The sequence below is a fragment of the Caproiciproducens sp. genome, from assembly GCF_053840905.1.
On the sequence record NZ_JBNLXQ010000006.1, the window covers coordinates 1 to 56,054 of the forward strand.

Annotated in this window: 57 protein-coding genes (1 of these 57 running past the window's edge); 13 read left to right on the top strand and 44 right to left on the bottom strand. The window is 56.0% G+C overall.

What is annotated here, in order from left to right:
• The 4 genes from ACQGQ5_RS07335 to ACQGQ5_RS07350 form a co-directional block, all read right to left on the bottom strand.
• A partial coding sequence (locus tag ACQGQ5_RS07335; RefSeq protein ID WP_455735877.1) for a bifunctional ornithine acetyltransferase/N-acetylglutamate synthase occupies positions 1–400 on the bottom strand: 400 nt, incomplete at its 3' end.
• A gap of 13 nt (positions 401–413) precedes the next feature.
• Positions 414–1,448, bottom strand: coding sequence for an N-acetyl-gamma-glutamyl-phosphate reductase (gene argC / locus ACQGQ5_RS07340; protein ID WP_455735878.1), 1,035 nt, complete (start codon positions 1,446–1,448; stop codon positions 414–416).
• Complete coding sequence (gene argH / locus ACQGQ5_RS07345; protein WP_455735879.1) at positions 1,445–2,824, bottom strand: argininosuccinate lyase; 1,380 nt, start codon at positions 2,822–2,824, stop codon at positions 1,445–1,447. Before argH ends, argC begins: the two co-directional genes overlap by 4 nt.
• 68 nt (positions 2,825–2,892) lie before the next feature.
• Positions 2,893–4,113 (bottom strand): argininosuccinate synthase, encoded by a 1,221-nt coding sequence (locus ACQGQ5_RS07350; RefSeq protein ID WP_455735880.1) that lies wholly within the window; start codon positions 4,111–4,113, stop codon positions 2,893–2,895.
• Positions 4,114–4,310: 197 nt separating this feature from the next.
• On the opposite strand from ACQGQ5_RS07350, the gene ACQGQ5_RS07355 reads away from it, so the two are divergent.
• Entirely contained in the window at positions 4,311–4,814 is a 504-nt protein-coding gene (locus ACQGQ5_RS07355; protein ID WP_455735881.1) for a flavin reductase family protein, read from the top strand.
• Positions 4,815–4,865: 51 nt separating this feature from the next.
• Here the strand turns inward: ACQGQ5_RS07355 and hflX are convergent, their stop codons facing one another.
• From hflX to ACQGQ5_RS07435, 16 genes are all read right to left on the bottom strand, one after another.
• Positions 4,866–6,125: a GTPase HflX gene (gene hflX / locus ACQGQ5_RS07360; RefSeq protein WP_455735882.1), complete on the bottom strand. Its 1,260-nt coding sequence runs from the start codon at positions 6,123–6,125 to the stop codon at positions 4,866–4,868.
• Positions 6,126–6,192: 67 nt separating this feature from the next.
• The gene (locus ACQGQ5_RS07365; protein WP_455735883.1) at positions 6,193–6,660 is read right to left on the bottom strand and encodes a hypothetical protein; all 468 of its coding nucleotides are present in this window, start codon (positions 6,658–6,660) and stop codon (positions 6,193–6,195) included.
• A gap of 11 nt (positions 6,661–6,671) precedes the next feature.
• Positions 6,672–7,253 (bottom strand): hypothetical protein, encoded by a 582-nt coding sequence (locus ACQGQ5_RS07370; protein ID WP_455735884.1) that lies wholly within the window; start codon positions 7,251–7,253, stop codon positions 6,672–6,674.
• Complete coding sequence (locus tag ACQGQ5_RS07375) at positions 7,250–8,326, bottom strand: baseplate J/gp47 family protein (protein ID WP_455735885.1); 1,077 nt, start codon at positions 8,324–8,326, stop codon at positions 7,250–7,252. The genes ACQGQ5_RS07370 and ACQGQ5_RS07375 overlap by 4 nt, the downstream gene beginning before the upstream one ends.
• Positions 8,326–8,661 carry a histidine kinase gene (locus ACQGQ5_RS07380; RefSeq protein ID WP_455735886.1) on the bottom strand — a complete coding sequence of 112 codons (336 nt, stop codon included), beginning with the start codon at positions 8,659–8,661 and terminating at the stop codon, positions 8,326–8,328. The genes ACQGQ5_RS07375 and ACQGQ5_RS07380 overlap by 1 nt, the downstream gene beginning before the upstream one ends.
• Position 8,662: 1 nt before the next feature.
• Positions 8,663–9,001 (bottom strand): hypothetical protein, encoded by a 339-nt coding sequence (locus tag ACQGQ5_RS07385; RefSeq protein WP_455735887.1) that lies wholly within the window; start codon positions 8,999–9,001, stop codon positions 8,663–8,665.
• A 5-nt stretch (positions 9,002–9,006) separates the two neighbouring features.
• The gene (locus ACQGQ5_RS07390; RefSeq protein ID WP_455735888.1) at positions 9,007–9,906 is read right to left on the bottom strand and encodes a hypothetical protein; all 900 of its coding nucleotides are present in this window, start codon (positions 9,904–9,906) and stop codon (positions 9,007–9,009) included.
• Complete coding sequence (locus ACQGQ5_RS07395; RefSeq protein ID WP_455735889.1) at positions 9,903–10,424, bottom strand: LysM peptidoglycan-binding domain-containing protein; 522 nt, start codon at positions 10,422–10,424, stop codon at positions 9,903–9,905. Before ACQGQ5_RS07395 ends, ACQGQ5_RS07390 begins: the two co-directional genes overlap by 4 nt.
• Before the next feature lie 78 nt (positions 10,425–10,502).
• Positions 10,503–11,180 (bottom strand): hypothetical protein, encoded by a 678-nt coding sequence (locus tag ACQGQ5_RS07400; protein WP_455735890.1) that lies wholly within the window; start codon positions 11,178–11,180, stop codon positions 10,503–10,505.
• On the bottom strand, positions 11,177–11,533 hold the full coding sequence (locus tag ACQGQ5_RS07405) for a hypothetical protein (RefSeq protein WP_455735891.1): 357 nt from the start codon (positions 11,531–11,533) through the stop codon (positions 11,177–11,179). Before ACQGQ5_RS07405 ends, ACQGQ5_RS07400 begins: the two co-directional genes overlap by 4 nt.
• A 10-nt stretch (positions 11,534–11,543) precedes the next feature.
• The gene (locus tag ACQGQ5_RS07410) at positions 11,544–12,557 is read right to left on the bottom strand and encodes a phage major capsid protein (RefSeq protein ID WP_455735892.1); all 1,014 of its coding nucleotides are present in this window, start codon (positions 12,555–12,557) and stop codon (positions 11,544–11,546) included.
• 17 nt (positions 12,558–12,574) lie between these two features.
• A complete protein-coding gene (locus ACQGQ5_RS07415; RefSeq protein ID WP_455735893.1) occupies positions 12,575–12,922 on the bottom strand; it encodes a hypothetical protein in 348 nt (115 codons plus the stop codon).
• 21 nt (positions 12,923–12,943) lie between these two features.
• Positions 12,944–13,906: a hypothetical protein gene (locus ACQGQ5_RS07420; protein WP_455735894.1), complete on the bottom strand. Its 963-nt coding sequence runs from the start codon at positions 13,904–13,906 to the stop codon at positions 12,944–12,946.
• A 15-nt stretch (positions 13,907–13,921) separates the two neighbouring features.
• Complete coding sequence (locus tag ACQGQ5_RS07425; RefSeq protein ID WP_455735895.1) at positions 13,922–15,046, bottom strand: serine/threonine protein phosphatase; 1,125 nt, start codon at positions 15,044–15,046, stop codon at positions 13,922–13,924.
• Positions 15,043–16,299 (bottom strand): PBSX family phage terminase large subunit, encoded by a 1,257-nt coding sequence (locus ACQGQ5_RS07430; RefSeq protein ID WP_455735896.1) that lies wholly within the window; start codon positions 16,297–16,299, stop codon positions 15,043–15,045. The genes ACQGQ5_RS07425 and ACQGQ5_RS07430 overlap by 4 nt, the downstream gene beginning before the upstream one ends.
• A complete protein-coding gene (locus ACQGQ5_RS07435) occupies positions 16,289–16,615 on the bottom strand; it encodes a hypothetical protein (protein WP_455735897.1) in 327 nt (108 codons plus the stop codon). Before ACQGQ5_RS07435 ends, ACQGQ5_RS07430 begins: the two co-directional genes overlap by 11 nt.
• Before the next feature lie 210 nt (positions 16,616–16,825).
• Between ACQGQ5_RS07435 and ACQGQ5_RS07440 the strand changes: the two genes are divergently transcribed.
• The 4 genes from ACQGQ5_RS07440 to ACQGQ5_RS07455 all read left to right on the top strand — a co-directional run bounded on the left by ACQGQ5_RS07440 (position 16,826) and on the right by ACQGQ5_RS07455 (position 19,916).
• Positions 16,826–17,200: a GntR family transcriptional regulator gene (locus ACQGQ5_RS07440; RefSeq protein WP_455735898.1), complete on the top strand. Its 375-nt coding sequence runs from the start codon at positions 16,826–16,828 to the stop codon at positions 17,198–17,200.
• A 30-nt stretch (positions 17,201–17,230) separates the two neighbouring features.
• Positions 17,231–18,088: an ABC transporter ATP-binding protein gene (locus ACQGQ5_RS07445; protein ID WP_455735899.1), complete on the top strand. Its 858-nt coding sequence runs from the start codon at positions 17,231–17,233 to the stop codon at positions 18,086–18,088.
• Positions 18,085–18,708 carry an ABC-2 transporter permease gene (locus ACQGQ5_RS07450; RefSeq protein ID WP_455735900.1) on the top strand — a complete coding sequence of 208 codons (624 nt, stop codon included), beginning with the start codon at positions 18,085–18,087 and terminating at the stop codon, positions 18,706–18,708. The genes ACQGQ5_RS07445 and ACQGQ5_RS07450 overlap by 4 nt, the downstream gene beginning before the upstream one ends.
• Before the next feature lie 335 nt (positions 18,709–19,043).
• Positions 19,044–19,916: a DegV family protein gene (locus ACQGQ5_RS07455; RefSeq protein WP_455735901.1), complete on the top strand. Its 873-nt coding sequence runs from the start codon at positions 19,044–19,046 to the stop codon at positions 19,914–19,916.
• Between the two features lie 164 nt (positions 19,917–20,080).
• On the opposite strand, the gene ACQGQ5_RS07460 is transcribed toward ACQGQ5_RS07455, so the two are convergent.
• The 5 genes from ACQGQ5_RS07460 to leuC form a co-directional block, all read right to left on the bottom strand.
• On the bottom strand, positions 20,081–21,763 hold the full coding sequence (locus ACQGQ5_RS07460) for a trypsin-like peptidase domain-containing protein (protein WP_455735902.1): 1,683 nt from the start codon (positions 21,761–21,763) through the stop codon (positions 20,081–20,083).
• Between the two features lie 25 nt (positions 21,764–21,788).
• On the bottom strand, positions 21,789–23,279 hold the full coding sequence (locus ACQGQ5_RS07465; protein ID WP_455735903.1) for an ATP-binding protein: 1,491 nt from the start codon (positions 23,277–23,279) through the stop codon (positions 21,789–21,791).
• Between the two features lie 3 nt (positions 23,280–23,282).
• The gene (locus ACQGQ5_RS07470) at positions 23,283–23,972 is read right to left on the bottom strand and encodes a response regulator transcription factor (protein WP_038326061.1); all 690 of its coding nucleotides are present in this window, start codon (positions 23,970–23,972) and stop codon (positions 23,283–23,285) included.
• Positions 23,973–24,250: 278 nt separating this feature from the next.
• Positions 24,251–24,733: a 3-isopropylmalate dehydratase small subunit gene (leuD, locus tag ACQGQ5_RS07475; RefSeq protein WP_455735904.1), complete on the bottom strand. Its 483-nt coding sequence runs from the start codon at positions 24,731–24,733 to the stop codon at positions 24,251–24,253.
• Between the two features lie 12 nt (positions 24,734–24,745).
• Positions 24,746–26,008, bottom strand: a complete 1,263-nt coding sequence (gene leuC / locus ACQGQ5_RS07480) for a 3-isopropylmalate dehydratase large subunit (protein ID WP_455735905.1) — start codon at positions 26,006–26,008, stop codon at positions 24,746–24,748.
• Positions 26,009–26,234: 226 nt separating this feature from the next.
• Between leuC and ACQGQ5_RS07485 the strand changes: the two genes are divergently transcribed.
• Positions 26,235–26,855 carry a Crp/Fnr family transcriptional regulator gene (locus tag ACQGQ5_RS07485; protein WP_455735906.1) on the top strand — a complete coding sequence of 207 codons (621 nt, stop codon included), beginning with the start codon at positions 26,235–26,237 and terminating at the stop codon, positions 26,853–26,855.
• A 387-nt stretch (positions 26,856–27,242) separates the two neighbouring features.
• Here ACQGQ5_RS07485 and ACQGQ5_RS07490 read toward each other — a convergent pair whose 3' ends face one another.
• The 3 genes from ACQGQ5_RS07490 to ACQGQ5_RS07500 are packed head-to-tail and all read right to left on the bottom strand — an operon-like array spanning position 27,243 to position 29,187.
• Positions 27,243–27,662 (bottom strand): flavodoxin family protein, encoded by a 420-nt coding sequence (locus tag ACQGQ5_RS07490; protein ID WP_455735907.1) that lies wholly within the window; start codon positions 27,660–27,662, stop codon positions 27,243–27,245.
• Positions 27,663–27,682: 20 nt separating this feature from the next.
• On the bottom strand, positions 27,683–28,768 hold the full coding sequence (locus ACQGQ5_RS07495) for a radical SAM protein (protein WP_455735908.1): 1,086 nt from the start codon (positions 28,766–28,768) through the stop codon (positions 27,683–27,685).
• Between the two features lie 26 nt (positions 28,769–28,794).
• Positions 28,795–29,187, bottom strand: a complete 393-nt coding sequence (locus ACQGQ5_RS07500; RefSeq protein ID WP_455735909.1) for a pyridoxamine 5'-phosphate oxidase family protein — start codon at positions 29,185–29,187, stop codon at positions 28,795–28,797.
• A 142-nt stretch (positions 29,188–29,329) separates the two neighbouring features.
• On the opposite strand from ACQGQ5_RS07500, the gene ACQGQ5_RS07505 reads away from it, so the two are divergent.
• Entirely contained in the window at positions 29,330–29,722 is a 393-nt protein-coding gene (locus ACQGQ5_RS07505) for a winged helix-turn-helix transcriptional regulator (protein WP_455735910.1), read from the top strand.
• 98 nt (positions 29,723–29,820) lie between these two features.
• Here the strand turns inward: ACQGQ5_RS07505 and ACQGQ5_RS07510 are convergent, their stop codons facing one another.
• The 16 genes from ACQGQ5_RS07510 to ACQGQ5_RS07585 all read right to left on the bottom strand — a co-directional run bounded on the left by ACQGQ5_RS07510 (position 29,821) and on the right by ACQGQ5_RS07585 (position 49,026).
• Complete coding sequence (locus ACQGQ5_RS07510) at positions 29,821–30,594, bottom strand: hypothetical protein (protein ID WP_455735911.1); 774 nt, start codon at positions 30,592–30,594, stop codon at positions 29,821–29,823.
• 112 nt (positions 30,595–30,706) lie between these two features.
• Positions 30,707–31,738 carry a helix-turn-helix transcriptional regulator gene (locus ACQGQ5_RS07515; RefSeq protein ID WP_455735912.1) on the bottom strand — a complete coding sequence of 344 codons (1,032 nt, stop codon included), beginning with the start codon at positions 31,736–31,738 and terminating at the stop codon, positions 30,707–30,709.
• Between the two features lie 150 nt (positions 31,739–31,888).
• On the bottom strand, positions 31,889–33,493 hold the full coding sequence (locus ACQGQ5_RS07520; protein WP_455735913.1) for a histidine kinase N-terminal 7TM domain-containing diguanylate cyclase: 1,605 nt from the start codon (positions 33,491–33,493) through the stop codon (positions 31,889–31,891).
• Between the two features lie 315 nt (positions 33,494–33,808).
• The gene (lysS, locus tag ACQGQ5_RS07525) at positions 33,809–35,323 is read right to left on the bottom strand and encodes a lysine--tRNA ligase (protein ID WP_455735914.1); all 1,515 of its coding nucleotides are present in this window, start codon (positions 35,321–35,323) and stop codon (positions 33,809–33,811) included.
• Between the two features lie 42 nt (positions 35,324–35,365).
• Positions 35,366–35,851, bottom strand: a complete 486-nt coding sequence (gene greA / locus ACQGQ5_RS07530; protein WP_455735915.1) for a transcription elongation factor GreA — start codon at positions 35,849–35,851, stop codon at positions 35,366–35,368.
• Positions 35,852–36,116: 265 nt separating this feature from the next.
• Complete coding sequence (locus ACQGQ5_RS07535; protein ID WP_455735916.1) at positions 36,117–37,421, bottom strand: S41 family peptidase; 1,305 nt, start codon at positions 37,419–37,421, stop codon at positions 36,117–36,119.
• Positions 37,422–37,460: 39 nt separating this feature from the next.
• Positions 37,461–38,654: a murein hydrolase activator EnvC family protein gene (locus ACQGQ5_RS07540; RefSeq protein WP_455735917.1), complete on the bottom strand. Its 1,194-nt coding sequence runs from the start codon at positions 38,652–38,654 to the stop codon at positions 37,461–37,463.
• Positions 38,644–39,558 (bottom strand): permease-like cell division protein FtsX, encoded by a 915-nt coding sequence (gene ftsX, locus ACQGQ5_RS07545; protein WP_455735918.1) that lies wholly within the window; start codon positions 39,556–39,558, stop codon positions 38,644–38,646. The genes ACQGQ5_RS07540 and ftsX overlap by 11 nt, the downstream gene beginning before the upstream one ends.
• Entirely contained in the window at positions 39,548–40,237 is a 690-nt protein-coding gene (gene ftsE, locus ACQGQ5_RS07550; RefSeq protein ID WP_444660298.1) for a cell division ATP-binding protein FtsE, read from the bottom strand. The genes ftsX and ftsE overlap by 11 nt, the downstream gene beginning before the upstream one ends.
• A gap of 220 nt (positions 40,238–40,457) precedes the next feature.
• Positions 40,458–41,543, bottom strand: coding sequence for a PucR family transcriptional regulator (locus tag ACQGQ5_RS07555; RefSeq protein ID WP_455735919.1), 1,086 nt, complete (start codon positions 41,541–41,543; stop codon positions 40,458–40,460).
• A gap of 327 nt (positions 41,544–41,870) precedes the next feature.
• Positions 41,871–42,983, bottom strand: a complete 1,113-nt coding sequence (locus ACQGQ5_RS07560; RefSeq protein ID WP_455735920.1) for an ABC transporter ATP-binding protein — start codon at positions 42,981–42,983, stop codon at positions 41,871–41,873.
• A gap of 238 nt (positions 42,984–43,221) precedes the next feature.
• Positions 43,222–43,959 (bottom strand): pseudouridine synthase, encoded by a 738-nt coding sequence (locus tag ACQGQ5_RS07565; protein ID WP_455735921.1) that lies wholly within the window; start codon positions 43,957–43,959, stop codon positions 43,222–43,224.
• An 83-nt stretch (positions 43,960–44,042) separates the two neighbouring features.
• A complete protein-coding gene (locus tag ACQGQ5_RS07570) occupies positions 44,043–44,678 on the bottom strand; it encodes a DUF4830 domain-containing protein (RefSeq protein WP_455735922.1) in 636 nt (211 codons plus the stop codon).
• Positions 44,679–44,771: 93 nt separating this feature from the next.
• Positions 44,772–46,844, bottom strand: a complete 2,073-nt coding sequence (locus ACQGQ5_RS07575; RefSeq protein ID WP_455735923.1) for an elongation factor G — start codon at positions 46,842–46,844, stop codon at positions 44,772–44,774.
• Between the two features lie 248 nt (positions 46,845–47,092).
• Positions 47,093–48,031 (bottom strand): class II fructose-1,6-bisphosphate aldolase, encoded by a 939-nt coding sequence (gene fba / locus ACQGQ5_RS07580; protein ID WP_455735924.1) that lies wholly within the window; start codon positions 48,029–48,031, stop codon positions 47,093–47,095.
• Positions 48,032–48,132: 101 nt separating this feature from the next.
• Positions 48,133–49,026, bottom strand: a complete 894-nt coding sequence (locus ACQGQ5_RS07585; protein ID WP_455735925.1) for a DNA-3-methyladenine glycosylase family protein — start codon at positions 49,024–49,026, stop codon at positions 48,133–48,135.
• 518 nt (positions 49,027–49,544) lie between these two features.
• On the opposite strand from ACQGQ5_RS07585, the gene ACQGQ5_RS07590 reads away from it, so the two are divergent.
• The 6 genes from ACQGQ5_RS07590 to ACQGQ5_RS07615 form a co-directional block, all read left to right on the top strand.
• A complete protein-coding gene (locus ACQGQ5_RS07590) occupies positions 49,545–50,930 on the top strand; it encodes a PTS mannitol transporter subunit IICB (protein ID WP_455735926.1) in 1,386 nt (461 codons plus the stop codon).
• 87 nt (positions 50,931–51,017) lie between these two features.
• Positions 51,018–53,111: a BglG family transcription antiterminator gene (locus ACQGQ5_RS07595; RefSeq protein ID WP_455735927.1), complete on the top strand. Its 2,094-nt coding sequence runs from the start codon at positions 51,018–51,020 to the stop codon at positions 53,109–53,111.
• A gap of 34 nt (positions 53,112–53,145) precedes the next feature.
• A complete protein-coding gene (locus ACQGQ5_RS07600; protein ID WP_455735928.1) occupies positions 53,146–53,598 on the top strand; it encodes a PTS sugar transporter subunit IIA in 453 nt (150 codons plus the stop codon).
• 41 nt (positions 53,599–53,639) lie between these two features.
• Positions 53,640–54,905 (top strand): zinc-binding dehydrogenase, encoded by a 1,266-nt coding sequence (locus ACQGQ5_RS07605; protein WP_455735929.1) that lies wholly within the window; start codon positions 53,640–53,642, stop codon positions 54,903–54,905.
• 135 nt (positions 54,906–55,040) lie between these two features.
• Positions 55,041–55,949, top strand: coding sequence for a 1-phosphofructokinase (gene pfkB / locus ACQGQ5_RS07610; RefSeq protein WP_455735930.1), 909 nt, complete (start codon positions 55,041–55,043; stop codon positions 55,947–55,949).
• A 6-nt stretch (positions 55,950–55,955) separates the two neighbouring features.
• Positions 55,956–56,054, top strand: the 5' portion of a protein-coding gene (locus ACQGQ5_RS07615) for an HPr family phosphocarrier protein (RefSeq protein WP_444658845.1). The gene runs 159 nt beyond the window's last position; only the first 99 of its 258 coding nucleotides appear in the window; its start codon is at positions 55,956–55,958; its stop codon lies off the right edge, out of view.

Genomic DNA, 56,054 nt, shown 5'->3' on the forward strand with positions numbered 1-56,054 from the left:
TTGCCAGCGCGGGAGCGGCCTGTTCGATCGGCTCGATCGGCAGCACCTGGCCGATGACCCCGGTGGAGGCGACGACCACGTCCTGCGGCGCAATGCCGAGCTCCTTCGCGGCGATTTCGCACATCCTCCACGCCTTTTCCTCGCCGTCGGCGTTGCAGGTGTTTGCGTTGCCCGAATTGCAGATCACCGCCTGCGCTTTGCCGTCGGCGATATTTTTCCGCGTCACCACAACCGGCGCGCCCTTGACTAAGTTCTGCGTATAGACGGCCGCGGCGGAACACGGAACCTTTGCATAAATCATCGCGAGATCCGGCTTCGATTTGTTTTTGCGGATTCCGCTGTAAATCCCCGCTGCGGTAAAGCCCTGTGCGGCGGTAACGCCGCCCTCGATCCATTCCATTCTCACTATCCCCTTAAAATGCCGGGGGCAATGCTTTCAGCCCGGCTGTTTCTTCTATTCCAAATGCAAGATTCATATTCTGGATCGCCTGCCCCGCCGCGCCCTTGACCATGTTGTCGATCGCCGAGATGGCGACCAGCATGCCGGTACGGGAATCGGTGTGGAGTGAAATATCGCAGAAATTGGAATATCGTACATTTTTGATGTCCGCTTCTACGCCTTTCGGCAGCAGCCGGATAAAATATTCCGAATCGTACGCGTCATGATAGGCTTTTTGTATCTGTTCCATGGTTGCTCCCGCGGCCAGCTTCGCGTAGCAGGTGGCGAGGATCCCCCGGTTGACCGGCAGCAGATGCGGCACGAAGGTCAGCTTCACCGGCGCGCCCGCCGCATGGGAAAGGCTCTGCTCCATCTCCGGCGTATGCCGGTGGCAGGCGACCTTATAGGCGCTCATGCCCTCGTTCAGCTCCGGGTAATGGGTGTTCTGGCTCGGTTTCCTGCCCGCGCCGGTCACGCCGCTTTTGCAGTCGGCAATGATGCCGTCCTTCTCAATCAGGCCGTTTTTCAAAGCCGGCGCGAGCGCAAGCGGCACCGCGGTGGTGTAGCAGCCGGGGTTCGCAATGATTTTTTTGCCCCGGATCTGTTCCCGGAAAAGCTCCGGCAGAGCGTAAACGGCGAGCGCGTGAAGGTCGGGATACAGGAACGTCCCGCCGTACCACTCGCGGTAATCTTCCTCGTTTTCCAGCCGGAAATCCGCGCCGAGGTCGATAAAGACCTTTCCTTTTGCGAAGCATTCCGCGGCCAGCTCCTGCGAAAGGCCGTGGGGCAGCGCGGCAAAGACCGCATCGCTTTTTTCAACGACCTCGCTCTGGGTGCCGCAGACCATGTCGCATACGCCGCGGTACGCCGGGTAAATTTCCGAAAGGGCCTGCCCTTCGAAGCTGACCGAGCTGACCGCCGCAAGCTGTGCCTGCGGGTGCCCGCTCAGCAGCCGGCAGAGCTCCGCGCCCGCGTAGCCCGTCGCGCCGACCACGCCCGCCCGGATCATGGTTGCACCCCCAGCTTTTTCAGCACTCTTTCCGCCTGTGCGCGCACATTTTCCGGAGCCGGGCCGCCCAGCACCTTCCTGCCGTTCACGCAGTTTCCCAGCGAAATCGCGTCGAAGATCCCGCCGTCGAACAGCCCGCTGAATTCTTTGTACTTCTCAAGCGGCACGGTTTCGAGCGTCAGCCCGTTTTCAATGCAGTACGCCACCAGCTCGCCGGTCACTTTGTACGCGTCGCGGAAGGGCATTCCCTTTCCGACCAGATAATCGGCGCAGTCGGTCGCGTTGATAAAGCCCTTCGCCGCCGCCTTCCGCATGTTCTGAGGCAGCACCCGCATGGTGTCCACCATCGGGATAAAGGCGGTCAGGCACATATGCAGGGTGTCCGCCGCGTCGAAAATCGCTTCCTTATCCTCCTGCATATCCTTGTTGTACGCAAGGGGAAGGCCTTTCATCATGGTCAGCAGCGTGGTCAGGTCGCCGATGGCGCGCCCGCTTTTGCCCCGGACCAGCTCCGCGATATCGGGGTTCTTTTTCTGCGGCATGATGCTGGAGCCGGTGGAAAACGCGTCGTCCAGCTCCACAAATTTGAATTCCCACGAGCACCAGAGGATGATTTCCTCCGAAAACCGGGAAAGGTGCACCATGGCGATGGCGATATCCGCGGCAAGCTCCATGCAGAAATCCCGGTCGGAAACGCCGTCGAGGCTGTTGTTCGTCGCCCCGGCAAAGCCCAAAAGGGAAGCGGTCATCTCGCGGTCCAGCGGATAGGTGGTCCCCGCCAGCGCGCCGGAGCCGAGCGGGCATTCGTCCATGCGCTTTCCGGTATCCTCCAGACGGGACAGGTCGCGCTGGAACATTTCCGCGTAGGCCAGAAGGTGGTGCCCGAAGGTGATGGGCTGCGCGCGCTGCATGTGGGTGTAGCCCGGCATGACCACATCGCTGTTTTCCAGCGCCTTTTTACACAGCACGCCGATCAGCTCCTTGATCTGACCGTGCAGCAGGACGCACTGTTTTTTCAGATACAGCTTCACGTCCACCGCAACCTGGTCGTTCCGGCTGCGCGCGGTGTGCAGCCGTTTGCCCGCGGCTCCCAGCCGCGCGGTCAGCTCGCCCTCCACAAAGGTGTGGATATCCTCGGCTTCCCCGTCGATGGAAAGCGCTCCGTTTTCGATCTCCGCGAGGATTTTTTTCAACTCCGCACAGATTTTTTCGCTCTCCGCCGCGTCGATCACCCCGCAGGCGCCGAGCATGGTTGCGTGGGCAATACTGCCCTCTATATCTTCCCTTGCCATCCGGCTGTCAAAGGAAATGGATGAATTAAAATCATTGGTTTTCTGATCGAGCTCCTTATGGAATCTTCCCGCCCACAGCTTCAAGTCACACACCCTCCGTTTTATTGAAAATGTGGGGCAGACCGTATGCCTGCCCCAAAATGGATAATCTCTTATTTTTTCTGCTTTTTCAGCGCCTGTACCTGAATCGGCAGCCCGAACAGGTTGATAAACCCGTTGGCGTCCGCCTGATTGTAGACCTCGTCCTCGCTGAAGGTCGCAATATCCTCGTCATAGAGAGAATACGGGGAAGTGACCCCCGCGTCGATAATATTGCCCTTGTACAGCTTCAGCTTCACTTCGCCGGTCACGGTCTGCTGGGTGCTTTCCGCAAAGGCGGAAAGCGCCTCGCGCAGCGGGGTGAACCACTGGCCGAAATAAACCAGCTCCGCAAATTTATTGCCCACGCCCTGCTTGTAGTGGTAGGTGTCCCTGTCAAGGCAGAGCTCTTCCAGCTTGTTGTGCGCGTGGTACAGAATGGTGCCGCCCGGGGTTTCGTACACGCCGCGGGACTTCATGCCCACCAGCCTGTTTTCCACGATATCCGCGATACCGATGCCGTTTTCCCCGCCGATCTGATTCAGCTGCGCAATCATGTCGACCGCGCAGAGCCTGCTGCCGTTGAGGGACACCGGGATGCCCTTCTCAAACGCAAGGGTGACGTAGGTCGGCTTGTCGGGCGCCTGCTCCGGCGAAACGCCCAGCTCCAGGAAGCCCGGCTTCTGATAGGCCGGCTCGTTCGCGGGGTCCTCCAGATCGAGGCCCTCGTGGGAAAGATGCCACAGGTTTTTATCCTTGGAGTAGTTCGTCTCCCTCGTAATATTCAGCGGAATATTGTGCGCCTCGGCGTAGTCGATCTCTTCGTCGCGGGATTTGATGGACCACTCCCTCCACGGGGCGATGATTTTCATCTTCGGCGCGAATGCCTTGATGGCAAGCTCGAACCGCACCTGGTCGTTGCCTTTGCCGGTGCAGCCGTGGCAGATGGCGTCCGCGCCCTCGGCCTGGGCGATTTCCACCAGCCTTTTCGCGATCAGCGGCCTTGCAAAGGAGGTCCCGAGCAGATATTTGTTCTCGTACACGGCCCCGGCCTTGAGCGTCGGCCAGATATAATCTTCGGCAAACGCCTTTTTCAGGTCGGCGATATAGAGCTTTGACGCGCCCGTCTTTTTCGCCTTTTCCTCAAGGCCGTTCAGCTCCGCGCCCTGCCCGACGTCCGCGGCGACCGCGACGACCTCGCAGTTGTTATAATTTTCCTTCAGCCAGGGGATAATAATCGAAGTATCCAATCCGCCGGAATAGGCGAGAACTACTTTTTTAATCTTGTTTTCCATTGCATAGGCCTCCCGTTTTGTTTTGTTGTGTTTTATTATACACTATTTATACGGAAATTCAAGCATTTTGTGCATAAATATTCATTTTATCTTTAATAGATAAAAACAGCCAAATCAAATTATTTTTGATTGTGGGATATATCCAAACGTGATAAAATAAAATAGAAACAAGGACCAATTTAACGGAGGTGTTTTTGATGTTTCAGCAAATCGACATTACCACCATGAATTTTAATCCATTCACCAAGATCGATAAGGAGTGGATGCTGATTACCGCAGGCAGCCGGGAAAAGTGCAACACTATGACGGCCAGCTGGGGCGCTCTGGGCGAGCTTTGGAACCGATACGTTTCCTTTATTTTTATCCGTCCGCAGCGTTATACTCTCGAATTCATCGAAAAAGAGGATTTTTATTCCCTCTGCTTCTTCGACGAGTCGCAGCGCAAGGCCCTGAACTACTGCGGCAGCCGCTCCGGCCGCGATACCGACAAGATCAAAGACGCCGGCCTGACGCCCGTTTACGACGAAGCCGCGCCTTATTTTGAAGAGGCAAAGCTCGTTTTCATCTGCCGCAAGCTGCACGGCCAGCCCATTGACCCCGCCTGCTTTATCGACCCCGCGATCGACGGAAAGTGCTATCCCCAGAAGGACTACCACAAGATGTTCGTCGGTGAAATCGTAAAGGTACTGGAAAAAGCGTAGCCCTCAAAAAGCGGAAAAGAGCCGGTTCCCTGCTGTGGGAACCGGCTCTTTTCATTCAATGATATATTTTCCGATGGAACCGTCCAGGGTTGACGGGACCTGTGCCGTCAGCACCAGCCCAAGGTCGGTGTACTCCTCGTTTTCCACCGTCCCCTCGCGGCGGATCTGCGCCGCGAGGCCGCTTTGCGAAAACGGAAGCAGCATCTTCACCCGTTTGCTTTTGACCGGCAGATTCTCCTCGATCGCGCTGAGCAGTTTATCGGTCCCCGCACCCGTCGCCGCGCTGATCCGTACGGAATTGCCCATAAACGGGATGATGTTGGCCGCGGGAAGAAGGTCGCATTTGTTGAACACGGGGATCACCGGCCTTCCCTCGCAGCCAAGCTCCGACAAAAGGTCCTTCGTGATTTTCAAATGCTCCTGTGCTTCCGGGCTGGAAGCGTCGCAGATATTCAGGATGATGTCGGCGGTGGCAGCCTGTTCCAGCGTGGAATGGAAAGCCTGCACCAGATGATGCGGCAGGCGGCGCACCAGCCCGACGGTGTCGATCAGCATCACCGTGGCGCCGTTCGGCAGCTTCAGCGAGCGGGCGGTGGGGTCCAGCGTGGCGAAAAGCTTATCTTCCGCCAGCACCCCGGCCTGTGTCAGGGTATTCATTAGCGTGGATTTCCCCGCGTTGGTGTAGCCCACCAGCGCAACGGTGACGACCCCGTCCTTCTGACGGCGGCGGGTAATCTGGCTGCGGTGCTTTTCCACCGCTTCCAGCTGCTCCCTGAGCGTGTCGATCCTCCTGCGGATATGCCGCCGGTCGGTTTCCAGCTTGCTTTCGCCCGGGCCGCGCGTGCCGATTCCGCCGCCGAGGCGGGAAAGCGACGTTCCCTTGCCGGACAGCCGGGGCAGCAGGTACTTCAGCTGCGCCAGCTCCACCTGGAGCCGGCCCTCTTTGCTTTTCGCGCGCGCCGCGAAAATATCCAGAATCAGCATCGTGCGGTCCACGACGCGCACCTTGCTGATCTGTTCAATATTCCGGATTTGAGTAGGAGAAAGCTCACAGTCAAAAATAAGCAGGTCGATTTCATGCTTTTCACAGAAATCCGCTATTTCCTCCATCATTCCCGACCCGACGCAGGTAGCGTTGTCGTAAGTGGGCCGGTTCTGCGTGATTGCGCCGAAAGGTTCCGCTCCCGCGCTGCTGACAAGCTCGTACAGCTCCGCCAGCGAAGTTTCCGCGTCATATTCGCCCGTATTGACTTCCACCAGCAGCGCGCGCTCCGGTTTTTCCTCATTTTCGTACAGCTCCAGTTTTTCCATCCCCTTTCAGCATGATCTGCTGTTTTTTCGCTATTATTTTATCTCAAAACCCGAAATAATGCAAATTCTATCGAAAAGCGACATAGAGATAACTCATCGTATCGCTATTTAAATTATTCAGGATTCCTCCGGCCTGTGCATTTTGCGTCTGGTACACCGTCAGCTTGCCTTCGGAAAGAGAAACGCCCCTGCTTTCGCCCGTCTGGGCAGCAGCCGCAAAGCTGTTTTCGTTATATCCGCCGCCCGGAAAATAGTCGTTTGCGGGCATTCCTTCCATAAAAACCAGCACGAATCGGGGCGCAAACGGCAGCGTGATCACCTGCGAGGCTTCTCCGTTTCCATAGTAGCTTCCGACGGTAAACGCCTGTGTGAGCAAAGTCCGGTCCTCCGGCGACAAATGTATCTGCGTATTTCCGAAATGGGCAGCCAGCAGCGAATCCAGCAGCGTGTTGTCCGCCACAAAGTCGCCGCGCATCGGTTTGTCGGTTCCCACCCAGCTGTTCAGTCCCAGGGATGTTTTATTGTTTGTAGGCATTGCTTCCTCCTTCAGATCTTTACCATTCCGCCGCCGAAACCGTCGATCGCATCCCACGTGTAGGAAAAAGCGTCTTTTATGTCAAACGTTTCATCCGCACCGTCGATATTGTTCCATGAAATGCTTCTAAAATCCAGTTCCGCGTTCAAATGTGCGGGAAGGTAGTTTTTGGCAGTCTGCAAAACGGCTTCTTTCTTTTTTTCCGTGAACGACGCGTCCATGCAGTTTACATAAACGCATTGATCGGCGAACCGTTCGCAGATTCGGGCATCGACGCCCTCCATCGCAAAAATTCGCTCCATATCGCTCACGGTAAAATCGTTCGGCGTAACGGCGCAGCGCTTCATGACGGCATTGCGCCGTTCTTCCCCGTTTCCCTGCGCGCCGATCCGCAAAAGCTTCTCCGCATTTTCCAGCCCGTAATCCGACGCGGTGTCGACAAAGCTTTCCCGCTGCAGCGTTTCCAGCTCGCCGCAGACCATGGCAAACCCCTGCGCGTACGCCCGCAGCTCACAGTCCACGGTGGTATTCCCGCTGAGCGAATAGAGCTTTGCCGCTTTCATTTTCGCGATCATCGATTCCAAAGCTTTCATTGCCCAACCCCCGCGTAATGCCCCACCCGCACCGTGCCGCAGACCGCAAGCTGATTCGCGCCGATCTTCCTGTCCATGGTCACGGATGTGTTAAAGAGATAATTTTTGATCTTTCCCGTCGCGAAAACCCATACGCCCAGCGCGGTCACAATCACCGGCTCCCCGACCGACAGCTCGTCAAAGTATTCCCTGACCGCCTGTTCGCAGGCGGCCTTCGCATCCTGCTCGGAAACGGCGTCCGCCGGGGTAACGGCAATGTCGATCTCCACCGGGACGGTCTGCGCCGCCGCAGCCTTCACGTCGACGTTCACTTCACGCAGCAGGTTCAGATCATTCTGCACCCGGCCGACGATTTCCGGCAGGGGAGCCGCGCCCCTGCCGCCAAGGTAGAGTCCGACCGTTCCCGCTCCGTTTTCGCGCGGTACCACGCCCACGGAGTAAACGCCGTCGTACTTCAAAGCGCATTCGCGGTAAAAGGCCGCGTTGGTGCCGTTGGAAATGCTCGCGTAGCTCTGCATCAGACGGGCGCGCAGCTCGCTGTCGCTTTCGCCGTCCTCCCCTCCGGTGAAGGCGGACGGATTCGACGCGCTTTCTATGGCGGGCGGCGGCGTGACCATGACGGTGACGGTGCCCGGCTGCGTGTTCCCGCTTTTCCCGCCCTGTTCCGCTTTTGCCGGGACCTCGACGCTCAGCTCGCCGTTTTTCAGCAGGGCGCTTTCGGTCGTGACATACCGTACCGGCTCGTCGCCGGAGGCCGCGCAGACCGTTCCGGCGGGAACCGGAACGTCGTACCAAAGCGTTGTGGCACGCTGAAAGACGATGCTTCCCCGGGCCGCCACCGCCTGCTTGCGCTGAAGCCCGCGCTCCTGCGCGCGCAGCTCAAGCTGCTCCCCCTGCGCGCTCTGCGCGAACGTCTGCATTTTCAGCCAGTCCACCGCGCTGCCGATCGAATAAAGCTCCCCTGCCAGCACCTTCATACGGATGCCGATGTTCGAAGCGTCGTCCGGGGCGTATCCGGTAAGGGACGTAAACTCATCCTGCATCCGCGTCAATATTTCCTGATAGCTGTACATTAAAATTTCACCTCTATCTCCGCTTTCTCCCCGCCGCAGCTCAGTGTGACCACCGCGGCCGGCGGGTCCCCCGAGCATTGGGCGCGCTCCACCGTGACCTGCGGCAGGGCCCTAAGCGCTTCCTGCGCCATGGCAAGAGCCTTTTCGTTCAGCCCGCTGCCGCCCGGCTTCAGTTCATACAGCCGGCTCCCGAGGGAAGGGTCGTACACAAAGCCGCCGAGCGGTACGGTCAAACGGACCGCGGCGCGCTGTAAAAGCTCCTGCGCGCCGCCGATCTGCTTCGGGCGGCCGTTGGAACCGGGCAGAAAATCCCCTCCGATTAACGCCGTATCCATGCTAATCTCCCTTCTGCGCGGCAAAGACCTGTCCGTTGACGACGATCTCTCCGCTGTTTTTCAGGTAAATGCTCGCGCCGCCGGACGAAAACAGCAGCAGCTCACCCGGGGCGATTCCTTTTTCCTCCGTCACCGCGCCGATACAGGCGTTCCCCGAACCGGTGCCGACAACAACCGTCTTCGCCGCGTTCGGCGGCAGATAGGCGATGCCCCACGGCCCCAAAAGCGGAATGCTCCTGTATCCGTTTTCTCCCTGCATCACCGCCGCCCCGGTCACTTCCGCCACCTGTGCGGCGGTTTTCCGGTTCTGCGCGGCGATCACCTGCTGTGAAAGCCACATGCTCCTCACCTCCTCAAAGTAAACCGGGTGCTTTCCCCGTCTGCGTTCAGGCGGTACTCCGTCTGTGAAACATACAGCTTTTCCACTGTGCCGAGCATCGGGTCCCGCACCCTTGCGGCTGTAAAAAGAGCGGCCGCGATTTCCCCCGGACAGTCCGCGGTCACCCGGTACGCCTTTTTCTCCGCGGCGCGGATCAGCCCGTCGGCGTCGCCCTGCGCAAGGCATCTCCTGCGCCGGATTCCAAGGGAAACCGCCTCCGCGCTCTGTGCCGCCGGGCTGTAAGTCCCGGCGCTTCCGGACTTTGCCAGAACCTCCGAAAAAGCGCTGCAGTACAGGTTTTCCACCGAAACGGAGGTATACCCGATCCCGCCCGCATTGTCAAACAGCAGTTCCCCCTGCGGCTTCGCGCCGGACGCGTCGAACGTGCCGTCCGCAATCCGCGGCGCCGCTTTTAAAAACCGGGTGCAGAATCCGGCGGCGGCCTGCCACTCGCTCATTCCCTTCGTCACCGTGTACGTTCCGTGAAAGGCCCGGCTGTCGCCTATAAAGCCCGAAAAGCCGTAGGGCTTCACATGCCTTTCAAAGACGGTCTTCAGCGACGGCATACAGTAGGTCTGCGGAACGGCCTCGTTGTCCAGCAGGAGCGCGGCGCGGCTGCGGGCGGAAAGCGTCAGCTTCCATCCGCCGCCGACGCTTTCCTTCTGCTCGTCCATGATTCCGTCGAAGCACAGCTTCCGGTTCCGGTCATAGATTTTCAGCCCCGTCAGCCGCCCCAGGCTTTTTTCAAGCGGGAATACGCCGGTAAAACCGTCCGCCGGCGCGTCCTCCCCGCAAACCAGCCTTGCCGCAGCCGGGGGCGGGAGCAAAAGCCCCACCCCCTGCGGCGTTACGCCCACATAGGTCACGGAAGCACCACCTTTTGCCCGGCATCCAGCGCGTTCGGCCACTGTACCAGCGGATTCAGGTTTTTCAGCGTATCCACATCCGTCCCGTAAAGGTTCGCCACTTCCCACAGGCTTTCCCCGCCCCTGCAGACATAGCTTGTTTCGGAAAGGGAAGACTCCTTTGGACCGGCGTCGTCCTCCACAAAGACAAAGCTGTAGGAAACGCAGTCCGGCTGGGCTTCACCGATCATTTTCAGCGACGCGAACGCCGCCGGGAACGGCGTGTCCCCCGGCAGGCGCAGCAGCCCGCTTTCCCCGGAGGCGAACACCGCCGCCAGACGGCTGAATTCCTCCATGCATCCGCCGCCGATGAATTCCCCCGACCCGGTCACGACCCGCTTGTCAAAGCCCAGATCCTGCAGGACGCTCCCGTACAGGGGCAGCTTCAGGTTCTGGATATTTCTGGAATAGGCGACCTCCACCTGCTTCGGGTTAAAGGGCCACACATAATTTTTATAGCTCATGGGCTGTATTTTCATGCGTTTTCCTCCCCCGTGTCCAGCGGATGGGGATACCTGCGGAAATCCCGTTCCAGTCCTTCCGAAATCTCGTCCAGCTCACTGTCCACCGCTTTCCGCCTCCTTCTCCCGTGTCCGCGCCGCGGCCACCAGTTCCATGCTTTGGCGGGGTGTGTTGCCCGCCCCGCCCTCCGCGGTGATGTTTTTCCATCTGCACCCGGAATAGACCGTCCTTTCGCCCTTCCCAGCGGCGATCAGGCAAAAGCTGGAAAGCGCGCACAGATCCGCGCCGTTTTCAGGCCGGACGTTCCGGACGGTCAGCTCATAGCTGATCCGCCCGGGCGCGGTGGAAACCGCGTCCTGTTCGCCCCAGGCCGAAACCGTCCGGCTCTGCTGCACGCATTTTACCGTGTAGCTGTCCGCGACCGCGGCCCGTTTTCCGTCCGCTTCCAGAAACACCTCCCGGTCCGCGCCGTCGTCCAGCACCTTCAGAACCGCCCAGACGTAAAGCTCCTCCCCCGCCATCAGGGCCGTGTCGGCGCGCTTGACAACGTAGTTGCGCGCGCCGCTGGAAACCTCATCCCCGGTACAAAGCGGTTCCCCTGCAGGGCCGGTGTAAAGGTAATGCAGGTTATCGTAATATTCCGTGGGCAGATTCAGGGACGCGCCGCTTTTGTACTGCAAAGGCCGTAAAATCGCGCTGACTTCCCGGTCACGGACGGTCGCTTTTTCGCCGTATTTCTGAAAGAGCCTTTCCAGCGCTTCCTTCCGCTTCATGGGCAAATCCTCTCAAACAAAAAACCGTCGTCCTTTAAATACGGGGCCGCGGCGGCGACGGATTCCCGCCACGCCTGTCTGGCCATTTCCACACCGGCGCAGCTTTTCGTCACCCTGATATCCCCCGCCGAAAAGCTCTCCACCCCGGACCCCGCCGTCGTCACCGCCCAGCGGTACAGCGCGAGTGAAGCCGCCGCCGCGCACAGAAGCCCCTGCGCTTCGGGAACGTCCTCTTTGACGCGGCGGCCGATTTCCGTCATCGCGTCCTCGCACAGGGGCAGGAACCGGGCGGCTGACTCGGCGCTTAAGTCCGCCATCAGCGCAAAGCGTTCGGCCACATCCTCAATCACCATATCGGCGCCCTCAGGACTGATAGCTCAGCACCTTGACGGCGCTGTCGAAAATCTTGGCGAACCCCGCGATCGCGGTGATGGCGGCGCGCTCCAGCTGGCGGTCGATCAGCTTGTCGTAATCGGTCCGCACTCCTCCGGCCTGCACCATTTCCAGCGCGCAGGTTTTGTCGAGCCCGATGATCCGGTTGTCCTCCAAATCCGGCACATGCAGAAGGTTCGCGCCGAGCGGGGCGGCCAGCTTGCCGGTACCCTGAAAATTCAGTCCCGCGTTCGCGTCCTTAAACTCGCCGATGGACAGGATATCCTTCACGGTCGCCGTGGAAGCCAGCATGGTATTGAGCGAATACGGCGCAAGGGAGCCCCACAGATTCACCATATCGGCGTAATCCGGTTTGGTGCCGGCCGTTTCCACCGTACCGGCGGGCGACTGACCGTCGTCCCCGTGCAGCAGCACCTCCACCGCGTCCGCAAGCTGCGCGCGGGCGATATAAGCGCCGATCTGGCGCAGGGTGACGGTGAACAGGTCCAGCTTCTGGAAGCGGAGCGCCTCGTAGCTCGCGACCAGCATCCTGCCGCGCTTCTGCAGCCTGACCAGATGGTCCTGCGTCCTGACGACGGTCTGCGGAATCTGCGCGCCCTCCGCGACGGGTTTGAGCGCCTTGTCGTCCCTGCCCGGATTGGACGTAATGGTGCGGTAATCCATAGAGCCGATGTTGGTCGTCGTCGCGACGAGGTTCGGCAGCAGGTTCGCCAGCTCCATTCCCTGACGCACCGCGCGGTTGACGTACTCCGGGAAAAGCGCCGAGGAATCCGCCGTCTGGAAAAACTTTTCGAGCCGGTCGGAATCCGCGCCGCCCACGCGGATATCGAAGCGTTTCAGCTGTCTTTGGTACGCGTCAAGCCCTTCCAGCCCGGTGCCCGCGTAATTTTCAGTGGGGTCCAGGCTTTCCAGAACCTCCGTAAAGCTTTTCCCCGGTGTTCCGTACATCCCTTTTTCGAGTTTTACCGATTCATAAAATGCCATCTTTTTTCCTCCCGTTATTAAAGAATGATTCCGCAGGTCTGCGCCGCAACGTCCACGTCGGTGACGAGCAGGCTCCTGCCCGTGCTTTCGGCCTGTACCTGTACCCCGCTGTTCCCGTCACAGCTCAGGAACCGGTATCCGGCCGCCGGAGCGGTCCCGGAATACGGCACCGTCACATAGCCGTGCAGCTGTACCGCCGCGAAGCCCCCGCGCACGGAAACCGCCACCCCGCAGAATTCGTCCTGCGCCTGACCCGCGCCGACAAGGCCGTTTCCGGTCATCTTTACCGGAATTCCCGGAACCACGCCGGTTTCCGCCTCAAAAGTAGCCACCTGTTCGCCGTAACCGTTCAAAGAAATGTTCATTTTCTCTCCTCCGTTTGTTCTTTATATTTTAAATTCCGCGTTGAACCCGGGATCCCCAGCCCGGCGCGCCGCGGCAAGCTGCGGGGCCAAAGGCAGGACCTCCTCCGCCTTTTTGCGGTATGCCTTTTCAAAGCATTTCAGGTCCCCGAGCTCCATTTCGGCGGCGACGCGCGCCGCCGTCCGCGCCGGGATTTCCGGCTGCGCGATGCCCGCGTATTTCACGAAGCTGTTTTCCAGCTCTCCGCGGTACAGCTTCCCGCACTCGGCCTGCTCTTTCAGCGCTTCCAGCCGTTTGGAAAGCCGGCGCGCCTGCTCTGCGCTCAAGGTGACCTCCCCGTTGGCGAGTGCGAGCGTTTTTTCCACCTCTTCCGCGTTTTCGGTGGAAAAGTTCTTGATCACTCCGGCCTCGCGCTGGGCGGGCACCGCCACAAACGACCATTCGTAGGCGTCCGTCGGCTCGCTTAAAACCGCGCAGCAGGTTTTCCCGCCGTAGCGCTTCCCTTTCCCATGGGCGCAGCCGCCCTTTTTCAGGTCCGCGCCGCAGATGCTGCACGTGACCTTTCTGACCGCGCAGCCCACGCTGACTTCCTTTTTGATGCCGCTGTCCAGCTCCAGAATCAGGTCGCGGTTTTTGTCGCTTTTCGGCAGATACGCCCGCGCCACCAGGCGGCAGTACGGCTCGCCCGCTTCGTTCGTCCGTTCGCCGTCCCGTTCCACCGCGCAGTCGTAAATGCGCGCCGTCTGGTTCTGCGTCTGCATGCTGTGGTTAAAAATCCCGGTTTTCCCCACGAACAGCACCGCCAGCTTTTCCAGCGCCTCCGCTGTAAACCGTTCGCAGTCGCGGTCGATTTCGTTGTCGCACAGCACCACCGAAAAGGTATAGATCTCCTCGGCGGAAAACTCCCTGCGGGTATAGCGGTTGATTTTTTCCAGCGCGTCCCCGTCCGGCTTTTGATTGCTTTTCAGCACATATCCCTCTTTCAAGTCATCCTTCCTTTCTCACGTTTTCGCGGCGGCTTCCAGCTGCTCCGCTTTTGCGTTCAGGTACCGCGCGTTTGCCGACTCGATTTCGTCCTGCAGCGTGATATCCTCCCATTCGACGGTAAACTCCGGTTCGTGTCCGTTCAGCCGCAGCCACAGGGAACAGATACGGGAAATGACCGGATTCAAAATACGGCGGTACGCTTCCAGCTCGCTGGTCAGGATATCCGCCTGCTGGCTCGACATTCGTTCGGTGGAGGACCACGAAAGCCCCAGCAGAAACGGCGGCAGACCCAGCTTCGCCACGATCTGCTCCAGCATTTCGCGCACGGGCACAGCGCTGTCCAGGATCTGGTTGTCCGCGCCGATCGCCTTGATGCTCACATCCCCGACGGCCACAAAATCGCTCACACTGTCCTTCCGCATCGCGCGGCTCCACTCCCCGGCGATCTGCTGGGCGCGCTCCTTCGCGTAAGCCCTGTCCGCCGCGTCGTTTGTGGGTTTATAGGTCACGGCGAAGCGCACGTTTCCCAGCCGTTCCCAGTTCACGCCGATGGTATTGTAAATCCGGATCAGGATTCCGCTGACGAACGGCAGCCCGTGCAGCAGGGACACCCCCCGCGCGCTGCCGGGCGGGGGATTCAGCGCGGAGCAGAACACCAGCTCCGGGTATTTCACCTTTACGCTTCCGCCCGGCTCACGGCGGTAAACCTCGGTGTGCAGCGGGCTGACGGCTTTCAGCTCCACGTCCTCCAGCCCCGCGTTGTACAGCGCGGCGACGGTCCCGCCGCTTACCACCATTTCCCCCACCGCGTTGCCGTAGGTCAAAAGCTGCGACAGATAGTCGTTTAAAAAGCTCTGCACGCCCGCCTCCATGGAATTCACTTTTATGTTCTGTAAAAAGGAATTCAGGCGGGCCTCCGTATTCCCGCCGCCGCAGCGAACGGTAAAGCCGCCGATCAGCCGGACGATTTTATCGATGCCCGCGTCGATGATCGGCACCGCCTCGCGCAGCGCGGCGTAAAGCCTGTTTTCACCCGTCTGCAGCGGCACGTAGCCGTCCAGCGCGGGAAAGGGCGAAGCGGACGCCGCGGTCTGCACCGCCCGGGCCACCGGCTGCGGTTTCTGTCTTTTTCCTATCATTGCTCTCCTTTCCCGCGCGGCGCGGCAATTGCAAAGAAGGCGTCCTCCCTGCGGAGAAGCGTCGTTACAAAATACCGGATATCGTCCATCGCGTGATCGTTTTCTTTTACCGGCGCGTCCCGGCTTTTGTCGTCGTTCCAGCGGTACAGGCCGAATTCCCGCACCGCGTCCGCGCAGTTGCGGCAGATTTTCACGTCCCCCTGCTTCAAAGCGACGCTGACCTGCCGGATGCCGTCGAGCACCTCGTTCTGCGCGGGCAGGACGCGGTATTTTCCGTGCCGCCGGATCGTCTCGATAAAGCTGGCGGCGGAAGGGTCGACGGCGACGCTTTCAATTTCGCGTTCCCCGCAGAGCTGTGCCAGCCCGGCGTAATGCTCCTCGTCCGTGCGGGAAGCGCCGGCCGCGCGCGAATCGTAGTAATATTCGTCCACCCGGTACCACACGCCTTCCTTTTTCCCCCACAGCCCGAACGAGGACGGGTTTACGGTGCCATAGTCGCAGGAAACGGCGTAGCTTTCGCAGTCCTTCGGCGCGGCGCAGAGCATCCCGTCCGTCATGAACGGGTAGACAAGCCCCTGCGCCGCCACCCATTTCCCAAGCACGAAGCGCTCGTAAAACGTCCCCGCGTAAAGCCCGCGGTACCGAGCGCGGATCTGCGGGCTGAGCGACGGGTTGTCCTCCATGGTGAAATGCAGGTACAGCGCGTTTTTCCGCTCCGCCTTTTGGATCCATTCGCGGTAAAACCAGTGCTGCGGGTTTTCCGGGTTGCAGTTGAACCAGAATTTGGAGCCTTCCACCGAACAGCGCGCGAGCGCCTGTTCCACAAACGAACGGGGCATCAGCGCCACCTCGTCGAACAGGACGCCGGAAAGGGTAATTCCCTGAATCAGCGCGGAGGACCCTTCGTCCCGCCCGCCGAACAGATAGAACCGGTTACAGTGCTTTCCGCAGGAAATGTCCAGCCGGTTTTCCGCGGCCTTCAGCTCACACCGGAAGCCCGATTCCTGCAGGGCCGGCAGCAGCGTGGTAATCAGGTTCCGTTTCAGGGAGCGGATGGTCTTGCCGCAGATGGCGAACGAGCGGTCCTGAAAACGGCAGAGCGCCCACGCGGCAAACGAAATCCCGAGGCAGAGCGTTTTTCCGCTGCGCACCGCCCCGTCGCAAATCACCGCGTCCCGGCTTTCATACGGGCTGCCCGGGCACCACCAGGAAAGCGCCTGAAGCTGCTTTCTCGAAAAGGTCTTAAACTCCATCTTCGCCCCCGCCGAGGGACCTTGCGCATTCCTGCAGGGTGCGGTACAGCGGCAGGGAATCCCCGCCGGCCCCGCTCAGCTCTTCCAGGCTCTGCAGGGCCTTGATCCGGTCAAAGAACTTGATTTCCATCCCGCCGCCCTTCGGCCGCTTGATTTCCGCAATGTTGTACAGGTCCATCTTGTCCAGCGCCGTCAGATCGGGCTCCTCCGTAAACAGCAGCCGCACCGCGTCCGCGATCCCGCCGTAGGCCAGCCTTTCGTATCCCCTGCGCACCCGTTTGCGGGTTCTTTCCCCTGTTTCCGAATTGCTTTCCAAACCTTCAGCCTCCTTTCAACCCTCCGGCACATCCCCCCGTTTATTTCCCAAAAAGAGGAAAGGAAACCAAAAATTATTTCTTGACAAACGAAGATATACGAGTTATTGTATATATACGATATATACAATATTAGCATATCGAAAAACTGTCGGGCGTCGGAAAAGTGTGCGCGGCTTGATCGACAGCCTGATTCGCTTCGAGGTGATCATTTGGACATCATCATCAGCAACGCAAGCGGGAAACCGATTTACGAGCAGATTACCGAACAGATCAAAAACAGCGTCATTACCGGCGCGCTGCAGGCGGGCGAGGCCCTGCCGTCCATGCGGCTGCTGGCAAAGGAGCTGCACATCAGCGTCATTACCACCAAGCGCGCCTACGAGGATCTGGAGCGGGAGGGGTTTATTGAAACGGTTGCCGGCAAGGGGAGCTTTGTCGCGCAGAAAAACATGGAGTTTATCCGCGAGGAGCAGCTGCGCAAAGCGGAAAATCTTCTGCAAAACGCCGTGGATGTGGCAAGGTCGGGCGGAATTACGCTGGAGGAGCTCAGCGAAACGCTCACCCTGCTGTACAACGGCGATTAAAAAATCCGGCACAGCGCCATGGAGGTAACTATGGACAACATCAAAGTCAGCAATCTTTGTAAGGATTACCCGTCATTTCATCTGCAGAACGTGAGCTTTACGGTCCCAAGCGGCAGCATCGTCGGTTTTGTCGGCGAAAACGGGGCGGGGAAAACAACCACCATCAAGCTGATCTTAAATGAAATGAAGCGGGACGGCGGTTCCGTCCAGATTTTCGGATTGGACAACAGAAAGGACGAACAGAAAATCAAGGAACAGATCGGCGTGGTGTTCGACGAAAGCTACTTTCACGGCGAATTTAAAGCCGGGGACATCGCTTCCATCCTGCGGTCGGTCTTTCAGACATGGGACGACGATCTGTTCAGCCGGTATCTGAACCAGTTCAAGCTGCCGAAAAACAAAATGATCAAAGAATATTCCAAGGGAATGAAGATGAAGCTGAGCATTGCCAGCGCGCTGGCCCACCGCCCGCGCCTCTTAATCCTTGACGAGGCGACCAGCGGTCTTGACCCGGTCGTGCGCAGCGAAATCCTCGATATCTTTCTCGACTTCATTCAGGATGAATCCCACTCCGTCCTGTTTTCCTCCCACATTACCGGCGACCTTGAGAAGGTAGCGGATTATGTCGTTTTCATCCACGAGGGAAAGATCATTTTCGACCGCTCCAAGGACGACCTGATTTATCAGTACGGGATCGTGAAATGCGGCCCGAAGGATTTCCAGCGGATCGATCCGGACGATCTTGTCCGCTGGCGCAAAACCGATTTCGGCTATGAAGCGCTGGTAACGGACCGGGACGCCGCCCGGCGGAAATATTCCGGCCTGGTTATTGACCCGGCCACCATAGACGATATCATGCTGATTTATGTAAAGGGGGGCAGATCATGACGGGATTATTGCTGAAAGATCTTTTGTACCTGAAAAGGCAGGGGCGGATTTTCCTGTTCCTGCTGGCTTTCTATATCATCTTTTTTGCCGCAACGGGGAGCGGAACCGATCAGATCACTTCTATGCTGCTCACCTTGATACCGATGCTGCCGATGATTGTTCTCACAAACGCCTTTGCCTATGATGAAATGTCAAAATGGAATACCTACGCGCTTACTCTTCCGATTACCAGGGGAAAACTTGTTTTTGCCAGATATCTTCTCACTCTTCTGCTGACCTGCGGAATGGCTTTGATTCCGTTTTTGATGAACCTGCTGTCCGGCAGCCTGTCGGAAGAAACCGGTCTCACTATTTACGCCGCTTCCGGGGCGGCTCTGCTGCTCTGCGAAATTCTGATCCCGCTGTTTTACCGGTTCGGAACGCAGAAAGCGCGGCTTGCGCTGCTGGTGATTGTTCTGATTCCCACACTCGGCGCTTTCCTCTTGAAACAGGCGCGATTTGCCGCGCCGAGCGACGCACAGATCCTCTTCCTGCTGAAAATTTCGCCCGTTTTTCTGGTGGTCTTTTCCGTGGTTTCCTATTATCTCTCCTGCAAGATACTGGAGAACAAGGAAAATTAGGGCATAATAAAGCATTAAAAAAAGGAACGGAAATCCGTTCCTTTTTTGTTAGCCGAACCTAATATTCCATATTACATAATCTTATTTTTTATATTATATTCCCGAATTAATTCCGGATTCGACTTATATTTCAGTTGGAAAATGATAGAATATATTTTATGATAAGAGAATTTTATAGCAATGATATTTCAGTTTGAGAAACAAAGCACATTCCTCTCCCCTTCGGTGGGGGAGGAACACAACCTTGTTTCAGAATCAACTGGAAATGCTGTGGATATTCTTGAAATTGGTTATTTTAATCAGTAAATTTTATGACAGAAGGTAAGGAGAAGCGTATGAACGATTTTGTCATAGTAACGGATTCCTCCTGTGATCTGACCGCGGAAATGGCCCGGGATTTAGAGCTTACCGTGCTCCCACTCTCCTTTAATCTGGCGGAAAAGGAATACCGCAATTATCTGGACGGGCGCGAGCTCTCCTTTCAGGAATTTTACCGGTGTATCCGCGCGGGAGAAAGCTGTACGACCTCCGCGGTGAATGTGGGGGCCTTTTCCGGCGCGATGGAGCCGATCCTCCAATCCGGAAAAGACGTCCTCTGCATCGCGTTTTCCAGCGGGCTGAGCAATACCTTCAACGCCGCGCAGATGGCCTGCAAGGAGCTGGCGGCAAAATATCCGGAGCGCCGGGCATACGCCGTGGACACGCTCTGCGCCTCTCTGGGGCAGGGGCTGCTGGTCTACCACGCCGTCCGGCAAAAGCGCGGCGGCAAAAGCATCGACGAGGTGCGCAATTGGCTGGAAGAGAACAAGCTGCACCTCTGCCACTGGTTCACCGTGGAGGACCTGAACCACCTGAAACGCGGCGGCAGGATCTCCGCGACGACCGCTTTGATCGGCACCATGCTGAACATCAAACCCGTCCTGCATGTGGACGACGAAGGCCACCTGATCAACGTCGGAAAGGTCAGAGGCCGCCGCGCGTCACTCACCGCGCTGGTCGACCATATGGAGGAAACGGCAATCGACCCCGCTTCGCAGGTCGTGTTCATCAGCCACGGCGATTCCCAGGAGGACGCCGACTATGTGGCGGAACAGGTGAAAAGCAGATTCGGCGTCAAGACTGTCGTGACCAACTACGTCGGCCCGGTGATCGGGGCACACTCCGGCCCGGGAACCATCGCGCTGTTTTTCCTCGGCACGCACCGTTAAATCGTCAGGACAAACCCGAATGGACGGGACGACTCATCCCCGCCTCCCTCCTTGAGGGAGGTGCCGCGCCCAGCGCGGCGGAAAGAGTTCGTTCCCCCTTTGCCCGGAAAAAGCAAGCGCCCCGGCACGGCTTTGAAAAGCCTGTCGGGGCGCTTTGTTTTGCATTATTTTGCCTGTGTTTCGCCCTTGTCTTCCAGCAGTTTCGTTTTCACCGTCCGGGTGCTGCCGGTGCTCTGTCCGGTACCCATTCTGAAAACGGTCAGCGAGAGGGTGTCGCCCGCCTTGTGCTTGTTCAGCACCGCGTACAGATCGTCCAGGCTGGCGACCGCCTGGCCGTCCGCCTTGGTAATCACGTCGCCCACGGCGACGCCGGATTTCGTCAGGTCGCTTTCCGGGCTGATCTCCCGGATCATCACGCCGGTCGGGTAGCCGGAAAGCTGCGACTGGATATCGGTGATGGTCGTGGCCGTAATGCCCAGACGGCTGCGCCCGCTGACATATCCGCGCGCGACCAGGTCGTCGATGATGGTTTTCGCCTTGCTGACGGGAATGGCAAAGCCCATTCCCTCGTAGCCGGTGGCGACAATTTTATTGGAATTGATGCCGACCACCTGCCCGTACATATTGACCAGCGGACCGCCGGAGTTGCCCGGATTGATGGCCGCGTCGGTCTGGATGTAGGTCATGCCGTTGTCGCTGTGGCTTTCGATGGTGCGGTTCAGCGCGGACACGTAGCCGCCCGTCAGGGAGCTGGAATACTCCATGCCGCCCGGATTGCCGATGGCGATCACCTCGTCCCCGATTTCGAGCTGGTCCGCGTTTCCGAACACCGCGGCGCTCAGGCTGCTCGCGTTGATGCGCAGCACGGCGAGGTCGGAGGTTTTGTCGTAGCCGACGACCGTCGCCTCGTATTCTTTCTTATCGTGAAGGATGACCTTAACCTTGTTCGCGCGGGAATAATTGACCACATGCGCGTTCGTCAGGATATATCCGTCCTTGCTGGCCACAATGCCGGTGCCCTGGATCACGCCGCCCTGGCTGGCCGTTGTGCCGGCCACGGTGGTTTCCACCCCGACCACGCTTTCCACTACGTTCTTGTAGACGTCCTTCGCGTTCAGCTGGCCGGTAGCCGGCTCGGGCACGATCGTAATGCCGGGGGAGTTCGGATTGGTCCCGTCGCCCTTGATTCCGCCCTGGATCTGCGTCTGGCTGGATGCGCTCCCCGAACTGGCGGAATCCTCCCCGTCGTCGTATTCCGGCTGCGAGGTTGTGTTCTGCGGCCAGCCGCTCTGCTGGCCGACGGCCGTCTGAACGCCGTAAATGCAGAAGCCCAGCACGAACGCCGCCGTCAGCCCTCCCAGAATCCAGAGGAACACGCGCAGGCCGGTGTTCTTTCGTTTGGGCGGTTTCGGCTCCCGCGGGTCCTGATCAGGGTGCTGCCCGCCGTACGGCTGATACGACCAGTACGGCTGCTGGCCGTACTGGTCCTGGCGATAGCCGCCGTAGGGGCCGTTATAGTTCCCGTAGGGCTGATGATACTGGCCATACGGGTTGTTGTACTGGCCGTAGGGCGGATACGGGTTCTGCGGGTCCTGATACGGCGGCTGGCCGTAAGGGGGCGGCACCTGTTCCGTATTCCGGCTGTCCGGGTCAGGCGGGGCGGGCGTTTCCTCCTGCTCAGCAGAAGGCGGCGAGTCCTGTTCCTGCCGTTCCTCCGGCCGCTCCTGCTCCGGGCCGCTCCCCTGTTCCGCCGCCGCGGGCTGTTCGTCCGCGGGCTGGTTGATGTCCCCGGTATCCCACGGGTCTTTCCCCCCGTTATGATTATGATCGAACTCGCTGTCACTCATAAGAAATACCCTTTCTGAAAATGATTTATTCTTTGACCTGCTCGGATGACCCGTCCTTTAACAGGTGCGGCTCGCTGATTTTGGGCAGCCAGAATTCAAACTGACAATATTCATTCTGCACGCTGCTGACATTAATTTCCCCACCGTGCAGCTTAATAATCGTACGGACGATATACAATCCCAGGCCCATCCCGTTTTTATCCTGGCTGCGGGACTTGTCGGTCTTGTAGAAACGGTCGAAAATCAGCGAAAGCTCCTCCGGGGCAATGCCCGGGCCGCTGTTTTTGATCACGACGCTGGTCCTGTCGGACTGGTCAAGGATCCTGATCTCGATATACCCGCCCACGTTGGTAAACTTGACCGCGTTTTCTATCAGATTATACACGACCTGATGGATCATATCCGGATCGCCGTCCACAAACAGGCTTTCCGCGTCCTCCAGCCCGCGGATTTCCAGCTTCTTGTCTTCAATCGCCTTTTCAAAGGACAGAAGCGCGATCAGAATCGTATTGGTCAGGTCGAACCTTCCCGGGCGGAGCTTCAGCTCGCCGCTGTCGATTCTGGAAAGGTCCAGCATGGTGCGCACCAGCCGGGACAGCCGCTTGACCTCCTGCGAGACGATACTCAGATAATGGCTCTGCTTCTCCTCGGGAATCGTGCCGTCCAGAATCCCGTCGATAAAGCCCGCGATCGTCGTCATCGGCGTTTTCAGCTCGTGCGATACGTTTGCGATAAAATTGCGCCTTACGTTTTCGCCCGTGGAGAGGGAACTCGCCATATTGTTGAAGGCGATCGCCAGCTGGCCGATTTCGTCCTGGCTGGTGACCGGCACGCGCACGGAAAAGTTTCCGTCCCCGAAGGAACGCGCCGCCGCGGCCATATTGCGCAGCGGCTGGACCAGTTTATAGGAGAACAGCCACACCGCGCAGAACGATACCATAAACGCGGCGATGGCGGCCAGCAAAAACATCCGCAGGATTTCCCCGCGGAAAGTATTGAACGACCGCACATTGTAAGCCGTGAACACGGCGCCAATGGCGGTCTTGCTGCCGTCGATATTCACCACGTTGATCGGCACCCCGACGACGTAATAAGGCTGGCTGTAAATTCCGCCCATGGTTCCCTGATTGCTGTACCCGCCGGAAATCGCCTTTTTCATGATTTCCTCGCTGACATTCCGGTCGTCGTTAATCCCGCTGGTGCTGTCGTAGGAGGCGATCACGATCTGGCCGTTCAGCTTTGTCACAAAGATATCCGCGTCGATGTTGTCGGAAAAGGCCGCGATAAACGCCTTCATCCGGTCGGTGTGGATCGTATAGACGTTGTCCTCCACCGAAGTAACGCTGTCCGCCGCGATTGCCGCCACGCTCTGGGCGTTCTTCCTCAGCAGGTTCCTTTTTTCCGTCTGCCAGTAATTCGAAAAGAAAATCAGCATGACGAAGCTCAGGAACAGAAAGCTGATGAAAATAATCGAGGAGGTAATCCGCAGATACTTTTTAAACAGTGTTTTCTGCATTTTTTATTCCTTAACTTCGAATTTATAACCGACGCCCCAGACCGTTTTGAGCGCCCATTTGTCGGAGACGCCTTCCAGCTTCTCGCGCAGGCGCTTGACGTGCACATCCACGGTCCGGCTGTCGCCGTAATAATCGAAGCCCCACACCTCGTCGAGCAGCTGGTCGCGCGTAAAAACGCGGTTCGGATTGCTCGCAAGGTGGTAAATCAGTTCCATTTCCTTCGGCGGCGTGTCGATCTGAACGCCGTTGACCCGCAGCTCGTAGTTCGTAAGGTTGATGGAAAGCTTATCGTATTTGACCTCTTTCACCAGCTCCTCGCTGTTTTTGCCCAGGCGGCGCAGCACGGCTTTGATCCTGGCCACGACCTCCTTTGCCTCAAACGGCTTCACCACGTAGTCGTCCGCGCCCAGCTCCAGTCCGAGCACCTTGTCGAAGACCTCGCCCTTCGCGGTCAGCATGATGATCGGGCACTGCGATTTCTTGCGGATTTCCCGGCAGACCTGCCAGCCGTCCAGCTCGGGCAGCATGATGTCGAGCATAATCAGGTCGGGGGCTTCCGCGTCAAAAGCCTCCAGCGCCTTGCGTCCGTCGTTGGCGATCGCAACCTCAAAGCCTTCCTTTTCGATATAAAGCCTCAGCAGCTCACATATATTCTGGTCGTCATCAACCACTAAAATTTTTCCAGCCGGCATTTTTAACTTCCTCCTTCATACCCCGCAGCCGCAGCGTTTTGAATGGGACGGCATCAGGAAATAAACCTGATTTTTCATTCCGAACGGAACTGCCCCCAATCTGAATGTATATATCTGATTATAAGGGAATTCGCCCGAAAAGTCATGAATTTTTTATAAAAGTTTTTAAATAATATAGGAATTGCAGGCCGCCGCACCGGGTACACGGGTTTCCGTCATGAAAAAAGGGAGCGCCGCAGCGCCCCCTCGAAATTCATGGCAACAGAGCCGTAGTCCCGTTATTTCATGATGCTGTTTAACAAACCGCCCTTTTCGATGATATTCTGAATAAAAGGCGGAAACGGCTGAGCCTTATAGCTTTTCCCGCTGGACAGGTTTTTAATCACGCCGGTGTCGAAATTGACCTCCACCTCGTCGCCCGCCCGGATGTTCTCGGCGGCCTGTGCGCATTCCAGAATCGGCAGCCCGATGTTGATGGCGTTGCGGTAAAAAATGCGGGCAAAGGTGGACGCGATCACGCAGGACACCCCGCTGGCCTGAATCGCGATCGGCGCGTGCTCGCGCGACGAGCCGCAGCCAAAATTTTTCGCCGCGACAATGATGTCGCCTTTTTTTACATTCTTTACAAAATCCTTGTCGATATCCTCCATACAGTGCGACGCCAGCTCCGCGTGGGAAGCGGTGTTCAGGTATCTCGCGGGAATAATCACGTCCGTGTCGACGTTGTCCCCGTATTTGTGTACAAATCCGTGTGCGTTCATTTCAAGCCCTCCTCAGTCCAGTTTATCCGGGTCGGCAATACAGCCCGCCACGGCGCTCGCCGCGGCAACGGCCGGGCTGGCAAGATATACCTCCGATTCCACATGTCCCATGCGGCCCACAAAATTGCGGTTCGTCGTGGAAACCGCGCGTTCCCCTTTGCCCAGAACCCCCATATGCCCGCCCAGGCAGGGGCCGCAGGTCGGCGTGCTGAACACGGCGCCTGCCTCCACAAAAATTTCCGCCAGCCCTTCGCGCAGGGCCTGCAGGTAAATGGCCTGTGTGCCCGGCAGGACGATGCACCGCACGTGCCTGGCCACCTTCCTGCCCTTCAGGATGGAAGCCGCGATGCGCAGGTCCTCGATCCGCCCGTTGGTGCAGGAGCCGATGACGCTCTGGTCGATCCTGATCTCCCCCACGTCGTCGATGACCCTGGTGTTCTCCGGCAGATGCGGGAACGCAACCGTCGGCCTGAGCTGCGACAGGTCGATTTCATAGGTCTCGTCGTAAACGGCGTCTTCGTCCGCCGCGTAGACCGCCGGCTCCCGCTGGAAGCGGTCCTTTTCGTAGGCAAGCGTCACTTCGTCCACCGGGAAGATTCCGTTCTTGGCCCCGGCCTCGATCGCCATGTTGGCGATGCAGAGACGGTCGTCCATCGAAAGCGCCCGCACCCCTTCGCCGGTGAATTCCAGCGAGCGGTACAGCGCGCCGTCCACCCCGATCATCCCGATCAGGTGCAGGATCACGTCCTTGCCGCCGACCCATTTGGCGGGTTTGTTTTTCAGCACGACCCGGACGGCGGAAGGGACCTTGAACCATGTCTTTCCGGAAATCATGCCCGCCGCCATGTCGGTGGAACCGACGCCTGTGGAAAACGCGCCGAGCGCGCCGTAGGTGCAGGTGTGGGAGTCCGCGCCGATGACGCAGTCACCCGGGCCGACCAGTCCCTGCTCCGGCAGCAGCGCGTGCTCAATGCCCATCTGCCCCACGTCGAAGAAATTGGTAATGCTGTATTTCTCCGCGAAGCCGCGCACCTGACGGCACTGCTCCGCCGCCTTGATGTCCTTGTTCGGCGTAAAATGGTCCAGCACCAGCGCGATTTTATCCTGATCAAAAACCGACGAAGCCCCGCATTTTTCAAACTCGTTGATAGCCACCGGCGAGGTGATGTCGTTGCCGAGCACCAGATCCAGCTTCGCCTCGATCAGCTGCCCGGCCTCCACATGCTCCAGCCCGGCGTGCGCGGCCAGAATCTTCTGCGTCATCGTCATTCCCATCGTGATATCCTCCTATCATCCGTCCGCCTTCGCACCGTTCCCGCACCGGGCGGCGGACTGCGTCCGTGTCATTAATCGTATTATGGCAGGAAACTTGAAAAAAGAATGTAACATGTGATACAATTATGCAAATATTATCGTTTCTCCCCCGTCCCGGGACAGGGAGAAACGCCGATTTGGTCTGCGGCCGCAGATTGGCGCAAAAAAGAAACAGGAGGGCTGGAAAATGGAGCTTTTCCCACAGAAAAACATAGGGGGCGTGTTGGAAAGATCCCACACGCCCCGCAGCTACGGGAAAGACCGTATGATTTACTGGCAGGAAGCCCCCGCCGGTGAATTTTATTATTTAAAGCGCGGAAAGGTAAAAATTTTCCTCAGCTCGGAAAACGGCATGGAAAAAACCCTCACCGTTCTGGAGCCGGGAAGCATCTTCGGCGAAGCGGCCTTTTTCGACGGAATGCCGAGGGTTTCCAGCGCCAAAACGCTGGTAAAATCCGAGATCATCACGGTCACCCGGCAAAGCCTGATGGACTGTATCCGCCGGGAGCCGCAGCTCGCCATGTATCTGCTCACCTATCTGTCGCAGACCATCCGCATGCTTTCCGCCCAGGTCAATTCCATGACCTTTCTGCAGGCCGACCAGCGGCTTGCGCGGCTGCTGCTCAGCCTGGAAAAAAACGGAACCGTGTCCGCCACCCACGACGATCTGGCCGGGCTCGCGGGTGTGTCGCGCGTGACCGTCAGCCGCATCCTGACCCGGTTCGCCCAAAGGGGCTGGACCGCCGCCCGCTACCGGGCGGTGCAGATTCTGGATGAGGCGGGACTGAAAGCCTTTATCGGAGAATGATTCATTCTTTGGGCTTCATCGCGGGGATTTGCAAAAACCCCCGATTGTAATCCAACCCACTTTGAGACCACAGGGTTTGGCACCCTCCGATGACGGTGGGTTTAGCAGAAACTTTCTCCCAACATCGCTGCAAAAAATATATTCCGCTGTGTTCTGCCCTAATTCGGTAAACACTATCTCGTCGCCGTTTTCATTACATGGCCTTTCGTTGTCAGATTTTGAATGGCTTTCGTGACGCTCGGCCTGGAATACTTCCTATCATTTGCAATGTCAACAGAAGTACAGGCCCTGTACGCCTGGTAAATACATAGATTGCTTCCATATAATCTTTTCCGAACGGGTCAGCTTTAACATGGGACCCTCCTTCCAGGCAAGTAAAAACAACCGTTACTTCAAGTCCTTCAATGCGGTGGCGGCAAAGGCCGCAGCCTGTTTCAAATCGCTGCTGTCAGGGTGGCCTTTGTGCATGGCCGAAAATGCCCCCCGGCAATGAAAGCTATGCTTTGATACCGGGATACTTCTGCCTTCCACAAGTTTTTCCGTTTCCCCGTCCGGTTCCTTTTTTAATGCGGATGTGCCGAATGCAGCAACGCATTTCACGTTTTCCGGTTTAAGCCGCGCTATAAACTGCTTCAGATTTTTGTCTATTCCGCCCCAATAAACGGAGCCGCCCAAAAACAGCAGGTCAACCGGCCCGTTAATCGGTACGGAACAGTCTTTCGCTTCAACACCAACCGCTTTTGCGATCGCATCGGCCACTTTTTTTGTATTGCCCCCACGGGAATAATAACGTACAGCAATGTTCATCCTATAATCCCTGCCTTTCTTTATTGTAAAGCTCGTTGAACTTCATCCACATGCTGAAACAATGTGCAGCCGCCCTTATGGTTTAACGCCTCCGCAGCACTGATTTTACGCACCTTTTCAAAAAACGACGATTGCAGCACGGTCAAAAGCGATTGCTCCTTCAGGTTCATTTCCGAATAAGGGGAAAAGGGGCACGGTTCGGCTCCTCCCGCGGCGTTGATATGGAAGAAGCCGCGCCCGGCTGCCAGACAACCGCCCATAGCTTCCTCGTCGCCGGGGAAAGACAGCATAATCATCCCCTTATTCTCTTTATCATTCCGCAAAGCGTCAATTCCAGCCTGTAATTCTTTGATTTCGCGATCGTTCAAAATTAAGTGTTCCGTATTTTCTTCTGCGGGGACATATTCAACAAAGAATATCAGGCCGCAGCCATTCTCACGCAAATGACTGATAAAGCTGCTTTCGGTCACTTCCTCTTTGTTTTCACTGGTTACGGTGATAGAAGTTCCATATAAAATACCTTGATTCCTGAGAGCTTCAGCGGCGTTCCCTATTTTTTCCGATACCCCTCTGCCGCGCCGTGCGTCGGTTCTTTCTTCGTTCCCCTCAACGCTTAACACAGGGATCAGGTTTCGGTGACGGTCAAAAAGGTTAAGGTACTCCTCGTTTATCATCGTTCCGTTTGTGAATATTGGGAAAATGATATTATCAAATTCTGCTGCCGCCTCAATAATTTCCCTGCGCAGAAGCGGCTCGCCGCCAGCAGTCAGTATAAACGATACGCCTATATCGGAAGCTTCCTGAAATATGCGCCGCCAATCCTCATCGCTTAACTGCTCCCGTACTTCCCCGCCGCAGCCGCCGTTCGCCCGTGCATAGCAACCAGCACACCGCAAATTACAGTCCGCCGCAATACTCGCAATCAAAAAAGGCGGAATATGCGTACCGCTCTCTTCATACTGCTTTCTTACTTTTCCGCTTTTGCGGAGAGCGGATGCCGTATGCAGCATAAATGCCTGCCCGCGGCGATTGCCTAAATAAAATCGTCCCGCGGTATCAGAAATATTTTTTATCCCATTATCCATAAAATCATTCAAATTTATCATGGCACACATACCGTCTTATCCTCTCGTTAAATCGTCAGCTCTTGACTTTCGCCGCTCATGTTGGAGCAAACTGCTTTCGCATCGTCAAGATAGTAAATTTCGAAAACACCGTCGCCCACAGAATACAGACTGCTCAGCGAGGGCATAACCTCCAATGCCTTTGCCTGTGTTTCGTCCGATGTAGCGAACACAGCCTTGCCGCAAATGCGGAGTGTATTCTCCCCGTCACAGCAGGCAATTTCGACTTTCGGGTTTGCTGCGAGCTGCTTACACATCGCTTTCCCGCTGCCCGTGCAAAAAGACAGTTTGCCGCCGCACTCCATGACAAAACCAATCGGACGAACGTGGGGCTGATCGCCCTCCGCTGTAGCAAGATAATAAACGCCGACTTTGTTCAGAAAATCCAATACTTCTTTCATTGCTGATGCGCTCCTTTTTGAAAAACTTGTATTCAGGCCTGCCCTGTGATATAATTCTATTACAAAATAAGAAATTTTCAAGTACGCAGAAAAAACGTATAAGGTATTAAAAAACTTACTATTGGAATTGAGGGATTGAAAAATGTCAGTTGCAAAGAAAGCAGGAATGGGACAAAGCATCGATGACTTGCTTTGTCCCATTCGGTATATGTTGGATATTTTCGGCGGCAAATGGAAGCTGCCGATCATTTGTATGCTGTCAGGCGGTATTCCTGTAAGATACAGCACCATAAAAAGGAGATTGGGCGACATTACGAATGTAATGCTGTCGCAATCGCTGAAAGAATTAGAAGCGGCGGGAATTGTTCATAGAGAACAATATAATGAGGTTCCGCCGCGAGTGGAGTACTCTTTAACCGAAAAAGGCAGGAGTATATTGCCCGCCCTCGGTCAGATGGCGGCGTGGGCTGCTGAAAATATGCAGCAGGAAACAGCGTGCGGCGTTTACTGTGAAAAATGTCACTTGACGGTATAAACGCCCCCCTGGACAAGACCATGAACAACGGCAATGAGTCCATAAAAAGTGGTGGAGGTCGGAACAAATCCAACCCCCACCAAAAATCGGGTTATTGTTTATTGAGCCAGGTTTTCAGTGCAGAAAAGCTGGATGCATTTTTCAATCATGGCCTGATCGCAGTCGGCTGAAATGCCGGAAGCGAGCCAGTAGGCGTACTCTCCAGCGTCGTATTTGCCAAGTGCGTCCGCATCGCCGCCATAGCGGAATTCAATGTGATAGGTTGTGTTGCTGGTGTCCGGGGCGAAGAAGAAATAAGTGAACTCGCCGGAATCGGCGTCATTGCTTTCAAACTGATATAAGCCGCGAGTCTCCTCCATGCCGATGTAGTGATAAGTATGGGAGAACAACGTTTTTCCCTCTTTGTCGCAGCCCTGAATGACAGAAGCAGTACCGTCAAATTCCAGCTTGCTCAAATTCTGCGTAAACCCGCAGAAATAAACGCCGCCGCCGTTTTTATAAGCCTTAACGGCGTCCTCTCCGTAGACCTTTCCGGTTACCATAGAAACTAATTTTTCATAAGCGGCTTGCGCATGATCCTTTCCGACGATCGCCGCGCAGTCATCAATCCAGACCTGCTTATATTTGTCTGCCAGAATCACGGGCCACAGCTCCTGATAGCTGCCGGTCAGGTCTTTCATAAGCTGATTGGCCACGGCTTCATTTTTATCCGCCGCGCCGGACGTCTGTACCTCTGAGCCGCTTTCCGCTGCCGCCGAGCTGGAAGCGCTTTCTGCCGGCGATGTACTGCTGTTTACATCCGTGTTGCCACAGCCAGTCAGCAAGGAGAGCGTTAAAGCCAGAGAAAGTAATAAACTCGCAAATTTCTTCATCTAAGTTCCTCCTAAAAATTTGGATTAAAAAACATTGGCATCGGTTAGTCATTGCTAACCGATGCCAATATTTTATCGGATTTACTCCCTTATGGGAATGCCTGAACAGACTTCATCTATCCAAACGGACGCCTTTTCTGAACTCAGTCGGCGTACTTCCATACAGGCCCTTGAAAGCCGCGGAAAATTTGTTGGGATTTTCATAGCCGACTTTGTGCGCAATTTCTGCAACCGGTAATTTTGTTTCCATCAGCAGCTTCTGCGCCGTTTGCAGCCGATAGGTGCGGAGATAAGCGTAAATGGAGGTTCCATACACACCGCGAAAGCATTCTTTCAACGCGGTCATGGAGATCTCAAAAGTCCGTGCAAGCTGTTCAATCGTATAGTGCTTTGAAAAATCGCTGGTCATATAAGCCGTAATTTCTTTGATTCGCCTGACCTGATCCTGATTGTAGTAATCTGTCTGATGTACCTCCTCGGCTTTGTCGAGATCGCTGAAAAACAGAAGCAATTCCATGATTTTGATTTTCATGTATCCCGGTTTTCTATGCTCCCGAACATGGTATAATTCAGAAAATATGTGCTCAATGGAAGGACTGGCCCTCATCAGGCAGCAGCGATTCGCTTCGCAAATATATTTTTGAATGTGATTCAGGTCAATGCTGAGAAGCTCCATCAGCCGCCGAACTTCGGGGGGAATCTCATCAATCGATATAACAATCGTAATGCCGTGATAGTGGTTAAGCGGAAACGATGAGAAGGATTTTTTCTTCATGGCCGCGCTGATTGACAAGTCACCGGCAGCCGCATAGCACAGGCTGTTTTCTCCAAAGCAGCACTCATATCGTCCTACGCGGCAATGGTTAATTTCAATTACATTTTTAGCGAAGGCCTGATTCTGACTGCAATAGGCCATGTGCATATCGTTATAAAATAATTCTATTCCATCCAGAACCTGATAAGCGGCGATCTGCCCGGCGCCCGTCTCGTTGGACAGATGATATATCCTGCAGTCAGAACGCAAGGCGCTTTCATCTTCCTCGACAGTTCCGTATAATATTGTCCCGTCAAAAACAGCAGGCAGTTCTGCCTGCGATAAAATATCAATCGCATCTGAAATTACCTGTCTGCTCCGGCTCGTCATGTTTTGATCCCCCTTTGTGGTTAGCAATAGCTAACCACATTGTAAGTATAAGATCAGCTTACAGGAATGTCAACGCATTTTCACTTGCCGCGAACTTTTTCAAAATCCCATCTTTCGTTCCACCATACCTGTGCATAGTTAAATTGCTCTTTACAAAACACATGGATCTCCGCCATATAACCTGATTCGATTGCGTCCTCCGTTTTTGGAGAGATATAGCGCCTCATCCGCCTGAGACAACAAGAGGTCCAGCGTTTGCCTCCCTCCAACCGGGCGATGAGCAACCCCAATACTGATGGTAACGCTGAGACTGTTCTCCTGACAAGAAACCATGATGTTCCCAATGGCTTTACAAAGCTTTTCCGCCGCCACTGCCGCCTGTGCATCTGAAATATTCTCCAACAGCACAATAAATTCATCGCCCCCATAGCGCCCCATGACATCGCCGCTGCGGAAGTGACCTTTTACAGTATTGGCAAGCGCTTTCAGAACGGCGTCGCCGCAAGGGTGCCCATATGTATCATTTACTTGTTTGAAATGATCCACATCAATTAACAACAGAGCAAACGCAAGCTTTCTCCTCCCGTCCTGGTGGAGCGTCTCTTTTGCGATATCAAAGAACGTACTCCGATTGTAAAGTCCTGTCAGCCCGTCCAACTCAGCCTGACGCTTGAGATTCTCAAGCAGCCTGTATTCCGCCGTGGCGTTTCGGAATACAATGCACACGCCGCTGTCCTTTGTGTTTTGAAGAATCGGGGTTGCGGTAACCTTATAATACCGTTCCTCACCATCCGCCCATATTTGCATCTCTCTCTCTTCCTTAAATTCCTGCAGCTTCTCCATCTGTTCGCCCTGCGAAAAGCTGGAGAGCTCCGGGAACAGCCGTCTGGCAGCCAGGTTGGCGTCCAAAAAGCGAAAATCATCGTCGCATACGATAAAAGCGTCCTCCAATTCGTCCATTACCTGCGCACGCGCCAGAGGGAGGCTGTCCAAAAGATGATTCTCCAAAGCCAAATAAAGAAATACGGCCAAAGAAGTGATATAGGCAATCGGAGTCAGATCGAAACCGCGGACACCATCCCCGAAAACGTAAATTGCGTTGGCCGCAATGGGGGCCGCCACGCCCATCAGCATCAAAAGGCTTTTTCGCCTTTGTCCCTTGCCGCCGTGCCGAATCCGTTCAAGGATGAGCCAAAGGCTTAAAAGAATGCAGACGTAGTTCTGGGCGGTGCTCAAATAATAGGTAATACCGCAGGTGTGCTGCACATTGACGACCTGTCCGTTGGTGGTGTACCAGATCTCGCCGTATTGCAGCCGCACAAGGGGGTACGCCTGCAAGGACAGCATCGCAAGAACGGGAATAAGGAAAAACAGGGCGTGCTGAAGGGGCGTCATTCTCTTTTTTCCATAAAAATCCCTGTAAAACAGATAGGTCAGCGGCATAATAAACGGTGCTGCAAGATACTGCACGCGGACGCCGTAAAAAGCACTTTCCAACGTTGGCGCAGTCATCTCCAACAAATTTCCAAAGACAAAAAAGAAATTTGCGACAGAAAGAAAAATCAGATAAAAGGACTTTTCCACAGTATGTTTAACGATGGCGTATACCATCATCAGCGCTGCCAATCCCATTGACAGCATAATAGCCAAAATAAATATATTTGGCATGATTTCACCTCCACTTTTGAAAGACAGGATGCGGGAGCTATGACGAATCCGGGTCCCTCCCTCTGAATATATAATCATTATACTCATTTTTCACAAATATTTACAGTCACAATTACGAGATTGATTCGGTCATAGTCTAATAATCACCCTATTAATCTGTCTTACAGGCGAAACCGGAGGGCCGTGAACCGGAACTGATTCCACATTTCAGCGTACACAATCTGCGGCACATAAAGGGCATGAAAAAGGGCTGAGCACAACATATCATTGTTGGTTCAGCCTTTTTTGTTGCGTCGTCCCACTTCGTAGGATTCGCCGCAAAAGTTGTAGTTGTAGTACGCAGGTCTATATTTAGTGTTTGTCTTGCATCGTAAACACTGCGCATTGTGGTTTTTAGGGTAATTATCGGTCTAATGGCTTCATCGTGGGGAACAGAAGCACGTCGCGGATGGACGCGCTGTCGGTCAGGAGCATGACCAGGCGGTCAATGCCCATGCCCATCCCGCCGGTCGGCGGCATACCGTACTCCAGAGCGGTCAGGAAGTCCTCGTCGATCATGTTGGCTTCTTCGTCGCCCGCGGCGCGCAGCTCCATCTGGCGCATAAAACGGCCGCGCTGGTCGATTGGGTCGTTCAGCTCGGAGTAGGCGTTCGCCAGCTCGCGGCGGGTAATAAACAGCTCAAACCGCTCCACCAGCTCCGGGCAGTCCTGTTTGCGCTTGGTCAGCGGAGAGACCTCCACCGGATAATCATAGATGAAGGTCGGCTGCAGGAGACGCTCCTCCACCTTTTCCTCAAACGCCAGCGACATGATATCGCCCCATTTGTCGGTGCTCTTGGTTACAAGCCCCAGCTCCTTCGCGACCGCTTTCGCCTTTTCGGTGTCGCCCTTGAAGGAAAGGAAATCGATTCCCGCGTATTCCTTGATCGCGTCGTTCATGGAGAGGCGCTTGAACGGCAGGGCCAGACTGACGTCCTCGCCCTGATAGGTGATCTGATCGGACCCGCACGCCTTCACAGCGCACTCGTGGATCATATTTTCGGTAATTTCCATCATCCCGCGGTAATCCGTGTACGCTTCGTAAAGCTCGATGGTGGTGAATTCCGGGTTGTGTTTGACATCCATTCCCTCGTTGCGGAAAATGCGGCCGATTTCGTAGACGCGCTCCATCCCGCCGACGATCAGCCTTTTCAGGTGCAGCTCCGTCGCGATCCTTAAGTACATATCGATGTCCAGCGTATTGTGATGCGTAATAAACGGCCGCGCGGCGGCGCCGCCCGCAATATTGCTGAGCACGGGCGTCTCCACCTCGATGTAGGCTTTTTCATCCAGAAAGCTGCGGATGGTCCTTATGATTTCACTGCGCTTGATAAAGGTATCCTTCACCTCCGGGTTGACGATCAGGTCAAGGTAGCGCTGGCGGTAGCGCAGATCGGTATCCTTTAGCCCGTGGAATTTTTCCGGCATGGGCAGCAGCGATTTGGAGAGCAGCCTGACTTCTTTGGCGTGAACGGAAATTTCCCCCCTGCGGGTTTTGAAAACATATCCCTTTACGCTGACAATGTCGCCCAGGTCCCAGTAGCTTTTCAGATCGTTATAGCTTTCCTCGCCCACCTGGTCGATCTTCAGGTAAACCTGTATCCTGCCCGTGCGGTCATGGATATCCAGAAAACTCGCCTTGCCCATGTCGCGCCAGCTCATCATGCGGCCGGCGATGCATACGTCGCTGTTTTCCAGCTTTTCAAAGGACTGGCGGATTTCCTGCGCGGTCGTATCCCGCGGGCAGACCGTAATGGCAAACGGGTCCCTGCCGACCCGCTGAAGCGCGGCCAGCTTATCCCTGCGGATCTGCAGCAGCTCGCTGATATCCTGCTCCGGCTGACAGGTTTCCTTCGTCTCATTGATTGTTTCGCTCATTTGTAACTCTCCTAAATCATAAATTCACTCCCGCTGAAAACGTTATTTGGAGATGGTGAGGACCTCGTATTCCATCGTTCCGGCGGGAACCTCAATTTCAATTTTATCGCCGATGCCGTGGCCCAGAAGGGATTTTCCGACCAGCGATTCGTCGGAAATATTTCCGTTCACCGGGTCGACCTCGTTCGAGCCGACAATTTTATAGTTGGCGACGCTGCTGTTCCCGGTCGAGGGGTTCGTTACCCTTACCTCCACCTTGGAGCCGATATGGATATTCTCATTGCTGAGCTCGTCTTCGTCGATCACCTTGACGTTTTTCAGCATGACCTCGATATCCGCAATACGGGCTTCCACGATCGCCTGATCGTTTTTCGCCTCGTCGTATTCGCTGTTTTCAGACAAGTCGCCAAAGGAAAGGGCGATCTTGATTTTCTCCGCCACTTCCTTGCGTTTGACGCTTTTCAGCTCCTCCAGCTCGCTTTCAAGCTTTTCAAGGCCTTCTTTTGTCAGGATTACCTGTTTAACCATATAGAATAACCACCTTTTCAATGCAATTTTCTCGCACTTTTTCTACAGCGTTTTCCCGTGCAATGGCAGAATAATTCCATGTTCCTCCCCCGCCGGGGGCGGGGGAGGAACATCCTTTCACCTGTCACTGCAAACAGGATCGCTATCTTTTTCTATAATAAATACATTATAGTGATGCCGTACCGTTCTGTCAATAAAATCCGCCCCGACGGGCGGATTTCCCAGAAAAAGCAGGGATATGCAAACGCATATCCCCAGGACCGGTTCAGTCCGTCGCGGCTCCGCTTTCCGCCGGTACCTCCGCGGCGGCGCCGGGGGCCTGGGAAACATTCGCTCCCTGCCGGATCAGCGCGGAAACCGCGGCCTGCAGCTGCGCGTCCTGCTCCCCCGCCAGCTGATTTTTCGCCAGCAGTCCGCGCTGGGCGTCGGTGAGCTCTTTGCTGACATCCGCGTCAATGCCCTTGCCGTTAAAGACATTGCCGTTCAGGGTCAGGTAATTCGCCACGGAAAGGATAATCGCCGACCCGTCGGAAAGCGGCATCACTTCATCCTTTGTGCCGAAGCCCGCCGTCTTTTCCCCGACCAGCAGCCCTTTCTTGTAGTCCTTGATGTCGGACGCGAAAATTTCCGCCGCGCCAAAGGTGTTCCGGTCGACGATCACCGAAATGGGCAGGCTGACCTCGTTCGCGTTGGAGGTATACTCCACGGTGACCTTTCCGGCCTTGTTCCTGTAGCTGACCGTATTGCCCGCGGGCAGAAGGGTGTCCAGCATGGCGGCCATCCCGCCCACGCTTCCGCCGGAATTGCTTCTGAGGTCGACGACAACGCCCGCCGCGCCTTCCTTGATGCGCTGGGCGAGCAGCGTGTTGAACTGCTCCGCGTTGTTATCGGTAAATTCGCTGATTTTCAGATAGGCCACGTTGCCGTTGATCACGGAGGAGGTGATCGTCTGCTCGGTGTACTCCGCGCGGGTCACGGTAATGCTGAGCTTTTCCGTTTTCGCTTCCGCCCCGCCGGAAGCCCCGGCGTCCTCCGTCCTGCGCAGGATGCCGAACTTCACCTTGGAGCCGGAAACGCCGTCCAGCTTATTGAGCGCGTCGCCGTAGGTAATGCGCTCAATTTCCTTATCATCCATGCTGACGATGGTGTCGCTCTTTTTGATTCCGCTTTTTTCGGCGGGCGAATTCGGCATGACCTCAATAACTTCCATATTGCCGTCGTTGTCGCGGACGGTCTTGATGCCCACGCCGATATTCTTTCCGCTGTTTCCGCTGACATACGCCTTATATTTCTCTGCCGACAAATATTTTGCCTGTAAATCCCCCAGTCCGGCCACGTATCCGGCGCAGATGCCGTCGTTCAAAGCGGTTTCATCCACCGTACCGATATAGTCCTGCCTTGCCTTCTGGTCGATCTCGCTCAGCTTGGTATACATCGCCTGGCGCGCGTTGACATCCGCGACCTTGGTGTTGAAGTTCCTCATCGCGTAAACATAGGTGAGGGAAACCGTAATGGAGGCCGTAACGGCAACGAGGGCAACCGCCGCGCCCCAGGTCAGCTTTCTGCTCATATCGAATCAATCATTCCTTATTCTGGATTTTGCTTCCGCCTATCTGCTGAACCAGTTCAGCGGATTCTTTGCCACGCCGTTCACGCGGATTTCAAAATGAAGATGCGCTCCCTGCGAATCCCCGGTGTTGCCGACATAGGCGATCACCTGTCCCTTTTTCACCGTCTGTCCTTTGCTGACCGCCACGCTGCTGCAATGGCCGTACAGCGTGGAGTACCCGCCGCCGTGGTCGATCGCCACCACGTTGCCGTACCCGCCGTAGCCGGTACCGTAATTGCCCCAGCCCGCCATGATCACCTTGCCCGAGTCGGCCGCGACAATCGGCTTGCCGTAAACGCCGGCGGAGGAAATATCGATTCCCTTGTGCAGGCTGCCCCAACGGTAGCCGTAGCCGCTGGTAATATTGGTAACGCCCGGCAGCGGCCAGCCGAAGTTGCCCTTGCTCACGTAACCGCCGCTGCCGCCGGTCCCTTTCTGGGAAGCGTAATAATCCTTATACCACTGGTCGATCGCGGCGTCCGCTTTCTTGCGCTGTTCGGCCAGCTTTGCGTTTTCCTGGTTGGCGCTCGATTCGTTCTGGGAAATCTCCGCAAGGACCGCCTTGGTTTCATTGACCAGCGAAGTGAGCTCGCCCTGCTTTGTGTCCAGCGTCACCCTCGCTTCGGCAACGCTCCTGCGGTTCGCCTCAATCTCCGATTTCTGCGCCTTAATGCCGTCCATATCGGACTTCAGCGTATTGATCAGATGGGTGTCGTGCGTGGTAATGGCCTGGATCGCCTCCGTTTTATCCGCAAGATCCACCACGCTTTTGGCGCTGAGGATAATTTCAAGGTTGGACGCCTCGCCCGTCAGATAGAGCGCGCGCAGCCTTTGCTTGAGCTGTTCGTAGTTCGCGTCGATATTTTTCTGCTTATCGGCGATCTGCGATTCCTTTTGGGAAATGTCCGCGTCCAGGGTATTGATCTGCTGATTCAAAACGTCGATCTGGCTCTGCACGGTGCTTACCTGCGTGTCCAGCGCCGCTTTATACTGCTGCTTCTGGGCCTTGTCCGCTTTCAGCGTTTTCAGTCTGGCGGCAACCTCCGCCTGCTTTTTCTTCAGATCGGTCTGCTCCTTCTGCAGCTGGCTCAGGCTTTTGGCGGCGGACGCCGGCATGGCCGTCTGAGGAGCAAAAATCATCGCCAGCGCCAGAACGACGGCGAGCATTCCTTTGACCCATTTTCTACCAGCCAACGATCTCCCCTCCTTCCTTCTTCAGGTATTTGCTGATGGAAATCACTCCGCCCACCGCGCCGAACAGCATTCCGGCCAGAATAAACGCCAGCGTAATGCTCCACGCGAGGGGCTGTATGTCAACGGGAGAAAACATCATAATGGAGGTAATGGAGGTAATCATTTTATTGTAGAGCAAAAGCAGGATCAGGCTGGAAATCAGCCCTGAAAGGATTCCGATGGTCATGCCCTCCACAATGAACGGGACGCGTATGAACCAGTTCGTCGCGCCGACGGACTTCATAATGCTGATCTCCACCCGCCGAGAAAACATAGTGACCCGGATGGTATTGGAAATAATGAACAGGGAAACCAGGCTGAGCAGCAGGATGATCCAGAAGCCCACCATGGTGATCATCCGGTCCAGATTCGTCAGCTTCTGCGCCACGTCCGAATAATCGTTGATGCTCGCGACGCCGGAAATCTTCTGGATCTGCGCCGCGGTTTCCTTATACCTGGAAAGGTCCCTGAACGAAACCTTGAAAGCGTCCGGCAGCGGGTTTTCCTTCCCGGTCATGCCCTGCAGCATGGTGCCGTCCTGGTCGCCCAGAATATCCATATACTGCTGGATGGCGTCGTCCTTCGGCACGAATTCACAGGTCTCGATATTGTCGAGCTTTTTGATTTCCTCCCCGACCTTGATGGCGGAAAGCGTGGGCAGGTCCTGCGTCATATAGACCCTGACGGAATTGTTGCCCTCCAGCGTTTTCATCGCGGAATCGATATTATAGGAAAAAAGCACCGCCGCGCCCGTCAGCAGCAGGCACGAGATCAGCACTCCGACGGACGCAAAGCTCATGGTGCGGTTGTTCCAGATGTTTTTGATACCCTCTTTCATGAGGTACCCCAGCCCGTTAATCCTCATGGCGCGCCTCCTTCTGCGAAGCGGTGTCCGCCACGATGCTTCCGCCGTGGATTTCCACCACTCTGCGGTGGAAGTGCTTGACCAGCGAATGCTCGTGCGTCACCATCAGGATGGTGGTGCCGCGGCGGTTGATTTCGTTGAGCAGGTCCACAATTTCAAAGGAAAGGGCGGGGTCAATGTTGCCCGTGGGCTCGTCCGCGATAATCAGCTTGGGATTGTTGATCAGCGCCCGCGCAAGCCCGACCCTCTGCTGCTCCCCGCCGGAAAGCTCAGCCGGATGGCACATCGCCTTGTTCTGAAGGTCGACAAGGCTCAGGATATACGGGACCCGTTTGCGGATTTCCCTGTTGGTCGCCCCCACGATGTGCATGGCGAACGCCACGTTGTCGAACACCGTCATATTGTCGATCAGCCGGAAATCCTGAAAGACGATCCCCATCGTCCGGCGCATATACGGCACGTCCCGCTTCCTCAGCGTGGAAAGCCTTCTGCCGTTGACGGTGATCTCGCCCTCGCTGGCTTTCTCCTCACACATAATCAGCTTGAGGAAGGTGCTTTTCCCCGCGCCGGAAGAGCCGACAATAAAGACAAACTCGCCCTTGTCCACCTTCAGGTTCACGTCCTTGAGCGCTTTTGTCCCATTGGAATATGTTTTGCTTACATTCTGAAATTCTATCAATGTAATCGCTCCATCAAATTCATTCATACTGATCTTTCATTGAGTCAATGAAAGATCAGGACAAGGATTCGTTTCCCACAAAATTCACCATAAAAAGCCAAAAAAACCAAAGCCCATTGGCATGTTTACATAATACCAACGGGCGGCGGATTTATTGTTTCTTTATAGAATTAAATTGTAATAAATCTGTAATATTTTTGATTTCTTTTTTCATTTCCTGTCAGAATTTAACTGGGTTGGAAGAAAGATACTTCTTGACCATCAGGGCGACCTTGAAAACAATGGCGTCTTCAAACTCGCGCAGGTCCAGACCGGTGATCTTCTTGATCTTTTCCAGCCTGTAAACCAGCGTATTCCTGTGGACAAACAGCTTGCGGGAGGTTTCGGAAACGTTCAGGTTATTTTCAAAGAAGCGCTGAATGGTGAACAGGGTCTCGTGGTCCAGCGATTCGATCGAGCCGCGCTTGAAGACCTCCTTCAGGAACATGTCGCACAGCGTCGTCGGCAGCTGGTAAATCAGGCGGGCAATCCCCAGGTTGTCGTAGCTGACGATCGGCTTCTCGGTGTCGAACACCTTGCCGACCTCCAGCGCGACCTGGGCTTCCTTGAAGGAGCGGGCCAGGTCCTTGATTCCGGTCACCGTGGTGCCGATTCCGACCACGCAGTGGGTGTAAAACTCGCTGGAAAGGGTATCCACAATGGAGCTCGCCAGCTTTTCCAGGTCCTTCGGCTCAATGCCGGCGCGGATTTCCTTGACCAGCGCGATATCGTTTTCGTTAATATTGATGATAAAATCCTTGTTTTTATCCGGGAAAAGGTTCTGTACCACATCGTAAGCGGAAATATCGGATTTGTTCGTAATCTTAATCAGCATACACACGCGGTTCACATCAGCGTTAAAGCGGAGCTCCCGTGCTTTCAAATAGATATCGCCGGGCAGGATATTATCCAGAATCACATTCTTGATAAAGTTGCTGCGGTCGTATTTTTCATCGTAATACTGCTTGATGCTGCTCAGTGAAACAGCCAGCAGGGAAGCGTAGCGGCCGGCCTCCGGATCGCTGCCGGAAACAAAAACGGCGTATTCCGGCCTTGGGCGGCTGCCGAACGACTTAAAAGTATAGCCGTTGACCACAAAAGTTCCCGGCGTCGCCAGAATCTCGGCGGTAATGCTGTCGTTCACCTCGCCGATGCGGCCAAGCTCACTGCAAGCTATGATAACCGAGGTCTCATCAATCACACCGATCGTACGGTCGATCGCGTCGCGCATTTGGTGGATAACTCCCTGAAATAATCTATTTGACATAGCTCTCCCTCACTTTATATAAATATAACTTGTGTAATCTGCTGAAATATTATAGTATGCTACATACATTTTACATAAATTCAACGCATTTTTCAACTATGTATTGAACATAAAATAAAAAAATATCATTTTCGGGGGAAATTTGGGGATAAAATTCCCTTTTTTGCCTGTTGCCCGCTTCTCTGTCGGGAGAAAATCGTTTTTATTTTTCTCTATAAAAATAAAGGGCCGTGTGAACACGGCCCTAAGAATGTCGGAAAACTGTTGGACGGCGAAAAATCGCGGGAAGACGGTCAAGGGAAAGCCGCCTTCCGTGAGGGAGGCCCGTCAGTTCAGAATCGTCTTTTCCGTATCCTTATCGAACAGATGCATTTTCTGGAGGTTAAAGGCGATCTCGATGGTGTCGCCCGTCTTGGCGGTGGAGGTCGGCTCCACCCTGGCCGTAATGTCGCTGTTCCCGCAGCTCAGGTACAGATAAGTTTCCGCGCCCATCAGCTCGGTTACCTCCACCCCGGCCTTTACGATGCCTTCCGTCGCCTTTGCGAGGAAGTCCGGCTCGTCGTGCACGTCTTCGGGGCGGATGCCGAACACAACCGTTTTGCCCGCATAATCCTTCAGCACGCCGTCCCTGTCCTTCCCTTCGGGAACGGCGACGCTGTATTCGCCGAATTTCAGGAAGAAGCGGCCGTCCCTGTTTTCGACCTCCGCGTCGATAAAGTTCATCTGCGGGGAACCCATAAAGCCGGCCACAAACTCGTTTACCGGGTAATCGTACAGGTTCTGCGGCGTATCGACCTGCTGGATAAAGCCGTCCTTCATCACCACGATGCGGTCGCCCATGGTCATGGCCTCGGTCTGATCGTGCGTTACATAAATGAAGGTGGTGCCCAGCCTTTTGTGCAGCTTGGAAATTTCCGTCCTCATCTGCGCGCGCAGCTTGGCGTCCAGATTGGAAAGGGGTTCGTCCAGAAGGAAAACCTTCGGGTCGCGGACAATGGCGCGTCCAAGCGCGACACGCTGGCGCTGGCCGCCGGACAGGGCCTTCGGCTTTCTGTCGAGCAGATGGGAGATGTCCAGAATCTTGGCGGCCTCTTCCACGCGGCGCTTGATTTCGTCCTTCGCCACCTTGCGGATTTTCAGGCCGAAAGCCATGTTGTCAAAAACCGTCATATGGGGATAGAGCGCGTAGTTCTGGAACACCATTGCGATGTCGCGGTCTTTCGGCGCAACGTCGTTCGCAAGCGTCTCCCCGATATACAGCTCGCCCTTGCTGATTTCCTCCAGCCCCGCGATCATCCGCAGGGTAGTGGACTTTCCGCAGCCGGACGGACCGACCAGAATAATGAATTCCTTGTCCGCGATTTCCAGGTTGAAATCCGTAACCGCGGTCACGCCTCCCTCGTAGACCTTGTAAATATGCTTTAACGTAACGTTTGCCATCATAATCCTCCTGAATCTCATACTGTTCGTCTCAACGGTTCCCACAGCGTTTTCATTCCCATTGGGAAAGAAACCCAATGGGTACTTGGGGAACAACGGCCTGCTGTAAAATCAAACCGTTTCTCATTTCGTACATTCATGATAACAGATGCGACCGGGGATTAACAGCCGTTTTTTATCCAAACTTTGCGTTTTAGAATTATGGAAATCTGATAAAACACAAAAACGGGTCCTGAATTTAGTATATATTGGATAGCGAAGATTGGCTGAAAACGGCGGATCTCTCCCATTCGTCCAGCTCCCGCGCGGCTCCCGGAGCCAGCTTTTCATCCAGCTTCAGCCCGCCAATCTGTACCCGCCTGAGCTTCAGCACCTCGTTGCCGCGCGCCAGAAACATCCGCTTCACCTGGTGGAACTTCCCCTCGCGGATCTGTACGCGGACAAGCGGGCGTTCCCCGTCCTCCAGAACCTCCAGCCGCGCCGGCAGGCACGTCCTGTCCTTCAGCTCCACCCCGCTTTCAAACGCGGCGGCGTCCTCCGGGCCGACCGGGCGGGCCAGAACCGCCTCATAGAGCTTGTACACATGGCTTTTCGGCGCGAGCATCCGGTGGGCGAACGCCCCGTCGTCGGTGATGATGAGCAGTCCCTCGGTGTCCCTGTCCAGCCGCCCCGCGGGGAAAAGCCCGCGCCGCCTTTGCTCCGGCGGCAGCAGGTCCACCACGGTCCGCGCCCGCGTATCCCGGGAGGCGGAAAGCACGCCGGCGGGCTTGTTCATCATCAGATAAAGGAACTCCCGGAAATTCAGGGGTTCCCCGTTCACCGTCACCCCGTCGGACTGCGTGTCCACCTTGCAGTCGGCTTTTCTGACCACGCTGCCGTTCACCGCAACAACGCCGCGGCGGATCATCGCCCCGGCGTCCCTGCGGCTGCCCAGGTTCTGCGAAGCCAGTATTTTGTCGAGCCGTTCCATGCTCATTTGCTCATCCCCCGTGTTTTCATTGTCCCTTTAGTTTAAACGATTGCGGCGCGCCGGTCAATGCGGATTTTGCCCCCGCCCGTTCAGTCCGTGGGCCAGGCGTTCGCCGGGATTTCAGAAGCGGCGGCGGCAGCCGCGTCGTTCGGGTCCGCCGAGGCCGCGTTCGGGTCCGCGGAAGCGGCGTTCGGATCAGCGGAGGCCGCGTTGGGATTCTCCTGGATCGACTCCCCGTAATCGTTGCTGCTCTTCTCCCCGGTGAAACCGGCCATAAAGCCGTCAAGCCGGACGGTGCTCAGGTCTCCCCCGATCACCCTGTTGTCGTAGACAAGCAGAGTGGCCCTTACCTCGGTCTCCTGCGGATAGTTTGTGACCGCATAGATCCACTGCCTGCAGGTTTTCCCCGCGTATGGGGTCAGGTCAAGCCCCTGCTCTTTCTGGATATTGTTATATTGGAGATAGACGTCATCGAACTGCGCCGGAATCGCCACGTCCTTCACTTCAATCGGTTCGGTGTTCACCTGCCAGCCAAACTGTTTCAAAAAGGAAACGCGCTGGTCGTTCGAGCCCGCGGTAAGGGTATATTTCTTCCCGTCGGCCGAAGCAGCCGGTCCGGAACGGAACAGCTTCGTCACAACGATTGCCGCGGTCACCACCAGTAAAACTGCCGCCAGACCGATCAGGATCTTTTTTCTGCCGGCCTTAATCGAAAAAATAAACATATTCCCGCCCCCTTGTATAAAGATAAATATGCGGGGAGACGGAAAAAAATGCAAAAACAGCCCCCGTTTCCGGCGGCTGTTTACATTCGTCTGTTATTCCTGCGCTTCCGCGGCCTTCGCTTCCTCAATCACCTTCTGGGCCACCTGCGGCGGGGCCTCCTCATAACGGCAGAAATCAAAGGTGAACGATCCCCTGCCCTGGGTGGACTGGCGCACGAAGGTGGTAAAATCGTGCATCTCCGCCATCGGCACCTCGGCTTCCACGATCTGCCTGCCGTTCTCCGCCGGGTTCATCCCCAGCACGCGGCCGCGGCGCTTGTTGACCTCGCCCATGACATCGCCCATGTTGGCGTCCGGCACCGTGCACTGCAGCGTGCCGATCGGCTCCAGCAGCACGGGGTTCGCGATCGGCATCCCCGCCTTGTAAGCGAGGTTCGCCGCCATTTTGAAGGACATTTCGGAGGAATCCACCGGATGGTACGAGCCGTCGTACAGCGTCGCCCTTAACCCGACCACCGGGTATCCGGCGAGCGGCCCTTTCGAAATGGACTCGCGCAAGCCCTTTTCCACCGCGGGGAAGAAGTTTTTCGGCACCGCGCCGCCCACGACGCGTTCGCCGAACTCAAGTCCCTCGCTGTCACAGGGCTCAAATTCGACCCAGATATCGCCGAACTGCCCGTGTCCGCCGGTCTGCTTCTTGTACCGGCCCTGCACCTGCACCTTCTTGCGGATGGTTTCGCGGTAAGGCACGCGCGGCTTCTGCAGCGTGACCTCCACGCCGAATTTATTCCTCAACTTGGAAATGATGATATCGAGATGCTGCTCGCCCATACCGGACAGCATCATCTGATGCGTTTCCGCGTTGGTTGTGAACCGAATGGTGGGATCTTCGTCCACCAGGCGGAAAATCCCCTGTGCGACCTTATCCTCCTCGCCCTTATTCTTCGGCACCACCGCCATGGAAAGCGTGGCGTTCGGGTAAGTGATCCCCTCCAGCGTGACCTTTCTTGCCGGAGAGCAGAGCGTGTCGCCCGTGCTGACGCCCTGCAGCTTCAGAACCGCGCCGATATCGCCGGCGCCTATACAGGGGGCGTCCTCCTGCTTCTTGCCGCGCATCATGACCGTCTTGCCGATGCGCTCCACGTTTCCCGTGCGCATATCGAGCAGTTGGGAATCCGTCGCCACTTTCCCGGAAATCACCTTCAGGTAGGACAGCTTTCCGATAAACGGGTCGGCGATGGTCTTGAACACGATTGCGGCGGCTGCGGCGTCGTCATTGACCGAAAGCTCCACCGGGTTGCCGTCCACGTCCGAGCCGATTTCCCCGCTTTTTTCCTCCGCGGAGGGCGCCAGCCAGGTCAGACCGTCCAAAAACTGCTCCATCCCCCTCATCAGCAGCGCGTCCCCGCAGAACACCGGGCTGATCGCGCCGGATTTCACGCCCTTGCTGACGCCTACGATCACTTCCTCCGGCGTAAACTGCTCGCCGGAAAAATATTTTTCAAACATTTCGTCGCTGGTCTCCGCTACGGCCTCGTAAATCGCGGTGCGCAGCCCTTCCAGCCGGGTCCCCATGTCCGGCATCTTCACTTCCACCGGTTTGCCGTTCTGGTAATCGTAGGCCTTGTATTCCAGCATGTTGATGTAGATGTTCGCCTTGCCGTCCTCGATGAACGGAACCACAACGGGGCAGACGGACGGGCCGAAGCTGGCCTTCAGGTCCTCAAACACCTTGTAGAAACGCGCGCTTTCGTCGCACAGGCCGTTGACAAAGAAAATTTTCGCAAGGCCGCGCCTGTTCGCCGCTTCCACCGCCTTTTCCGTACCCACGGACACGCCGCTTTTGCCGGAGACGGCGATCAGGACGGAGTCCGCCGCGCGGACCGCCTCGCACATGCCGCCCTCAAAATCGAAAAGGCCCGGAGCATCTATCAGATTAATTTTATGATTCTTCCATTCCAAGGGGGCCACCGCAGTCGTCACGGTGATTTTTCTTTTGATCTCTTCGGGGTCAAAGTCGCAGACGGTGCTTCCTTCGCCGACCTTGCCAAAACGGTCGGTAGCGCCGGACAGATACAGCATAGCCTCCGCGATGCTGGTTTTCCCGGCGCCGCTGTGTCCCGCAATTGCAATGTTGAGAATGTTCTTTGCATGATACTGTTTCATTATAGATACTCCTTTCAGGGATTGATTGTTACAACCATACAATTGTGCAACCAAATTTACGATAATTATAGCTTGTTTTTACAATGATTACAATCCCAAATTGCTAAAATTTCAGCTTTTCAGGCAAGAATCCGCCCCGGAAAGCCCTTTTGCCGCCGCGCGCGGCCAAAACGGGCGTTTTTCGGCCGCAAACGTAAAAAAGCCCGCCCGGAAACCGGACGGACCTTTTTACATGGAAACGAACTATTTTATGCTTTGCCCGCGCAGCCCAGAACGGCAGTGATCTTATGCGCTACCATGTCCTTGATTGCCGTGCGTGCGGGAGCAAGGTATTGTCTCGGGTCAAAATGGCTCGGATTTTCCGCGAAATATTTGCGGATGCTCGCCGTCATGGCAAGGCGCAGGTCGGAGTCCACGTTGATCTTGCAGACCGCCATCTTCGCGGCCTCGCGGAGCATTTCCTCCGGAATGCCGATGGCGTCCGGCATCTGCCCGCCGTACCGGTTGATCTGCTGTACGAACTCGGGAATAACGGAGGAAGCGCCGTGCAGCACGATCGGGAAGCCCGGCAGACGGTCGGCGACCTCCTGCAGGATGTCCAGGCGGAGCTTCGGCTTCTGGCCCGGCTTGAACTTATAAGCGCCGTGGCTCGTCCCAATCGCGATCGCAAGGGAGTCCACTCCGGTGCGCGTGACAAAGTCCTTCACCTCGTCCGGGTCGGTGAACTGGGCCTTGTCGTCCTCCACCTTTACGTCGTCCTCCACACCGGCCAGCTTGCCCAGCTCGGCTTCGACGGTCACGTTGTATTTGTGCGCGTATTCCGCTACCTTACGGGCTTCCTCCACGTTTTCCTCGTAGGGCTTGGAGGAACCGTCGTACATCACCGAGGTAAATCCGCCGTCAATGCAGTCCCTGCACAGCTCATAGGAAGAACCGTGGTCTAGGTGCAGGGCAATCGGGATATCGGGGTTTTCGATTACGGCCGCTTCGACAAGCTTTGTCAGATAGGTGTGGTTCGCATATTTACGCGCGCCCGCGGAAACCTGAAGAATGACCGGCGCTTTCAGTTCCTGACAGGCCTCGGTAATACCCTGAACAATTTCCATGTTGTTGACGTTGAACGCGCCGACGGCGTATCCCCCGGCATATGCTTTTTTGAACATTTCTACTGTATTGACCAATGGCATGGTAATTACCTCCCAATGTATGATAAGACTATTATATCCCAAAAAAAGGGAAAGGGAAAGATTTAATTTAACAACCCGCAAAATCCCCTTAAACCGGGCGTTCAGGCGTCCTTTTCAAACAGCGCCGGATTGCTGCGGCTGTAATGAAAGATGTACTGCTGGGCGATCCCGGCGTAGCGGCCGAAGCTTTCCGGCTCCCTGCCGGGAAACAGCACCCGCATCGCGCGCTTCATCCACACGTCCATCGGAAACGCCTCCAGCCGGTGCAGCCCGTAAAGCAGGGTGCAGTCCGCCACCTTCGGCCCCACGCCGTGAATCGTCATCAGGCGTTCGCGGGCTTCGGGGAGCGGCGCGGTTTTGAGCGCTTCCAGGTCGACTTCGCCCTGCGCCACCTTGCGCGCGGCGCTCAGAATGTATTTGGCGCGGAACCCGCAGCGGATTTCCGCAAGCTCTTCTTCCCGCAGGCACGCGATTTTTTCGGCTTTCGGAAAGGCGAAAAAGCCCTCCCCGATCTTTTCGCCGAAGCCGGCGCAGAACCGCGCCACGATCCCCTTGATCCGCGGGATATTGTTGTTCTGGGAAAAGATGAAGGAACACAGCGCCTCCCACGGCTCCTGATTCAGGATCCGCACGCCGGGCGCGAATCCGGCCGCCCGGGCCAGCGCGGCGTCGCCTGCCGCCAGATCCTCCCGGATTTTCCCGTAGTCGAGCGGCAGATCGAAATAATTTTGCCAGAAGGGGTCCCGCAGCGCCTGCTCCCGGTTTTCTTCAGAAATATTTAAAATCCTGCCGGAGGCGACGCCCGTGTACGAGCCGTCCCGCTGCTTTTCCCAGCGGAAGCACTGCCCGCAGTCCAGCGTCTGCTCCAGGTCGAAGCTGTCTGTTTTCTTCCCCGTAGGTCCGTCCCCCTTCCAAAGCGTTGCGCGGAAAAGCCTTTCGCCGCGGGAGTACCGAAAAGCTTGTCGGAAAAAGGGAATCCGCCTGATCGTCCGCACACATCTCAAAATGATTATAGCACAATCGGGTAAAGGTTAGAATACTGATTGTTTTTAAAGTTTTCAATGGCGGGTTGACATAATGATTTATACATTTCCTATTCACAACCGGGAAAACGGGGCGGTTTCCACACTTATTAACATTTTCAACAGAGTTTTCAACAGAGAATCGGGAGTATTCCACGACGTTATGTAAACTTCTGCAAATACTGTGTGTATAAATGGCTCCACGCCTGGAAAAAAGCGGCGCATATTCCAGCCGCTCCCTGTATAGGGGCCGAAAAGGCGGCGGCCCGTCCTGAATTTTTTGGCGCTTCAAAACGGGATTCCACGGGGATTTCTTGACCCTGCAAAAGCCGAGTTCGGCGGATTGCACAAAATATATTATAGAAGTTATTAAAATATGGCATCATTTCCGTGTGCCAAATCTGTTTTTGTTTCTCTTGAGAAAGTATAGCGCTCCGGCTTATAATCATATCAGAAATATTTCGGAACTATTGTTGAAAGGCGGAGTAAAAATGAAAGAAAAAGTTCAAAGCTTCGGAAGATTCCTAAGCGGCATGGTCATGCCGAACATCGGGGCCTTCATTGCTTGGGGCCTGATCACCGCAATGTTTATCGGCACCGGCTGGACGCCGAATGAAAAGCTTGCGACGATGGTGGACCCGATGCTGAAGTATCTGCTCCCGCTCCTGATCGGCTACACGGGCGGCCGTATGGTCGGCGGACAAAGGGGCGCCGTTGTCGGCGCCATCGCCTCGATCGGCGTGATCATCGGCGCGGACATCCCGATGTTCCTCGGCGTTATGATTATGGGTCCTCTGGGCGGCTATTGCATCAAGCAGTTTGACAAAGCGATCCAGGGCAAGGTCAAAGCTGGCTTTGAAATGCTCGTCGACAACTTCTCGGCCGGCATCATCGGCGGCATCCTCGCGATCATCGCGTTCCTGCTGATCAACCCGCTGTGCGTGGCTCTGACCAACGGCATGGCCGCCGGCGTTGATTTCTTTGTAAAGGCGGGCCTGCTGCCGCTGGCGCAGATCTTTATCGAGCCCGCGAAGGTCCTGTTCCTCAACAACGCGATCAACCACGGCATCCTGACCCCGCTCGGAATTGAGGAAGCCGGCAAGGTCGGCAAATCCATCTTCTTTATGCTCGAAGCAAACCCGGGCCCCGGCCTTGGGCTGCTGCTTGCGTACTGCATCGCCGGAAAAGGCACGGCGAAGAGCTCCGCTCCCGGCGCCGTGATCATCCATTTCCTCGGCGGCATCCACGAAATCTACTTCCCCTATGTCATGATGAACCCGATCCTGATCCTTGCGGTCATCGCCGGCGGCATCACCGGTTCCTTTATTGAGGGAATCCTCGGCGCGGGCCTGGTCGCGGCCGCTTCCTCCGGAAGCATCATCGCGTTCCTGCTGATGACCCCGAGGGGCAGCTTCCTGGGAACCATTCTCGGCGTAACCTGCGCCGCGGCGGTCAGCTTCGCGCTTTCGTTCGTACTTTTGAAGGCAACGGCGAAGGACGAAGACGACCTTGACGAAGCCAAAGACAAGGTAAAGGCAATGAAGGCCGGAAAATCCGGAAAAGCCGCGCCCGCCCTGCGCAAAGTCAACGTAAGCAAAATCGTCTTCGCGTGCGACGCGGGCATGGGCTCCAGCGCAATGGGCGCAACCGTTCTCAGCAAAAAACTGAAGGAAGCCGGCCTGGACATTCAGGTCCTCCATTCCGCGATCGAAGACATTCCGCGCGACGTTCAGATCGTCGTCACCCATCACGAGCTGATGGAACGGGTGAAGAAAGTCGTTCCGAACGCGCAGCTCGTAACCATTACCAACTTTATGGCGGCGCCGGAGTATGACGAGCTGGTCAATCAGCTGGGCGGCCTCGCTTCGGCAATATAGCAAAGAAAACCGGTTTCAATCCGTACATAAACACGGTATACGAAGCGCGCAAAAAATAGTACCATTGGGTATCAGGAGGGGTTACAAATGACTTTTACACCGCGTTTAAATCATTTGTTCCGTATTTTACTGAAAAATACGGAGCCCGTTTCCGTAAGCGAGCTTGCTTCCCTGCTGAACACCAGCAAACGGACGCTTTTCCGCGATATGGAAAACGTCGACTCCCAGCTTCGCGCCTTTCACCTGAAAATCAACGCAAAGTCAGGGGTGGGGATCCGGCTGGAGGGAAGCGAACAGGACAGGGAAAGATTTGCCCAGGCGCTGCTCAGTGAAGAGGAACCGGAACCCATGGATAAAGAATCCAGAAGGAAACGCCTGATTCTGGAGATTCTGAAAAATCAAAGCGTACAGAAGCTTTACTATTACTCAAATCTGTTCAAGGTCAGTGAAGGGACCATCAGCAATGACATGGACGTCATTGCTGACTGGTTCCGGGAAAACGATTTGGATCTGTCCCGGCGGCAGGGATACGGTGTTGCTCTGGAAGGCACCGAGGAAGCTTACCGCCGGGCGCTTTCCCAATTTATTTATGAAAATATCGACCGGGAGGAATACTGGGACACCTCTTCCGGTACCAACGGAAACCCGGCCGGGCAAATAGACGTTTATCCTCTGTTGGATGCCAAAATTTTCAATCAGGTAGTCTCCGCGCTGAAAACGATTCCGAGCAGGAAGCTGGAACGGTTCACGGAATCCTCCCGCTTCAGGCTGGTCATCTATCTTTCCATCGCGGCAGAAAGAATCATCAGGCAGAAAACCATCTCCATGGAACCGGAAACCATCGAAAAACTGAAAGCGACCGAGGACTATGTGCTCGCCGACACCATCGCGGATATGCTGGAGGATTCTTTCCAGTTCAAAATCTGCGACGAGGAAAGGGCATATATCTGTATTCATATCAAAAGCGCCAAACAAAAATATATCGATCAGAATCCGGACGACGATTTCTTTATCGACCATTATGACCTGATCCGCATGATTTACCGGATGATCGAGCGGTTCGACCCGGAAATGGCTCAGGAGCTGAAAACGGATGAGGTCCTGCTGAGCGGGCTGATTGTCCACCTGGACCCCACCCTGATCCGGCTCAAGCACAACATGGCCATCCAGAACAATATGCTGGACCAGATCCGCGCCATGTATCCGGATATCTTTGAAAAAAGCAAAAAGGCCGCGCAGGTCATCTGGGAAAGCTACGGCTTTGCCGTACCCGACGCGGAAACAGGCTACCTTGCCACTCATTTCGGGGCGGCGGTCATCCGCCTGAAAGAGCGAAAGCTCCGGCGCAAGGTCGTCACCATCGGCGTCGTCTGCGCAAGCGGAATCGGGATTTCCTATCTGATGTCCTCCCGCATCAAAAACACGTTCAAGGCGGACGTTCTGGTAAAGACCTACGCGCAGGAGGATCTGGACGAAGGGGTCCCGCCGGATATCGATATCCTTGTCTCTTCCTTCCCCCTCAGGGATGTTCCGTCCCCGTATCTGCTGGTCAGCCCCCTGCCTACGGATGAGGATCTGGAAAAGATACGCGAAGAGATCAACCGCCGCGCCTATGTGGAAACGGGCCAGCTCCCGCCTGAAACGAAGAACGGAAGCTCCTCCGGCCACCTGCACAAAACCTGGGATATGGCGGAAAACATCCAGTCCGTGCTTTCCCGGTTCGGGATTTCGTACACGGACGAGAACATCCGGTTCGCGGAGCTTGTCAATCAGGCAAGCCGGCTCTTCGGCGACAGCGACACAAACCGCAGGCTGATTTTCAACGATCTTCTCGCCAGGGAGAAAATCAGTTCCCAGGTGGTTGCCAGCTATCAGTTCGCCCTGCTCCACGCAAGGACCGGCGGCGTAAGCAAGCCGGTGTTTTCCGTGATCCTGCCCAATCATCCTCCCTTCTGCAGCGAATATTTAAAGGGCGCCGTACTGGCGGTCGTCATGCTCATCCCCACGGGCTCCGACGGGAAGGAAAACAGCCAGATGATGGGGAAGCTCAGCAGCGCGCTGATTGAAGACGAAAATTTTCTGAACGCGCTCAAATCCGGGGACCGGGACGTTTCCTACGCAAAAATACAGGAGATCCTGGAGGGCTACTTTGCGCAGAAGATCAAAGAGCTCTACCTGTGAAACCGGTCCATTCAAAGAAGGTGGTACATACATTATGTTTTTTAAGAAAAGCACAAAAAAGCCGGAGCTTCTGATGAAGCGGAACATTATCCTGAACTGCGGCGCCGAAAACAAAGAGGAAGCCATCCGGCGCGCGGGAGAGCGGCTGGTCGAAAGCGGCTATGTTGCAAAGCCCTACGTCGACGGCATGCTCTCAAGAGAGAAAAAGCTCTCCACCTGCATCGGCAACAGCATCGCCATCCCCCACGGGGAAAGCGAAGTGAAGAAGGAAATCGCATCCTCCGGGCTGGTGGTCATGGTGTATCCGGAAGGGATTCCCTGGGACGGCGAAACCGTCTACCTTGTGGTGGGCATCGCCGCGGTCGGAGACGAGCATCTGGAAATTTTAAGGAATATTGTTGAGAAGCTGGATACGCCGGAGAAGGTGGAGGCCCTTGTAAAAGGCGGGGACGCCGATCAGATCTACCGTTTATTCAGCGGCGATTGAATTTTGGCCCCCGGCCGCACGGGCCGGAGAAAGGAATTACTATGAAGACGAAAGCAGTCAGAATGTATGGAGCAGACGATTTGCGGCTTGAGGAATTCGAGCTGCCGGAAATAAAGGACGACGAAATCCTGGTCAAGGTTGTCAGCGACAGTATCTGCATGTCCACCTATAAGCTGGTAAAGCAGGGGAAAAAGCATAAGCGCGCCCCTCAGAATATCGACACGAATCCCGTGATCGTCGGGCATGAATTTGCCGGCGACATTGTAAAGGTCGGGGCAAAGTGGCAGCAGGAATTCACCCCGGGCGAAAAATTCGCCCAGCAGCCCGCCCTGAACTACAAGGGGAGCCTCAACTCCCCGGGCTATTCCTACGAATTTTTCGGCGGGGACTGCACCTACTGCATCATCCCGCACGAGGTGATGGAGCTGGGCTGCCTGCTGCACTACAGCGGCCCCAGCTACTTTGAGGCCTCGCTCGGCGAGCCGATGTCCTGTATCATCGGCGGCTTCCACTCCAACTACCACACCAATAAACATAATTACGACCACGCCTCCGGCGTCAGGGAAAACGGCGCGCTCCTGATCATGGGCGGCGCGGGACCCATGGGCCTGGGCGCGGTGGAATACGCCATCTGCCTTGAGAAAAAGCCCCGCCTGGTCGTTGTGACCGACGTCAGCGAGGACCGCATCGCGCGCGCGGAAAAGGTGGTCCCGGTTTCCAAGGCCGCCGCGCAGGGCGTAACGCTGAAATACGTCAATCCGAACCAGCTGAAGGACCAGTTCGAGGGCCTGAAAGCGCTGACCGGCGGCAAGGGCTACGACGACATCCTCGTCATGGCGCCCATCCGTCCCCTGGTAGAACAGGCGGACAGCCTGCTTGCCTTTGACGGCTGCCTCAATTTCTTCGCCGGCCCGACGGACAACAAGTTTTCCGCCAATATCAATATGTATAACACGCATTACATCAGCACCCACATCATGGGCTCCACCGGCGGCAACACCGACGACCTTGTGGAAGCGCTCGACCTGTCCGCCGCCGGAACCGTCAACCCCTCGGTGATGGTCACCCATGTGGGCGGGCTGGACTGCGTCGCCGACGCAACCGAAAACCTGCCCTCCATCCCCGGCGGCAAAAAGCTGATTTATACCCATATCAACCTGCCGCTGACAGCCATCGACGATTTCCGCGCCCTGGGCGAAAAGGATGAGCTGTTCAAAAAGCTGGCGGACAGCTGCGAAAAGCACAGCGGCCTGTGGAACAGCGAAGCGGAACAGATTCTGTTTGCGCATTACGGGCTGAACGGCTGAAAACTGATCCACAGAACTTAAAATGTCAGGCGTCGGGAAATCGTGCAAGCGCAGCCAACGCAGGAAGCAAAATGTAAAACAATTTTGCGGCTGCGCGGTTTTATCGTCTGCCTGAGACTGCGGGGGTACACACCATTGATTTATACCGTAACATTTAATCCCGCGCTCGATTACATCACGGATGTCCCGGATTTTCGCGAGGGCGAAATCAACCGGAGCAGCGGTGAAAAGATTCTGAGCGGCGGAAAGGGGATCAACGTCTCGATTGTGCTGAAAAACCTTGGGATCGACAGTACGGCGCTCGGCTTCATTGCCGGATTTACCGGGGATGAAATCGAACGGGGCGTGCGGTCCTTCGGCTGCAGCACCGATTTCATCCGGCTGGACGGCGGACTGTCCCGTATCAACCTGAAAATCCGCTCCAAACGCGAAACGGCGGTAAACGGCGGCGGCCCGCCCATCCCCCCGGAAAAAGTCGGCGAGCTGTTTTTGCAGCTCGGCTCCCTTTCCGACGGAGATATCCTCGTTCTCGCGGGAAGCATTCCCTCCTCCCTGCCGGCCGACACCTATGAGACCATCATGGATCGGCTGCAGGAAAAAAAGATCCGCATTGTGGTGGACGCCACCGGACAGCTTCTCCTGAATGTCCTGAAATTCCGGCCGTTTCTGATCAAGCCCAACCGGGAGGAACTCGAAGAGCTGAGCGGACGGGCGCTGAAAGGCGAAAAAGAAATCATCCTGGCCTGCAGGGACCTTCAGGCGCTGGGCGCGTGCAACATCCTTGTGTCGCTGGGCGGCGACGGCGCGATCCTTGTCAGTGAGACAGGCGGCGTTTACCAGAGCGCGGCCCCGCGGGGCAGGGTTGTCAACACCGTCGGCGCGGGGGATTCCATGGTGGCCGGCTTCCTGGCGGGATACCTGGCAAACAGGAGCCTTCTCGAAGCCTTCCATACCGGGATCGCCGCCGGCAGCGCCAGCGCGTTTTCCGAAAACCTCGCGACCGGAAAAGAAGTTTCCGTTCTGCTTAAAACAATAAAGGGGTGAAAAAAGATGAAAGAGTTCCGCTATGTCATTCAGGATAAAGAAGGAATCCATGCCCGACCCGCCGGCCTTTTGGTTCTGGAAGCACAGAAGCACGCCTCGGAAGTC

What these genes read in the sequence shown, in the direction of transcription:
- argC (WP_455735878.1), bottom strand. Translation starts at nt 1,448, where the DNA reads ATGATCCGGGCGGGCGTGGTCGGCGCGACGGGCTACGCGGGCGCGGAG.
- ACQGQ5_RS07350 (WP_455735880.1), bottom strand. Translation starts at nt 4,113, where the DNA reads ATGGAAAACAAGATTAAAAAAGTAGTTCTCGCCTATTCCGGCGGATTG.
- ACQGQ5_RS07355 (WP_455735881.1), top strand. Translation starts at nt 4,311, where the DNA reads ATGTTTCAGCAAATCGACATTACCACCATGAATTTTAATCCATTCACC.
- hflX (WP_455735882.1), bottom strand. Translation starts at nt 6,125, where the DNA reads ATGGAAAAACTGGAGCTGTACGAAAATGAGGAAAAACCGGAGCGCGCG.
- ACQGQ5_RS07365 (WP_455735883.1), bottom strand. Translation starts at nt 6,660, where the DNA reads ATGCCTACAAACAATAAAACATCCCTGGGACTGAACAGCTGGGTGGGA.
- ACQGQ5_RS07370 (WP_455735884.1), bottom strand. Translation starts at nt 7,253, where the DNA reads ATGAAAGCTTTGGAATCGATGATCGCGAAAATGAAAGCGGCAAAGCTC.
- ACQGQ5_RS07375 (WP_455735885.1), bottom strand. Translation starts at nt 8,326, where the DNA reads ATGTACAGCTATCAGGAAATATTGACGCGGATGCAGGATGAGTTTACG.
- ACQGQ5_RS07380 (WP_455735886.1), bottom strand. Translation starts at nt 8,661, where the DNA reads ATGGATACGGCGTTAATCGGAGGGGATTTTCTGCCCGGTTCCAACGGC.
- ACQGQ5_RS07385 (WP_455735887.1), bottom strand. Translation starts at nt 9,001, where the DNA reads ATGTGGCTTTCACAGCAGGTGATCGCCGCGCAGAACCGGAAAACCGCC.
- ACQGQ5_RS07395 (WP_455735889.1), bottom strand. Translation starts at nt 10,424, where the DNA reads ATGAAAATACAGCCCATGAGCTATAAAAATTATGTGTGGCCCTTTAAC.
- ACQGQ5_RS07400 (WP_455735890.1), bottom strand. Translation starts at nt 11,180, where the DNA reads ATGAAGCGGAAGGAAGCGCTGGAAAGGCTCTTTCAGAAATACGGCGAA.
- ACQGQ5_RS07405 (WP_455735891.1), bottom strand. Translation starts at nt 11,533, where the DNA reads ATGGTGATTGAGGATGTGGCCGAACGCTTTGCGCTGATGGCGGACTTA.
- ACQGQ5_RS07410 (WP_455735892.1), bottom strand. Translation starts at nt 12,557, where the DNA reads ATGGCATTTTATGAATCGGTAAAACTCGAAAAAGGGATGTACGGAACA.
- ACQGQ5_RS07415 (WP_455735893.1), bottom strand. Translation starts at nt 12,922, where the DNA reads ATGAACATTTCTTTGAACGGTTACGGCGAACAGGTGGCTACTTTTGAG.
- ACQGQ5_RS07425 (WP_455735895.1), bottom strand. Translation starts at nt 15,046, where the DNA reads ATGATAGGAAAAAGACAGAAACCGCAGCCGGTGGCCCGGGCGGTGCAG.
- ACQGQ5_RS07430 (WP_455735896.1), bottom strand. Translation starts at nt 16,299, where the DNA reads ATGGAGTTTAAGACCTTTTCGAGAAAGCAGCTTCAGGCGCTTTCCTGG.
- ACQGQ5_RS07445 (WP_455735899.1), top strand. Translation starts at nt 17,231, where the DNA reads ATGGACAACATCAAAGTCAGCAATCTTTGTAAGGATTACCCGTCATTT.
- ACQGQ5_RS07450 (WP_455735900.1), top strand. Translation starts at nt 18,085, where the DNA reads ATGACGGGATTATTGCTGAAAGATCTTTTGTACCTGAAAAGGCAGGGG.
- ACQGQ5_RS07455 (WP_455735901.1), top strand. Translation starts at nt 19,044, where the DNA reads ATGAACGATTTTGTCATAGTAACGGATTCCTCCTGTGATCTGACCGCG.
- ACQGQ5_RS07460 (WP_455735902.1), bottom strand. Translation starts at nt 21,763, where the DNA reads ATGAGTGACAGCGAGTTCGATCATAATCATAACGGGGGGAAAGACCCG.
- ACQGQ5_RS07465 (WP_455735903.1), bottom strand. Translation starts at nt 23,279, where the DNA reads ATGCAGAAAACACTGTTTAAAAAGTATCTGCGGATTACCTCCTCGATT.
- ACQGQ5_RS07470 (WP_038326061.1), bottom strand. Translation starts at nt 23,972, where the DNA reads ATGCCGGCTGGAAAAATTTTAGTGGTTGATGACGACCAGAATATATGT.
- leuD (WP_455735904.1), bottom strand. Translation starts at nt 24,733, where the DNA reads ATGAACGCACACGGATTTGTACACAAATACGGGGACAACGTCGACACG.
- leuC (WP_455735905.1), bottom strand. Translation starts at nt 26,008, where the DNA reads ATGGGAATGACGATGACGCAGAAGATTCTGGCCGCGCACGCCGGGCTG.
- ACQGQ5_RS07485 (WP_455735906.1), top strand. Translation starts at nt 26,235, where the DNA reads ATGGAGCTTTTCCCACAGAAAAACATAGGGGGCGTGTTGGAAAGATCC.
- ACQGQ5_RS07490 (WP_455735907.1), bottom strand. Translation starts at nt 27,662, where the DNA reads ATGAACATTGCTGTACGTTATTATTCCCGTGGGGGCAATACAAAAAAA.
- ACQGQ5_RS07495 (WP_455735908.1), bottom strand. Translation starts at nt 28,768, where the DNA reads ATGATAAATTTGAATGATTTTATGGATAATGGGATAAAAAATATTTCT.
- ACQGQ5_RS07500 (WP_455735909.1), bottom strand. Translation starts at nt 29,187, where the DNA reads ATGAAAGAAGTATTGGATTTTCTGAACAAAGTCGGCGTTTATTATCTT.
- ACQGQ5_RS07505 (WP_455735910.1), top strand. Translation starts at nt 29,330, where the DNA reads ATGTCAGTTGCAAAGAAAGCAGGAATGGGACAAAGCATCGATGACTTG.
- ACQGQ5_RS07510 (WP_455735911.1), bottom strand. Translation starts at nt 30,594, where the DNA reads ATGAAGAAATTTGCGAGTTTATTACTTTCTCTGGCTTTAACGCTCTCC.
- ACQGQ5_RS07515 (WP_455735912.1), bottom strand. Translation starts at nt 31,738, where the DNA reads ATGACGAGCCGGAGCAGACAGGTAATTTCAGATGCGATTGATATTTTA.
- ACQGQ5_RS07520 (WP_455735913.1), bottom strand. Translation starts at nt 33,493, where the DNA reads ATGAGTATAATGATTATATATTCAGAGGGAGGGACCCGGATTCGTCAT.
- lysS (WP_455735914.1), bottom strand. Translation starts at nt 35,323, where the DNA reads ATGAGCGAAACAATCAATGAGACGAAGGAAACCTGTCAGCCGGAGCAG.
- greA (WP_455735915.1), bottom strand. Translation starts at nt 35,851, where the DNA reads ATGGTTAAACAGGTAATCCTGACAAAAGAAGGCCTTGAAAAGCTTGAA.
- ACQGQ5_RS07535 (WP_455735916.1), bottom strand. Translation starts at nt 37,421, where the DNA reads ATGAGCAGAAAGCTGACCTGGGGCGCGGCGGTTGCCCTCGTTGCCGTT.
- ftsX (WP_455735918.1), bottom strand. Translation starts at nt 39,558, where the DNA reads ATGAGGATTAACGGGCTGGGGTACCTCATGAAAGAGGGTATCAAAAAC.
- ACQGQ5_RS07555 (WP_455735919.1), bottom strand. Translation starts at nt 41,543, where the DNA reads ATGTCAAATAGATTATTTCAGGGAGTTATCCACCAAATGCGCGACGCG.
- ACQGQ5_RS07560 (WP_455735920.1), bottom strand. Translation starts at nt 42,983, where the DNA reads ATGGCAAACGTTACGTTAAAGCATATTTACAAGGTCTACGAGGGAGGC.
- ACQGQ5_RS07565 (WP_455735921.1), bottom strand. Translation starts at nt 43,959, where the DNA reads ATGAGCATGGAACGGCTCGACAAAATACTGGCTTCGCAGAACCTGGGC.
- ACQGQ5_RS07570 (WP_455735922.1), bottom strand. Translation starts at nt 44,678, where the DNA reads ATGTTTATTTTTTCGATTAAGGCCGGCAGAAAAAAGATCCTGATCGGT.
- ACQGQ5_RS07575 (WP_455735923.1), bottom strand. Translation starts at nt 46,844, where the DNA reads ATGAAACAGTATCATGCAAAGAACATTCTCAACATTGCAATTGCGGGA.
- fba (WP_455735924.1), bottom strand. Translation starts at nt 48,031, where the DNA reads ATGCCATTGGTCAATACAGTAGAAATGTTCAAAAAAGCATATGCCGGG.
- ACQGQ5_RS07590 (WP_455735926.1), top strand. Translation starts at nt 49,545, where the DNA reads ATGAAAGAAAAAGTTCAAAGCTTCGGAAGATTCCTAAGCGGCATGGTC.
- ACQGQ5_RS07595 (WP_455735927.1), top strand. Translation starts at nt 51,018, where the DNA reads ATGACTTTTACACCGCGTTTAAATCATTTGTTCCGTATTTTACTGAAA.
- ACQGQ5_RS07600 (WP_455735928.1), top strand. Translation starts at nt 53,146, where the DNA reads ATGTTTTTTAAGAAAAGCACAAAAAAGCCGGAGCTTCTGATGAAGCGG.
- ACQGQ5_RS07605 (WP_455735929.1), top strand. Translation starts at nt 53,640, where the DNA reads ATGAAGACGAAAGCAGTCAGAATGTATGGAGCAGACGATTTGCGGCTT.